This window comes from Limnobaculum eriocheiris (assembly GCF_021010575.1).
Classification (GTDB): domain Bacteria; phylum Pseudomonadota; class Gammaproteobacteria; order Enterobacterales; family Enterobacteriaceae; genus Limnobaculum; species Limnobaculum eriocheiris.
This window is the reverse complement of sequence record NZ_JAJNAG010000015.1, coordinates 1-57,671: the sequence shown is the minus strand read 5'-3', so window position 1 is coordinate 57,671 and position 57,671 is coordinate 1. Positions and strand designations below refer to the sequence as shown.

Sequence of the window (57,671 nt, the reverse complement as noted above, 5' to 3'; positions counted from 1 at the left end):
TTGATTCAGGCTAGCTATAGCCTGTAATAAAGGCGTATTTCGTCGTAATGGAATACGCCTTTATTGTTTTAATGATTTATCAGCCTGTCGTTTAAACGCTACTCAATCTAAATGAATCAACACGATTATGATAAAAAATAGAATAGTTGATCATTTCACAATGATGGCAACAAATAGAGCCCTTCCATACCTCCCCCTTATAAGGAACCTTGGATAACAATATTTGCTTACAGTATGGACAGTGATAGACCAGAGAATGTTCATTTTCATCAATGGAATCCACAGGTAACGAATCATTGCCTTACATTATTTATCCTTGTATATATTTTGTTTTTCCTTAGGCCACTTGTAAGACGACTGATTTAAAAAAAACTTAAATCGAAAATTATCGATTTATAACGGAAAATCTCATAAATCGACAATAAGCGATCCCCTCAGGCTTAACTACACTATTAACAACAGAACAATTCCTCTCAGGTATCTGTAGACTTGCCCCCACACTAATCGCCATAATGGTCTTATTATTCAGCTGTCACGGAGTCATGATGAATCAGGAAAAACTCTATATTGAGAAAGAACTGAGCTGGTTATCGTTTAATGAACGGGTACTACAGGAAGCTGCTGATAAAAGTAACCCGTTAATTGAGCGGATCCGTTTTTTAGGCATCTATTCCAGCAACCTCGATGAGTTTTATAAGGTTCGTTTTGCCGATGTAAAGCGACGTATTTTGATTAAAGAAGAGCAAGGGTCCGCTTCCAGTTCCAGACAGGTGTTAAAAAAAATTCAGGCCAAAGTATTAAAAACGGACCTGGAATTTGACAACCTGTATAACGAACTTCTGCTGGAAATGGCGCGCAATCAGGTATTTCTGATTAATGAACGTCAATTATCTGAAAACCAGCAAACCTGGTTACGTCATTACTTTAAGAATCACCTGAGACAACACATTACCCCTATTTTGCTTAATAACGACATCAGCCTGCTCGAGTTTTTAAAAGATGACTACACCTATCTGGCTGTTGAAATTGTCATTAACGCAGAGAAAAAGGAATATGCCCTGTTGGAAATTCCATCCAATAAGGTTTCTCGTTTTATCACATTACCACCAGAGCCCCCTCGTCGACGCAAGCCAATGATCTTACTGGATAATATTATCCGCTTTTGTCTTGATGATATTTTTAAAGGCTTTTTCGATTATCAGTCTCTCGACGCCTATTCGATGAAAATGACCAGAGACGCCGAATACGATCTGGTAAACGAAATGGAATCCAGCTGGCTTGAATTAATGTCATCCAGTTTGAAACAGCGCCTCACAGCAGAACCCGTTCGTTTTGTTTATCAACGAGATATGCCAAATGACATGGTGGAAATTCTGCGTAAAAAGCTGGGCATTTCATCTTATGATTCTGTTATCCCTGGCGGCCGCTATCATAACTTTAAAGACTTCATCAGCTTCCCTAATGTTGGTAAAGCTAACCTGGTCAATAAACCACTGCCACGCTTAAGACATATCTGGTTCAATAATTTCCGTAATGGTTTTGATGCGATTAAAGAGCGTGATGTACTGCTCTACTATCCTTACCATACTTTCGAACATGTCCTTGAGCTGGTTCGTCAGGCGTCATTTGACCCCAACGTATTAGCGATCAAAATTAATATTTATCGGGTTGCTAAAGATTCCCGCATTATCGAATCAATGATCAATGCGGCCCATAACGGTAAAAAAGTTACCGTTGTTGTAGAATTGCAGGCACGTTTTGATGAAGAAGCCAACATTCACTGGGCTAAACGCTTAACCGAAGCGGGAGTGCACGTTATCTTCTCTGCCCCCGGCTTGAAAATTCACGCTAAACTTTTCCTGATTTCCCGAATTGAAGATGGTCAGATTGTTCGTTATGCCCATATTGGTACCGGTAATTTTAATGAAAAAACCGCCCGCCTCTATACTGACTTCTCCCTGCTTACTGCCGATTCCCGCATCACCAATGAAGTCCGTCGGGTATTTAACTTTATTGAAAACCCTTATCGCCCGGTTAGTTTTGAACATTTACTGGTTTCACCTCAAAACTCTCGTTTAATGCTAAATAAGCTGATCGACAGAGAAATCTCCTTTGCTCAGGCGGGATTAGATGCCGGTATAACGCTGAAAATTAACAATCTGGTAGATAAAGAGCTGATTGACCGGCTTTATGCTGCCTCGGGAGCTGGCGTAAAAATTCGCCTTATCGTGCGTGGAATGTGTTCTCTGGTACCTAATCTCCCCGGTATTAGCGAAAATATTCAGGTAACCAGTATCGTTGATCGGTTCCTCGAACATGCTCGCGTTTATATATTTGAGAATCAGGGTGATAACCAGGTATTTATCTCTTCCGCTGACTGGATGACCCGCAATATTGATTATCGTATTGAGGTTGGTGTTGCTATTCTCGATCCTGTTCTTAAACAGCGGGTACTGGATATCATTGATATTCAGCTATCCGATACGGTAAAAGCGCGTATCATTGATAAAGAGCTAAGTAACCAATATGTCCCCAGAGGGAATCGCAGAAAAGTTCGTTCGCAAATCGCTATTTATGACTATCTGAAAGCATTGGAACAGCCGACCAACATAGAGTCGACGGATATAACAGAGAAATAATAATGCACTTAAACGATTCAATAACAGAAAAACCACAAGAAATCGCAGCTATTGATTTAGGATCCAACAGTTTTCATATGGTTATCGCCCGTGTTGTTAACGGTGCATTACAAATTTTAGGGCGCTTGAAACAGCGGGTTCATCTGGCGGATGGTCTGGATAAAGATAACTACCTTAGTGAAGAGGCGATACTGCGTGGGCTCAACTGCTTAAGCCTGTTTGCAGAACGCCTTCAGGGTTTTTCTCCGGATAGTGTACGCATTGTTGGCACCCATACGTTACGGCTGGCGGTAAACGGCCAGGATTTTCTGCAACGCGCCAGTGAAATCTTGCCCTATCCAATTGAAATTATCTCCGGACAAGAAGAAGCTCGCCTTATCTATATGGGAGTAGCCCATACTCAGCCAGAAAAAGGCCGTAAGCTGGTCATTGATATTGGTGGTGGCTCCACCGAGTTGGTGATTGGCGAGGACTTCTCGCCCCTTATCGCTGAAAGTCGACGTATGGGGTGCGTTAGTTTTGCCAGACAGTTTTTCCCTAATAATGAGATCACTAAACAGAACTTCCAACGTGCACAATTAGCCGCAGAGCAAAAACTGGAAAATCTGGCCTGGCAATATCGTATTCAGGGCTGGCAATACGCTTTAGGCGCTTCAGGTACCATTAAAGCGGTACATAATGTCCTGATTGAAGAGATGGGTGAAAGAGACGGTATTATTACGCCTGAGCGTCTGGAGATGGTGGTTAATGCCACGCTTAAATTCAAATCCTTTGCTTCTATCGATTTAGATGGCTTATCCCTCGATCGACAAAGCGTTTTTGTTCCCGGACTGGCTATTTTATGCGGTGTATTTAATGCTCTGGCAATTAAAGAGCTAAGGTTATCTGATGGCGCCTTACGTGAAGGCGTTCTGTATGAGATGGAAAGCCGTTTCCGCCATCAGGATATACGTAGCAGAACGGCTATCAGTTTAGCTGAGCACTACAATATCGATCGGGAACAGGCCAATCGGGTATTAACAACAACCCAATCATTCTATGCGCAATGGCTCGCTCAAAATGCATCTCAGGCCAATCCACAGTTAGAAGCTCTGCTTGGCTGGGCGGCTATGCTACACGAAGTGGGATTAAGCATTAATCACAGCAATATGCAGCGCCATTCCGCCTATATTCTGCAAAACACTAACTTGCCTGGTTTCAATCAGGAACACCAGCTTCTGTTAGCCTCTCTGGTTCGCTTTCATCGTAAAGGGATAAAGTTGGATGAACTTCCCAGTTTCAATCTGGTGAAAAAACGCCAGTTTATTCCGCTGATTCAAATCCTTCGTCTGGCAATTCTTTTGAATAATCAGCGTCAGGCGACGACTGAGCCTGAATATTGTCGATTGCATAGTGATGATTACCACATAACGCTGACCTTTCCACCCCAGTATTTAAATATAAACAGTCTGGTACTGGCCGATCTGGAACGAGAACAGGAATACTGGGAAGATGTGGCCGGCTGGAAACTACTGTTAAAAAGCGATGATGAATAATCTGATGCCAAAACGTTTTACGGTACTGCGTTGTCTTTTAACACCGAAATGATAATGCTTCAGGAGGATTTTCCTGAAGGTGGCCGAATATTTTGCCATAAAAAACTGCACCCTTATTTGTTGGGTGTCCAACTTTTGGGGTGCAGTTCATATAACCGGCGTTTTGACTTATATAACTGACTGCATCAGAACTTGTAACCCACACCAAACATAAATGCCCATGGGTCAAGACGTGTACTGATGCTATGATGAGTACGGTTACCTGCGACATCCGTTGATGTGAAGTTAACATCAGTATCGATATTCATCCACCACACTGACGTATTCACTACCCAATTTTTATCAACGTTATAGTCAACACCTGCCTGTAACGCTACGCCCCAGGAATCATCAACACTTAAATTACTTAAGCCAGCCGCTTTACCGGTGTTATTGAAATCTTCACTGAAGAATGTGGTGTAGTTAATACCAGCACCCAAATAAGGACGCCATGTGCTCTCTTTAGTACCAAAGTAGTACTGGGCCATCAATGATGGTGGTAAGTGTTTAACTGTTGCAATCGTACCTGTCGCTTTTAAGCCAACATCATGATTGAACGGCGTAGCACCCAATAATTCAATACCGATGTTATCAGTAATCATATAACCGAAAGTTAATCCAAGCTGTGTGTCATTATTTACGTTGAATGAGCCCAGACCTAACACGTTATCAGAACCTTCATTCGGTCTTACTGTAATTGAACCAGCACGGAATAAAAAATCACCGGCCTGATGAGCAAAAGCAAATGAAGGGGCTAATGTTGCAGCGATTAAACAAACCAGAGGAAGTTTTTTCATTATCCATGTTCCTTTTAGGGTTAATGTGTGTGAAATATACCTCCTTAGCAGTAAAATTGACCTAACACAGATCACAGTTCCTGACAAAAATTGACAAAAGACTGAACTTAACAAGTTACTTGCTTTCGATTAAACCCCCGCATTTGATTGAAATCAATTTTTAGCTTTATACAACGCATTTAACAACGCTTGTATACTTATCAAAATAAAAAATCCGAAGACTTTGCCTTTCTGAGATAACAATTTAGCTACACCATCATTCGGGGATAAGGTGTACAAGCGACCAATGGAATAACAACTTAATTTCCGACAGATAAGAATTGGTATGGATAATAAGATTCAAGAGAATGGGCTAACAGGTTACAATCACTCTAACAGTGCATATTATCTTTAGACAGGAGACTCCATGCCCATCACGGCCAATTCCCTCTTCCGTGACAGCGTAAACTTTATACGTAACCAATTATCCAGCTTTATTATGCTGGCATTACTGGCGTCATTTATCTCTTATGTTCTGCTTCAGGTTATGATGCCGGATACCACAGGACTTCATCAGATGATCACGGGTTCTGTTGGGTCGTCTACGATGACACGTGGAGAAGTTGAACAGGCTATTAAGGGAATGCCTTATGAACAGCAATTAGCCATTGTTGAAGCTGCCGTACCGCTATTTGGTGCTGTAGCACTGAGCTTTTTGCTTAGTCAGACTATTCTTATTGCTGGTGTAATTACACTGGTTATTCAGGTCTCTCAGGGGCAATCATCCAGTGCTTTAAGAGCCATCGGTTCATCTGTAACCTTATTACCAATGTTAATCGTTTTACTGATTATCTCATCAATATTGATTACTTTTGGATTATCGCTATACCTGTTGCCAGGCCTGTTCTTTACATTTGTACTGGTGTTATCCCCTGTCATTATGCTGGAATCGCGTAAAGGCTTAATTTATGCCATCAGTACCAGTTGGGGAATGGCCTTTGCCAATCTGCGAATCGTTCTTCCTGTTCTGTTATTTACACTATCAGCTAAATTCATTTTGCTGGTGATATCCATCAATTTATCAACGGTATCACCAATGGCTGTTGCGCTGTTACTTAGCGCTATCAGTAATCTGGTGACGGCGTTTTTGTTTGTCCACCTGTTTCGTCTATAAACGCTAAATCTTAAGAAGATTCTTCTGAAGCATGTGCGCTTTCTTTACTCTGAATCAGCTTAAGTGCCAGATAGAGATCGGGAACTAACAGGATCTCCTCCTCCTTCATTGCCGGTCGATTATCCTTAAACCAACGGGTAAGCTCTGTTCTCCGCCCGGCCAGTACCAGTTTAATCTGGCGTAGCTTTAGATCTCGCTTCAGTTCATCAATAGATGCTAATACACTGATATCCGCATAAGTAAAACTAGCTACGGCATCAATCACTACCCAACGGGGCTGAAATGGCGTGCTATCCACCAAATTTAAGATACGCCGTTTAAAGTAAGCAACGTTGAAATAGGTTAATGGTGAGTTAAACCGGTACATCATCACGCCAGGAACCGCTTTAACCGTTGTGGTATTTCCCAATGAGTGAATCATTCCATCTTCATTAACGCCAAGTAATTGTTCTGTTGGGCGAAATACCGTGCGTAAAAACTGCAATAGCCCTAACAGTACAGCTAACCCTATACCCTGAATAACCCCTATCAATAACACACAGGCAAAAGTGAAAATCGCCAGATTAAATGCCTGCCGATTGCGTCTACGAAGATTCCAGATACCGCGTAAATCCATTAATGACCAGGCGGCATAAACCAGAACCACACCAAGAGCGGAAACGGGAATAAACTGCAGAGGTTTAGTCAAAAATAAAACCACCAGAGCAATCACCAACGCGGCAATAATAGATACCAGCTGGCTTTTTCCACCATTTGCATCATTAACCGCAGTACGGGAGTCAGCTCCACTGATAGCAAATCCTTGCGATACCGCCGACATGATATTCGCAATTCCTAAGGCTCTAAATTCCGCATCGGCATCAATATCGTAGCCATTTTTAGCGGCAAAACTGCGAGCAGTTAACATTAAGCTAACGAAGCTAATTAATGCCAGGTTGAGTGCCGGAATAAACAGTTCCCGCATCAGGCCCGGTTGGAAATGGTTCCAGTTAACCATCGGTAAACCGGAATCAAATCCGGCACTGCCAATGGTTTCTACGCCATATTGTTGAATATCCATGCCCCACACTAATGCCGTCGTCACAACAATAGCGATCAAAGGCGCAGGCCACTGGCTGCGAAACTTTTTAGTCCCGATTAATAGCAACAAGGTTAATGCTGAGATGCCCAAAGTTGGCAAATGGCTATCTATGATCTGGAATGGTATGGCTATGATTTTTTCAATCAACTGATTAGCACTAATGTGAATGCCAAGAATTTTAGCAATCTGTCCCACCATAATGGTGACAGCAACACCATTTAGTAACCCGGTCAGAATAGGCTGAGAAAGTAAATCTGCCAGCGCACCCAGCCTGAACTTACTCGCCAGAATACACCATCCCCCCATCACCAGAGTCATGATGATAGTTAACTGCCACTGCATCTCACTGTTACCCGCCGCTAATGGGGTAACAACCGCCGCAATAACGGCACAGGTTGTCGCATCCGGCCCTACAATTAACTGACGAGAGGAACCAAAGAAGGCATAAGCTATCATGGGTAAAATACAAGAATAAAGACCAACAATAGCGCCTACGTTTGCCAGCTCTGCATAGGCAATTGCTACCGGTAATGCCACCGCAGCAACCGATAATCCGGCACGGATATCGGCTGTTAGCCAGCTTTTATCGTAAGCCAATAAATTCTGTAACCCGGGCATCCATTTTAAAAATACTCTTGAAAACATATTTATCCTCTACCGCCGGCCACCTTAATCAGACGCTCTGCCGAAACTTTCGCAATAATCATACAACATAATGCCTTAGCTGGCGGGGAATAACAGTGTAGTTTGTTACTTATTCTTCCCGTTTAATACAACTCTTATACCAATTGGTTGTTTTTGCCACTTTTACCCTGAGATTAAAAAGACTAGGATAGCTTGTCCGAAACTTATTAATAATAACGGGAGTATAAATGGCTAAGATTAGTTTCGTGGGTTTAGGTGTGATGGGCTACCCAATGGCGCGTCACTTAATAAAAGCCGGGCATGACGTTACAGTTTATAACCGTACTACAGCAAAAGCAGAACAATGGGTAAAAGAGTACGGTGGAAAAGTTGCACTTACTCCGCGTGAAGCGGCTGTTGGGGCCGATATGGTTATGACCTGCGTTGGTAATGATGATGATGTTCGCTCCGTCTATTACGGTGATAAAGGTATTTTTGCCGGCGCAAACAGCGGTGTGATTCTCATCGATCACACTACAGCATCGGCAGATTTAGCGCGTGAACTTTATCAGGCAGCAAAAGAGTCTGGATTCGATTTCCTTGATGCACCAGTCTCCGGAGGACAAGCCGGTGCAGAAAATGCGGCCCTCACCGTTATGTGCGGTGGCGATGAGGCTATCTTCAAACGCGCTGAAAATGTTTTGAAAATCTACGGTAAAGCAGTAACACTGGTCGGCGAGAGCGGCTGTGGTCAACTGTGCAAAATGGCTAACCAGCTTTGTATTGCAGGTGTTCTGGCTGGTGTATCTGAAGCAGTACGTTTTGCACAAAAAGCCGGGTTGGATGTCAAAACCGTGCGCGATGTAGTAAAAATGGGCTCAGGTAGCTCATGGCAGTTAGAAAATCGTGCAGAGACAATGGGTGAAAACAAATTTGATTTTGGTTTTGCTATCGACTGGATTCGTAAAGATCTTGGTTTCTGCTTTGATGAAGCTAAACGTAATGGGGCTAAACTTCCTTTTGCTAAACAGATTGATGAAGCCTATGCTGAATTACAACAACGTGGACTGGGCCGCTGTGATACCTCTGCCCTAATCCGCTTTTTAGACGATAAGTAGTTATTTGTTACTTTGGCGGTAGTGTAAACCTGTCGCCAAATCCGGTATAGTCAGCAGCTTGCTGACCAATGGAAAGAGCTATGAAGCAGTTTCTTGATTTTCTGCCCTTAATTGTATTTTTCACATTTTACAAACTCTACGACATATTTATCGCCTCCGGCGCACTGATTGTCGCAACGGCGCTGGCTGTCATTTACAGCCTGATAAAATATCGTAAAGTAGAAAAAATGATGATCGTGACCTTTGTCATGGTGGTCATTTTTGGCACTTTAACTATTATTTTCCACTCTCCTGACTTTATAAAATGGAAAGTGACGGCTATCTATACCCTGTTTTCCCTAGGGTTAATTTTCAGTCAGTTTGTGCTAAAAAAATTATTAATCAAAAGTATGCTTGGCAAAGAGATCACACTACCAGAACAGGTATGGTCAAAGCTGAATATAGCCTGGGCACTGTTCTTCCTCGCCTGTGGCCTTATCAATATTTACGTTGCATTTTGGCTGTCCATGGATGTCTGGATGAACTTTAAAGTGTTCGGACTGACCGGGCTAACCCTCGTATTTACATTACTTAGCGGCATCTATATCTACCGCCATATTCCTGACGAACAGAAAAACCCACCGGTCAGCGACAAGCACGATTAGGTTTTTTCATCAGCGAATCATGATATAACCCATAATTAAATGCTTATTTTTATTGCTCCCATTATGTGTGACACCGGGAGCGGTAAAAATAATATCGGCAATTGAATTGAGGCTTAACGGATAAGCCATTATCTTTCACTTATAACAAATACTGTCAGAAACACATTATGAGCAAACAAGATCGTACTCCTCGTGGAGAGCTGGTTCTCCGGACTCTGGCAATGCCAGCAGATACCAACGCTAATGGTGATATCTTTGGTGGTTGGATCATGTCACAAATGGATATTGGTGGTGCTATTCTGGCTAAAGAACTTGCCCGTGGACGTGTTGTAACGGTTGCCGTCGATGCCATTACCTTCTTAAAACCGGTTACTGTCGGTGATGTAGTTTGTTGCTATGCACACTGTATTCGCACTGGCCGCAGCTCTATCACGGTGAATATGGAAGTCTGGGTTAAGAAAGTCTCTTCTGAACCAATTGGACAACGCTATTGCGTTACCGAAGCAATCTTTACCTATGTGGCAGTTAATGATTTAGGCACTTCTCGTTCACTGCCAGACAACAAAAGAAATCTTTCATTTGATTGATTTCATGTTAGCTGAAGTTAATAATTCAATAATAAAACAGGGTCGCATTAGCGACCCTGTTTTATTTGTTCAACCTATCCATAATCGTTAGCGGATTTGGGCCCCTCCATCAATTTTAAAGATAATCGTCAGTTTTTTATCTTTAACAACAACGGGGGTATAGCGCCATTTTTTCAACGCGGCTCTCACATCCCGATCAAACATCCTTGGTGGCGTAGCTGACAGAATGCGTACATTCTCGATACGTCCATCTTCATCAATATCAAACATAATCTCAACCTGCCCTTCAATACGGCGATCGAATGCCTGTTTAGGGTATGCAGGTTCTACCTGTTTCAATATCTTCGACCCTGTGGCCGGCGCAGCTCCGCTAACAGAAGCGACAGGACCACTGGCAACCGTGCTGGTATTGGTGGTCGTAATCGGTGCTGTCGCCGGCTTTTCTACCGGCGCCTGTTCAGCGCGTTCCTTTACCGGTTCTCTTTTCGGTTTAGGACCTTTTTTGGGCTGTTTTTTCGGCTCTTCAACCGGTTTGGGCTTCGGTTTTTCTATTTCAACAGATTTAGGTTTTTCCACCGGCGGTGGCTCAGGAATTGGTTCGGGTTTAGCCTCTTCCGGCTCGGGTTCTGGTGCGGGCATTGGCTGTTGTGCCGGGCTACTTTGCTCCGCTACTTCTGCCGGAGTGGCAAACATCGCTGGATTAACCATGACAACATTCATCGGAGCCGAATCATCTGGTGCGGGAATTTCAATCTGATCTTTTATCGAGGCGAATACCAACCCACCGATAAGCGATGTATGTAGACAGACTGAAAAGGTAAGCGGCCAGGAAAAACGACGCGCCAGAAAGAATTTTTTCAAAAGGAACCACTTCACTGTTCTGGAATGGGGGAATTCTAAATGAAAATGGTAATGAGATTCAATATCAATTTAATATATTGATGTTTCAAGTGTAGCAATTTGCCAGAAGATAGTCTGCATCTTTTCATTTATCACACTGGTGATAATATCTGTAATTCAGAGTAATAAATCATGTAAAATCATCTTCCTAATCGCCCGACAAATGTGACAATAACATCGAGGAATAATACCGTGCTATATCTGATTTATGCTGAAGATGTACCTGGCTCTTTAGAGCAGCGTCTCGCCGCTCGCCCTGCTCATCTGGCTCGTTTACAATCGCTGAAAGATGAAGATCGTTTAGTCGTCGCAGGTCCAAATCCTGTTGCTGACAGTGAAGACCCGGGAACCGCTGGTTTTTCTGGTTCAGTTATTATTGCTGAATTTACTACTCTGGCAGAAGCTAAAGCGTGGGCTGATAAAGACCCTTATGTTGATGCAGGTGTTTATCAAAAAGTAACGGTAAAACCATTTAAGCGTGTGTTTTAATACTGTCGGGGTTCTCTCCATTCAATATCAGGGAACCCCAACTAACACATTAACCGCCTGTGTTATTACCCTCCGTGGATATTTGCATAGAGCAAAGAGCGTTGTTGTCGCCCCAGCTGTTTCTCTGTTCTGATGTGGTGAATTCTGCTGTTTCTGCGAGATTGACCTTCCAGCCAGCGATGGCGTCGGCGTTGTGCCTGCCGCAACATGCGCCAGCGTCCAACTTCAGTTCTGGATCTGTGCATAATGACCAAGGTATATTCAAACAACGGTAAGGTGTGTTGATTGTAACTCAGGTAATTTTTTCTTTTGAATGAATAAATCAAAAAATAAGTAACAAAATCTATAATAGACTTCAAAGAAGAGTTTTACCTTTTCGCAACTCTGCGTAAACTCAACTCTCTATTTTTAAAGCAAACAGGATAACAAATTTCCGATGACCACTTTCTATACTGTATTGAGCTGGTTACTGGTATTAGGTTACTGGTTACTGATAGCGGGTGTTACGCTCCGGGTACTGATGAAGCGGCGTTCTGTCCCGTCTGCCATGGCCTGGTTACTGGTTATCTATATCCTTCCTCTGGTCGGTATTGTTGCTTACCTCCTGTTTGGGGAACTTCACCTCGGTAAACGACGTGCAGAACGAGCCAAAGAGATGTGGCCATCGACTGCAACCTGGTTAGGGGAGTTAAAAAACTGCCAAAATATTTTTGCCACACACATTAGCCCGGTATCAGAACCATTGTTCCAACTCTGCGCCCACCGCCACGGCGTTCCTGCCGTCAGAGGTAATCAGCTACAGCTGTTAACCACCAGTGAAGACACCATAAAGTCACTGATTCACGATATTGATTTGGCTAAAAATAGTATTGAGATGGTGTTTTACATCTGGCAAAGCGGTGGTCAGGTAGATAATGTTGCCGAAGCGCTTATGGCTGCGGCCCGCCGGGGGGTACATTGCCGGGTCATGCTCGATTCTGCCGGGAGTATGCATTTTTTCCGAACCCCCTACCCTGAGCTAATGAAAAACGCCGGTATTGAACTGGTTGAAGCATTAAAAGTTAATGTGTTGCGGGTATTTTTGCGCCGCATGGATTTACGCCAACACCGTAAAATCGTCATTATTGATAATAATATTGCCTACACTGGCAGTATGAATATGGTTGATCCCCGCTTCTTTAAGCAAGGTTCCGGCGTTGGTCAATGGATTGATCTCATGGCGAGAATTCAGGGCCCTGCCGCAACAATGCTGGGGCTTATTTATGCCTGCGACTGGGAGATAGAAACCGGTAAACGCCAGCTTCCTCAGGCCCCCGATGCAACCATTCTACCTTTTGAAGAAGAAGATGGTCATACGGTACAAGTTATCGCCTCTGGCCCGGGTTTTCCTGAGGAGATGATCCATCAGGCTTTGCTAACTTCCGTCTATTCCGCCAGAAAGCGTTTGATTATGACCACCCCTTATCTGGTTCCCAGCGATGATTTACTACATGCCATCTGTACAGCGGCTCAAAGAGGCATCGACGTTAACATTATTGTTCCGAAGAAAAATGATTCATTAATGGTTGGCTGGGCCAGCCGTTCATTTTTCTCAGAGCTTCTTGAGGCAGGTGTAAAAATATACCAGTTTGACGGCGGATTACTTCATACCAAAAGTGTTTTAGTTGACGACCAGCTCAGTCTGGTAGGTACAGTAAATCTAGATATTCGTAGTTTGTGGTTAAATTTTGAAGTAACAGTCACCGTTGACGATCGGGCATTTGCTGAAGATTTGGCTTGTGTACAGGAAGACTATATCGCCCGTTCAACACTTCTCAATCCGGAAGAGTGGGCAATCCGGCCAATGTGGAATCGAATAATCGAACGTTTATTTTATTTCTTTAGTCCATTACTATAACCACAACATTTAAATATTCTCTTTGATGAGCGCCCGATGGACATAGCAGATTTTGATTTAGACAACCGGTTGGATGAAGACGAAACATTGGATCAGGCTTACGATATTTTTTTAGAACTGGCTTCTGACAATCTTGACCCGGCAGATGTCATTCTGTTCAACCTGCAATTTGAAGATCGCGGAGCTGCAGAGCTGCACGACCCTTCTGACGAGTGGCTGGAACATGTAGACTTTGATTTAAATCCGGATTTCTTTGCTGAAGTTATTATCGGTTTAACGAATGAAGAAGACGAAGTTGATGATATTTTTGCCCGGATCCTTATCAGCCGGGAGAAAAACCATAAGTTCTGCCATATTCTCTGGAAAGAGTAGTCCGCACCATTTACATCTTTAGTCATAAAAAACTGCACCTTACTCAGTTGGTATCCAACTTTTGAGGTGCAGTCCAAATTGCGGGGCTTTTTGTTATCTTCTCACTATTGAACGCCTTTAGTTCAATAACCCAGGGAAAGAAACTTTAATCCCTGTAATGATGAACTCAATTCCCAACGACATCAGCAATAGCCCCATAATACGTGTTACTACGTTAATACCCGTTTGGCCCAGTAAACGCACTAACAAAGGCGCAGCACGGAATAGCAACCAACAGCAAAATGAGAAGAAAGCAATCGCAATAAAGAAGCCCAGGTAATCCATCCAGGTGTTATATCGGGTGCTCCAGACAATAGTCGAACTGATGGCCCCCGGCCCTGCCATTAGTGGAAGCGCCAGTGGTACAACGCCAACGTTATCGCGAATCGCGGTTTCAGTTTTTTCTTGCTTGTTCTGTTTATCTTCCCCCAGCTTACCGCTAATCATCGACATAGCGATGGTCACAATAAGAATACCGCCTGCAATACGGAAGGAGTCAATTGAAATACCAAACAGATGCAATATCGCATCACCTAAAAACAGTGAACACCACAATATAATGGCTACGGATAAATTAGCCGTTAGATTGGTCTTATCTCTGGCAGCCGGCGACTGATAATTCGTCATACTAATAAAGACCGGAAGAATACCTACCGGATTAACTAATGCAAACATACCAACAAGGAACTTAATGTATCCTGATAAATCCAACATGGCATGGCCCATTGTGGACTCCCTATGTAATAGACCGCAGCTCAAATTTAAACGGTGCTTAATGTAATAGAGTTATCTTTTAGGGTCTAGCGTTAAAAACCGGACACAACACCCAGTTATAGAAAAATGCAGAGATATACCCTTACTATAGCAAATGAATAACATATAAATGTAATGCCTGGTTTCCTGATGGACAAATCTGTAACAAAACAGCCCGCTGAAAGGTGTCAGCACGCCATTTGTGTGACATTAATCACAATATAGATCACTCTGAATAGGTAAGCTGTATTACAGGTACTAAACATCCAGACATTTGCAACATCTTTATTATTTACCGGTAAAATTAAATTTAGTTATAACAATAAGTTAGATTAGATTTTTTCAGTAAGTAAATCGTATTGAGACAACAGAGCTTTCACTATACTTAATACTTGCATCGCGACTTACTCACTAAAAAAATTTATCAATCTTAGGAGAGTCACCATGACCGTAAGTAACACCACTGAACTTAACGCGCTTGTTGCACGAGTGAAAAAAGCTCAACGTGAGTATGCTAATTATACTCAAGAACAAGTCGATAAGATATTCAGAGCGGCCGCTTTAGCAGCAGCAAATGCGCGTATTCCTCTGGCAAAAATGGCAGTAGAAGAATCCGGCATGGGTATTGTGGAAGATAAAGTAATCAAAAACCACTTTGCTTCCGAATACATTTACAACAAATACAAAGATGAGAAAACCTGCGGTATTCTGGAAGAAGACGAAACTTTTGGTACCATCACTATTGCTGAACCTACCGGTATTATCTGTGGTATTGTTCCCACCACTAACCCAACATCTACCGCTATTTTTAAAGCACTTATCAGCCTGAAAACCCGCAACGGTATTATCTTCTCTCCACATCCACGTGCTAAAAACGCGACAAATGAAGCAGCAAACATCGTTCTGCAAGCTGCAATTGAAGCCGGAGCACCAAAAGATATTATCGGTTGGATTGATGTACCAAGCGTGGAATTATCGAACCAGTTAATGCATCACCCGGATATCAACCTGATTCTTGCTACCGGTGGTCCGGGTATGGTTAAGGCGGCTTACAGCTCTGGTAAACCAGCTATTGGTGTAGGTGCCGGTAACTCTCCTGTTGTTATTGATGAAACCGCTGACATTAAGCGCGCTGTCGCCTCAATCCTGATGTCTAAAACCTTCGATAACGGTGTTATCTGTGCGTCTGAACAGTCTGTTATCGTCGTTGATAAAATTTATGATTCCGTGCGTGAACGTTTCGCTTCTCATGGCGGTTACATGCTGAAAGGCCAGGAATTAAAAGCCGTACAGGGTATCATCCTGAAAAATGGCGCTATCAATGCGGCTATCGTAGGTCAACCTGCGGTGAAAATTGCAGAAATGGCTGGCGTAACTGTTCCTGCTACAACCAAAGTATTGATTGGTGAAGTTAGCCAAGTTGATGAATCAGAACCTTTTGCTCATGAAAAACTTTCCCCAATGTTGGCAATGTATCGTGCCAAAAACTTTGAAGATGCCGTAGAAAAAGCAGAAAAACTGGTTGCTATGGGTGGTATCGGTCATACGTCAGGCCTTTATACCGATCAGGACAATCAGGGTGAACGTATTGCTTACTTCGGCGATAAGATGAAAACAGCCCGTATTCTGATTAATACCCCAACCTCTCAGGGTGGTATCGGTGACCTGTATAACTTTAAACTGGCACCATCACTGACTTTAGGTTGTGGTTCATGGGGCGGCAACTCAATTTCTGAGAACGTAGGACCAAAACATCTTATCAATAAGAAGACTGTGGCTAAGCGAGCAGAAAATATGTTATGGCATAAACTTCCTAAATCAATTTACTTCCGTCGTGGTTCATTGCCCATTGCTTTAGAAGAAGTTGCGACCGATGGTGCCAAACGTGCCTTTATCGTTACTGACCGTTTCTTATTCAATAACGGCTATGCCGATCAAATCACCAATGTACTAAAACAGTATGGCGTTGAAACTGAAGTTTTCTTCGAAGTTGAAGCGGATCCTACCCTCAGTATCGTGCGCAAAGGGGCGGAACAAATGCACTCCTTTAAACCTGATGTGGTTATCGCATTAGGCGGTGGCTCACCAATGGATGCGGCTAAAATCATGTGGGTTATGTACGAGCATCCGGAAACACACTTTGAAGAGCTGGCATTAAGATTTATGGATATTCGCAAGCGTATCTATAAATTCCCGAAAATGGGTGTTAAAGCCAAGATGATTGCAATAACAACTACATCAGGTACAGGTTCAGAAGTAACACCGTTTGCGGTTGTAACCGATGATGCTACCGGCATGAAATACCCATTGGCTGATTATGCATTAACGCCTGATATGGCCATTGTTGATGCCAACCTGGTAATGAACATGCCTAAATCACTTTGTGCTTTTGGTGGTCTGGATGCGGTAACCCACGCATTAGAAGCTTATGTATCTGTTCTGGCTAACGAATATACTGACGGGCAGGCTCTACAGGCATTGAAATTGCTCAAAGAATATCTGCCGGTTAGCTATAAAGAAGGTGCCAAAAATCCGGTTGCTCGCGAGCGTGTACATAATGCCGCCACTATTGCCGGTATTGCCTTTGCTAACGCCTTCCTGGGTGTGTGCCACTCCATGGCCCATAAATTAGGTTCGGAATTCCATTTGCCACACGGTTTAGCTAATGCGTTGTTAATCTGTAACGTTATTCGCTATAACGCAAATGACAACCCAACGAAACAAACTGCATTTAGCCAATACGATCGTCCGCAATCTCGCCGTCAGTATGCAGAAATTGCTGACCACTTAGGTTTATCAGCCCCTGGTGACCGTACCGGCGCCAAAATTGAAAAACTGTTGAATTGGTTAGATGAAATTAAAAAAGAACTGGATATCCCGGCATCTATTCGTGAAGCGGGTGTTCCTGAAGCTGATTTCCTGGCAAAAATTGACAAGTTATCTGAAGATGCGTTTGACGATCAATGTACCGGTGCAAACCCACGTTATCCGTTAATCTCTGAACTGAAAACTATTTTGCTGGATACTTACTATGGGCGTAGCTACGTTGAAGAACAGCAGCAACCTGTTGTTGAAACCAAAGCCAAAACACCAGCCAAAAAAACTAAAAAGTAACTTTTAGTTATCCCCTTCAAAGCCGCCTTAACAGGCGGCTTTTTTATATCTGATACATACCCACCGTTATATCAATCATCCGCGTAGAACTGCTTATAATTCGTTTAAACGCTATAGAAACGGTATTTCTCTTATCCTTCCTTTAGAACAACTCAAGTGCTCCAAACTGCTGGCTTAGCCATTCTGAAACCAGAATACCTAATCAGGAAAAACCATTTTAACCTTGAACGCTGCCCGCAGGACAACCCACGAGCAAAGCTTAAACAGCATATACATAGCCCAAAGAACATGAATAATATTAAAAAAGTGCTTATCTGTTATTAAGTAGTATACGAATGGCTACAGCATACTCCAGTCGTGTTCAATTCTAATTAATACATATACATCCGCTAAAAATACACCTACGCATAAGACAGATTCATTAGATACTATTTTGATATACAATGAACACGTTTTTACCAGCGATATCGCACGATTAGTTTGGAATGGTTAATCGGATAGTCATTCCAGCATGCTTATTGGTGATGTTAATTACACTCTATATTTATATGAATTTATTATCATTATCCTTGATTATGGTCGGGCTGTTACTCTGGTTTCATTCGTTATTAAAGTGCCAAATGAAACGCTTGTAACCTGTGTGAAGACTATTTTTCAGCTAATTATTTTTGAGTTTATAATGATTTAGTGGTGAATCATTTGTTTGCAAAACATAAAAATCACTCATCGATATAAATATATTTGATATAAAAATCAGCCTCCATTGTTACGCTATATGGTGCGCTAAACCAGCGTTATAGAACATAACAATAATAATGCATGTAGTTGCGCAAGATAAAATAGCCATCAAAAAGTATTGTAGATTATTGTCACTCCCTTTTTACAACACGTTATTGAAGGACTTTACGCAGATAATAGTAAGAAAAGCTAACACATAAGAACAGTAATAAACACATATAACTCATTACCTCTATTTAGTAAGACAAATAAACCTACTCGCTGGCTTTTAATCAGATATGGCAGGATTTTTTTTATAACCACACAAAATGTGTTTTCCATCCTATTAACCGGCAGTTATTATCAATATTTGACTATCGTTTATAAATAAATTAACTTTATTTACGTAATACCCTATTGCAGAATTTAAATTAGCGCTTTATTATTAAACAAAATTTCAATCCATAATTAATTTGAGAACGATACAATGAGCGAAGCATTAAAAGTCCTTAACAACATCCGTACTTTGCGTGCTCAAGCCAGAGAGTGCTCTCTTGAGACTTTAGAAGAAATGTTAGATAAAATGGAAGTAGTGGTCAAAGAGCGCCGTGAAGAAGATCAGGCAAATCAGGCTGAAATTCAAGAACGCACTCGTAAATTACAACAATATCGTGAAATGTTGATTGCCGACGGTATTGACCCAAATGAATTACTTCAATCTCTTTCTGCAACTAAAGTCACGGGTAAATCTAAGCGTGCTGCACGTCCTGCAAAATATCAGTTTACTGATGAGAACGGCGAATTAAAAACCTGGACTGGCCAGGGTCGTACACCAGCCGTTATCAAGAAAGCTATTGAAGAACAAGGTAAATCTCTGGACGATTTTCTGATGTAATTTAAGCTTTCCCCTTTGAATAAAGCCTCCATATTATGGAGGCTTTATTTTTTTCAGGTCAGTAACTAATTATTATTTTGATATAAGTTCACCAATATCCTGGATGAATATAAATCTACTTTTTAAGCTTATGTCATTGAAATTAACTAATAGTTACAATAGAAATAATACAATTTAAATATATCATTTTTATCGTTTTATCAGATGAGTAAATTTGAGTTATTCACCATAGCCTAGCCAAATAAAAAGAGGAACTAAGTCCCCTTTTTCCTAACGCCTGATGCCTAATTACCAATCTGCTGTTATCGGTAAAACTCCCGATACCAATCAACAAATTTCTGTACACCATCAATTACAGACGTATGGGGTTTAAAACCAATAACGTTATACAATGCAGAAGTATCCGCACTGGTTTCCATTACATCCCCTGGTTGCATTGGTAACAGATTTTTTTGCGCAGTTTTCCCCAACGCTTTCTCAATGGCTTCAATATACTCCATCAAACGTACAGGGGAACTATTACCTATATTATAAACGACATAAGGTGCAGAACTGGTTGCCGGTGTTCCTGTTTCTACTGTCCATGACGAATTAGCCGCAGGAATGACACTTTGCAAACGAATTATTGATTCGACAATATCATCAATATAAGTAAAATCTCTCCGCATATCACCGTGGTTATATACGTCAATACTACGCCCTTCTACTATGGCTTTAGTAAATTTAAATAATGCCATATCAGGTCGCCCCCAGGGGCCATATACGGTAAAAAAACGCAATCCCGTAGTAGGTAGATTAAACAAATGGGAATAAGTATGGGACATTAGCTCATTCGCTTTCTTTGTTGCCGCATACAGCGAAATTGGATGGTCCACGCTATCATCTGTAGAAAAAGGCAGTTTACGGTTTAACCCATATACAGAGCTTGAAGAAGCATAAAGCAAATGTTCAATGTTATGGCGGCGGCACCCTTCCAGAATATTTAAATGCCCGGTCAGATTCGAGTCGGCATAAGCATGGGGATTGTCTAATGAATAGCGTACCCCTGCCTGAGCCGCTAAATGTATAACGCGTTGGAAATGCTGTTCAGCAAATAACCTGGCGATATTATCCCGATCGACCAGCTCCAATTTAAAAAATTTAAATTGAGGGTGATTTTCAATTAACTTAAGCCGTGCCAGCTTCAAATTGATATCATAATAATCATTAAGGTTATCAATTCCTACCACGTCATGGCCTAATGCCAATAGCCGTTGGCTAACATGAAAACCAATAAACCCAGCCGCCCCCGTAACAAGAAATTTCATCTCCAACCTCAAATAACTGGATTAACCGAAGCGCCACGGCCAATACCGTAGTAGGTAAATCCTCTTTGGGCCATGCGTTCTGGCTCGTAAAGATTACGCCCATCAAATATTACAGCATGCTTCAATGTCGCTTTGATCAGATCAAAGTCCGGAGCACGGAAATTTTGCCATTCGGTGCAAATAATTAAAGCATCAGCGCCCTGTAGTGCAGCCTCTTTAATACCCATTAATGTCAGATCGGAACGAGTACCATAAATACGCTGAGTCTCTTCCATTGCTTCCGGATCGAATGCCTGAACTTTAGCCCCCGCTTCCCACAATGATTCCATTAATACCCGACTTGATGACTCACGCATATCATCGGTATTAGGCTTAAAAGAGAGCCCCCAAAGTGCAAAAGTACGCCCTTTTAAGTCGCCATTAAAATGGCGCTGAATGAAGCTGAAAAGTTTATGTTTTTGCTTCGTATTAACAGCTTCAACCGCCTGTAATAATACAGGTTGATAGCCAATATGCTCCGAAGTACGAATAAGCGCCTGCACATCTTTAGGAAAACAGGAACCACCATAACCACAGCCGGGATAAATAAAGTGATAACCAATACGTGGGTCAGAACCAATACCCTGCCGAACTTTTTCTATATCAGCACCCAGCAACTCAGCCAGGTTAGACATTTCGTTCATAAAGCTGATTTTTGTAGCCAGCATACAGTTAGCCGCATACTTTGTTAGCTCAGCACTGCGAATATCCATAATCACCATTCTGTCGTGATTACGGTTAAATGGACCATATAACTCACGCATTAAGTCCAGTACTTGATTATTATCGGTACCAATAACAATACGCTCAGGTTTCATACAGTCGGATACAGCCGCGCCTTCTTTAAGAAACTCCGGATTTGAAACCACATCAAATGGCAAATTAGCCTGGCGACGAGCAAGCGTTTCCATCACTACCGATTTAACTTTATCTGCCGTACCTACCGGTACGGTCGATTTATCAATAATCACTTTATAACTGGTCATATGTTCTGCAATTGTACGAGCTACCGCAGTAACATATTTTAAATCCGCAGAACCATCTTCATCTGGAGGTGTACCAACCGCAATAAACTGGATTTCACCGTGGGCCACCCCTGCTTTAGCATCGGTGGTAAAAGTTAAGCGCCCTGCTTCATAATTCTCTTTTACCAGCGGTGTTAACCCGGGTTCAAAGATAGGAATAACACCTTTCTTAAGATTGGCTACTTTCGTTTCGTCAACATCGATACACATAACATCATGACCGACCTCTGCCAGTACGGCAGCCTGCACTAATCCTACATAACCAATACCAAAAACTGTGACTTTCATCTTTTATTGTCCAAATAGAGTTATTAACCTTTAGCAAGAAACTGAAGCTGTTGCAGCCATGAGCCAAACTCGGCCCCCAGGTTCGCATGACGCAAACCATACTCAACAAATGCCTGCATATATCCCATTTTGTTACCACAATCGTGGCTGCGGCCTCGGATATGATAGGCATCAACAGGCTCAGACTCCATTAATAGTGCAATGGCATCTGTTAACTGGATCTCATCACCTGCACCTGGTGGAATGCGGGATAGTAGTGGCCAAATATCAGCAGACAGTACGTAACGCCCAACAATTGACAGATTAGAAGGTGCTTCAGTAACACTTGGCTTTTCGACTACTTTAACGATTGGCGCACTTTCACCCGCCGTAAGCCCATAGCCGTTACAGTCAACAATACCATAATCACTGACCTCGTTAATGGGAACAGGTTCAACCATAATCTGGCTGTGGCTCGTTGTCTCATAACGATTTAGCATCTCGCTAAGATTATCTTTTGTAAGATTGGACTCATATTCATCAATAATGACATCCGGTAACACCACCGCAAAAGGTTCGTCACCAATAAGTGGGTTAGCACACATAATGGCATGCCCTAAACCTTTAGCCAGCCCCTGACGAACATGCATAATGGTTACATTGCTGGGGCATATGGATTGAACTTCATTCAATAGCTGGCGCTTAACCCGGCGCTCTAAAATAGCTTCAAGCTCAAAGCTGGTATCAAAGTGGTTTTCTATGGAATTTTTAGATGAGTGGGTAACCAACACAATATGGTTAATACCTGCAGCAATACACTCATTGACTACATATTGAATAAGTGGTTTGTCCACCAGAGGGAGCATTTCTTTGGGGATTGCTTTGGTTGCTGGCAACATACGGGTTCCCAGTCCTGCAACCGGAATAATTGCCTTTTTTACTTTAGACTGTATAGCTGACATAAATTATGCTCTCACTATTCAAAAAAATATCGTCACTTAATACGATATTTCGTTAGTTAATATTGAATTAGTCATTGCTCATTAATGGATTAGATTAAACTTTAGACATGCCGTAAATCTGACATTTCTAAGGCTCACTATCCTGAGCAAATTATGGTGAGAGTATATCAGCTAAGCGTCCATTCTCCGATATCATTCATGAATCAAATCAGATAACAAATTGCCTATCAGCCGGCTAAAGCGTTGCGCTCAGTTGCAAACGTCCACCGTTTCCTTTGATATGACACACCCAGCGATCCGCAACCAAACTGGTCTGGCTGGGATATAGGGTCTGTAATGTTCCCATAGGAACACTGTCATCTAACTCATATTTACGTTCGTTAGCCTCAATATTGACATGCAGCCCGGCTGAAACCACCAATAGCTTCTGTTTTGCTACATGATAATAACCAGCCAGAAAAGGAAACTGCCCTTCCAGATAAGACTGATGTAACAATTGATTGATGCGGTTTAAAATAGTCGACATCTGCGGCAATGCTTCATTTTGCTCAGCTAAATGTTCCTGTAATAAGTTATTAAACAGAGCTCGTAACATTAATGCTGCCAATACACCTTTATTTTCTGCCCGTGAAATATCGAGGCAATAAAAAGCAAAATCATTTTCAGATAACGCGGCAATATCAAACACAATTCCCGGTTTCTCGGCTAACGTCAGTTGGCGATAATTAATTTTACAACCGGCGACTGTCTGCTGTGCTGGAGGTTGGAGCTGTTTAAGCAACTGCACAGCCTCCTGAGGCTTTTCGCTCAGTTCGGTCCAGTCAGCCAGCATGGTTAGCTCTTCACTGGCGGGAGATGAGAACAAATAGGGGTAAAAACTGGACAATAATGCATCACGCAGATGATTCAAATCAGTAATAGGTTTAAGCAGAACATCCTGAACCCCAAGACGTAGCATCTTATCAACGTCAGTAATTTTTTCTGTTGCTGAAATAACAATCACTGGGATCTGGCAACCCTGATGACGTAAACGATCGACCAGCGTTATACCATCCATATTTGGCATATTCAAATCGCAAATCATCAATTCTGGCTGAAACTGATCGACATAGATCAACGCTTGCTCGCCGTCTTCAGCTTTGCCAATTATTGCGCCTAATGAGGTTAGATATCCCGCCAGCATTGAACGGAATACCGCATCATCTTCAACAAGGAGTATATGTTTATTGGCTAAAGGGGGTGTCATTGTAAACTTCCATGCTTTCTGTTTATTATATTTTGGTTCAAATTTGGCACTTGTGCCTGTAAAAGTGTGATTTATTCTTGTTAATTTATCTTGCCACAACGCTAACTAACTAAAATGTGTTATCAGTATATCGGAGCTTATATTGTTCAAACTATGTCCATGCGGTAGCTTAAAGGAGTTTTCTGTATGCTGCCACCCATTGATTTCTGGTCAGAGCATTGCTTCAACTGCACTTGAGCTAATGAAGTCACGCTATAGCGCTTATGTCAGCCATGATGTCGAATATTTGGTTGCAACCTGGCACCCTGATTTTCGATTGCCAGATCTGGCTGAATCCATTACTCACAGTTTTGAGCATACCCAATGGCTTGGATTAACCGTTGTTGCAGCCACAGAGCATGGTAATGAAAGCTATGTTGAGTTTGTTGCTAAATATATTGATGGTCAGACACAGCAACAACGTGCCCTTCATGAGCGTTCTCATTTTATCAAACTGCATGGAAACTGGTATTATACTTCAGGCATTAAACCTCAGGTTGGTCGTAATGAGCTATGCTCTTGTGGTTCAATGAAAAAATATAAAAAATGTTGTGGGAAATAATGGAATAACACTCTCCGTTATGCTCAATAACGGTTTACCCATAATGATAACAATAGCAAACACATCAAAAGGTTAAGTTCGCATGCAAAGAAAAATACTTCGTACTATTTGCCCTGATGCTAAAGGCCTAATCGCAAAAATAACTAACATCTGCTACAAGCATCAACTGAATATTGTTCAGAATAATGAGTTTGTTGATCACCGTACCGGGCGCTTTTTTATGCGTACCGAACTGGAAGGGTTCTTCAATGATGAAACTTTACTGGCCGATCTTGATGATGCATTACCGGAAGGTTCTGTCCGTGAACTGAACGAGGCAGGAAGACAAAAGATCGTTATTCTGGTGACCAAAGAGGCCCACTGTCTGGGCGACCTTTTAATGAAAAGTGTATATGGCGGGCTTGAGGTAGAAATTGCTGCCGTTATTGGTAACCACGATACCTTACGCACGCTGGTTGAGCGCTTTGATATCCCCTTCCATTTACTTAGTCATGAAGGGCTAACGCGTGAAGAACATGATAAACAAGTCGTTGAGATGATCGATAGTATTAATCCGGACTATGTCGTTCTGGCTAAATATATGCGTATTCTGACGCCTGATTTTGTTCGCCATTATCCAAACCGTATTATTAATATTCATCACTCATTCCTGCCAGCTTTTATTGGTGCACGTCCATACCATCAGGCTTACGAACGTGGCGTTAAGATTATTGGTGCTACCGCCCACTTCGTTAACGATAATTTAGACGAAGGGCCAATTATCATGCAGGATGTTATTCATGTGGATCACACTTACAGCGCGGAAGATATGATGCGCGCAGGGCGAGATGTTGAAAAAAATGTGTTGAGTCACGGGTTATACCGTGTTCTGGGACAACGAGTTTTTGTTTACGGTAACAGAACCGTTATTCTTTAAGCGTTTTTTCAATCATACCAAAGACGGTGCCAATACACCGTCTTTCCATGAAGTTCGAATAATCAGCATTCCATGCTGGAAAAAACAACAAACAATCATTATTTCCACATCAAGGCTTTACACGGCTGAAGCTTCTGATATGATGCGCGTCCCTGTCATTTATGGCAGAGCCAATATATATCCTATGGTGGGATTCCCGAGCGGCCAAAGGGAGCAGACTGTAAATCTGCCGTCACAGACTTCGAAGGTTCGAATCCTTCTCCCACCACCATTTATTCCCCTTCCTTTTAACAATAATTTTCATCTCTGCCTTGAAGCGTTGCCCTAAATAGGCTATACAAGCCCCTTGTTTTAATTTATCAGGGTGTCTCATGCGTAAGAATATATGTGTTTATTGTGGTGCCAGCACCGGAAATAATCCTGCCTATGCCGAAGCGGCACAACAGTTGGGAATCGCAATTGCTGAACAAGGTCGTCGTTTGATCTATGGTGGTGGTAATAAAGGATTGATGGGCATTCTGGCCAATGCGGTATTAGATGCTGGCGGTCAGGTTACCGGCGTCATTCCTGAACGTTTAGTTGAAGCAGAAACGGCACACCACGGCATTACCGATCTGGAAGTTGTTCCTGACATGCATATTCGTAAAGCGCGTATGAGTGAACTGGCGGACGGTTTTATCGCCCTGCCGGGCGGTATTGGTACTCTTGAGGAGCTGTTTGAAGTGTGGACCTGGAGCCAGATTGGCTACCACACTAATCCGGTTGGCCTGTTAAACATTCAAAACTTCTACTCTCCAATGAGCCAGTTCCTGCAACATGTGGCTGATGAAGGTTTTGTGCGTCAAAGTTACCTGAATACATTGCTAATCAGCGATTCAGCCCATGAATTGCTTAACCAATTTGATCAATACCAGCCGCATAATCTTAACCGTTGGGCTAAATAATAGATCCTCTATCCGACCATTCGCTCTGAATGGCCGGATAACAATTATTCTCAATTTCTGTTACCATTAATCCATATTTCTGGCAGATAAAAGATACTTATCATGAAGTTTATATCATTTAATATCAATGGGCTAAGAGCCCGTCCTCATCAGCTCGCCGCAATAATTGAGCAACACCAACCTGATGTTATCGGGTTACAGGAAACAAAAGTTCATGATGATATGTTTCCCCTTGAGGAAGTCAGTCAGTATGGTTATCACGTCTTTTATCATGGTCAAAAAGGACATTACGGCGTAGCGCTGCTCACCAAAGCGCAACCTGTAGCAGTTAGAAAAGGCTTTCCTACCGATGATGACGATGCCCAACGCCGTATTATTATGGCGGATATAGAAACACCCGCAGGCTTATTAACCGTAATCAACGGCTATTTCCCTCAGGGTGAAAGTCGGGATCACGCCATTAAATTTCCTGCTAAACAAAAATTCTATGCGGACCTACAGTCTTATCTGGAACAACACCTTAACCCCGCCAATCCTGTGGTGATCATGGGTGATATGAATATCAGTACCACCGATTTGGATATTGGCATTGGGGAAGAAAGCCGCAAACGTTGGTTACGCACGGGAAAATGCTCTTTCTTACCGGAAGAACGTGAGTGGATGGATAAATTACTCAATTGGGGATTAATTGATACATTCCGTCAGGCCCATCAGGAAACCGATGACCGTTATTCATGGTTTGACTACCGCTCCAGCGGTTTTGATGACAACCGGGGGTTACGTATCGACCTGATACTCGCCAGCCAATCTCTGGCTCCTCACTGCATCTCTACCGGCATTGATTATGATATCCGGGCCATGGAAAAGCCATCCGACCATGCACCTATCTGGGCTGAATTTAAGCTCTGATAATGATTTAACCAGACCGGTTGTTTTTAATCGGTCTGGTACTTCTCTCAGAGAAATCAATATGAAAACCGTTAATGTCGTCGCGGCCATTATACAACAACAGGGGCGCATCCTGATTGCTCAACGAGATAACCAAAGCGATCTTGCTGGCTATTGGGAATTTCCCGGAGGGAAAATAGAATCGGGAGAAACACCAGCACAGGCATTAATTAGAGAACTGGAAGAAGAGCTGAATATTCATCATATTCAGGTTACTGACTATATTGCTACCAGTACCATTCAACAGCCAGAACGTATTATTCACCTACAGGCCTGGAAAGTGATTGCCTGGCAAGGCGATATTCAGTTACGTTGCCACACCGACTTTTGCTGGGTCACACCAGATGAAGCCTTAAATTACCTACTGGCCCCTGCGGATATTCCCTTGCTTTCAGCTTACCAACACCAACTGCACTCAGAGTAATGTGGATTACTCTTCACTCTTCTTCTTACTGGGTTTAGCCCGCTTTTTCTTTGGTTTTGCCTCTTCAGCTTCCGCCGCCTGCTGTATATTCTTAAACACCGGAGGCATACGGTTACGCTTTGCCTGCGCAATTAAATCTTGCAGCGTCACCACCATTGGCTGCATAAAGTCCTGATAACGGCACTGTTTTTCACTAATTTGAGTTAGCGTGGATTCCCAGTGAGCAGTCATATCCGGACGCGCCGCAATTTCAGGTAAACAATGAATCAGCGCCCGGCCAGCTTCCGTTGAGGTAATGGTTCGCCCTTTCTTTTGTAAAAAACGACGTTTAAACAGCAGTTCAATAATGCCGGCTCGGGTAGCTTCGGTACCTAACCCATCCGTTGCCCGTAATATTTTCTTTAAATCTTTATCCTGAACAAAACGGGCAATACCGGTCATCGCTGACAACAGAGATGCGTCAGTAAATGGGCGAGGTGGTTGAGTCTGCTTCGCGACGACTTCACCCTGTTCACATAATAATTCGTCGCCTTTATTTACCACCGGCAACGGTGTTCCCTCATTCTCTTCATCACGCTCTTTGCTGCCCAATAGCATACGCCAGCCAGCTTCCGCCAGAAAACGCGCTTTGGCAATAAATTTACCGCCCGCGATATCCAGCTCAATAACGCATTTGCGATAAATTGCATCCGGACAAAACTGCATCAAATATTGAAGAGAAACCAGCTGGTAGATTTTCTGTTCATCCATAGATAAAGAGACGGATGAACTTCTCGCAGTAGGGATAATGGCGTGGTGAGCATCAACCTTTTTATCATCCCAACAGCGATTACGTTTTTCGCTATCAACAACGGGTAGTGGGAATATATCTGGCTGATGGCTCTCAATAGCGGCGATGACTGCATGGCGATCGGCAAAATGCTCTTCCGGTAAATAGCGACTATCAGAACGAGGATAGGTAATTAATTTATGAGTTTCATACAGCCGCTGGCAGAGATCCAATACTTGCTGTGCACTAAAACCAAAGCGTTTAGCTGCTTCAATCTGTAACGCTGAAAGTGAGAAAGGCAGCGGTGCCACATCATTTTCTCGCTTGTCATTATATTCTGTGACAAAAGCTGGCTGACCGGTGATCCGCTTAACCACATGTTCCGCTAAACTGCGATTAAGCAATCGCCCTTCTTCATCCAGAAAAGACTCACAGGAGTCACTGGGCTGCCAGATAGCGGTAAAGCGCTCCTCTGCCGGAGTCACAATATGCGCTTTTACTTCAAAAAAATCTTTCGGAACGAAATTTTCAATCTCTTCATCCCGACGAACCACCAGGCCTAATACCGGCGTTTGTACTCGGCCAACGGACAAGACGCCGTTATATCCGGCATTACGACCCAGCAGCGTATAGGCTCTGGTCATATTGATACCATACAGCCAATCCGCCCTTGCCCGTGCTAATGCAGAAACACAGAGTGGGATAAATTCCCGGTTATCCCTTAACTTATCAATGGCTCGGGTTACAGCCTGTGGGTTAAGGTCATTAATCAGGCAACGACGAACCTGTTGACGCTTCTCAGCATCAAGTTCAAGGTAATCCAGTACCTCATCAACCAACAGTTGTCCTTCCCTATCCGGGTCTCCTGCGTGCACTACTTCGTTCGCTTCCGCAAGTAGCCGTTTAATCACATTCAACTGTTTGGTTACCGAATCTCTCGGTTTTAACTGCCATTTTTCAGGAATAATGGGTAAATCAGAGAGCGACCAGCGCGCATAGCGAGCGTCATACTGATCCGGCTGTGCTTGTTCAAGCAGATGTCCAACACACCAGGTGACAACCTGATCGTTACCACAAACAATAAAACCATCCTGGCGCTTATGTGGTTTTGGCAATACATCTGCAATAGCCCGTGCCAGACTCGGTTTTTCGGCAATAAATAAACGCATCAGTGGTTATCATTCAACAGAAAATCACGGACAGCGTTATAATCTCCCCGAAAAATAATGCGATCGGATTTTTTACTTAATTGATAGCTATACATAGGGTCATAATACTCAATTAGCAGCGGCACCAGCCAGTTTTCATGTTTATCACTGCCCTGTCCTGCCTGTTGATAATGCAATGCACTATCCAGCTCATTCAGTAGCGTTTGATAACGTTCCATCCCCAGCCGTTTACGAATAGCAAACAGACCATGATGAAGGTAATGGCTAAAACGTACCCAACCATCCTCTTCGCCATATTGCTGCTGAAATCCATCGCTCATAGTATCAATATACTCTTCCTTTAAACGCAACAAGCGCAGTTCAAAGGGGTCTTCAATAACCACCAAATTCGCGGCTTGCATTGAATCATAGATTTCCAGCGGTACATGGTTAGAACCAATGGTTTTACCTTCATCTTCAACCACCCAGCGACAAATGCCCTGATGTTGTTGTTTGAGTAAAGAGACGGCAACCCGGTTCTCAAAATTTATCTGAGTACTTTGGCTTTCCAGCGTTCTTCCAAATGAAGAACCACGATGTCTGGCCGCGCCTTCTAAATCGATACCAAAGGGTAGCGCTTTTACTAATCGGGTTTTACCACTTCCGGTATTTCCACCAACCACCTTTAGCGGCATGGTCGCAACTTGCTGATTCACCTTGATCAAGAAATTACGCATTGCTTTATACCCACCCTTCACCAGCGGATAATCAATACCTGTCTGCTTTAGCCACTGCTGAGTAATATGGGAACGTAAGCCACCGCGCAGACAATATAAAAATCCCTGAGGATTCTGCTGGCAAAAGGTACGCCATTGAGCAATTCGCTGTTCACGAACATCACCGCTAACCAGCTGCTCGCCCAACTCAATTGCCGCTTTTTGCCCTTGCTGCTTATAGCAAATGCCAACCGCCTGACGTTCTTCATCTGTCATCAGCGGTAAATTGGCCGCATAAGTAAATGCGCCCTGAGCAAACTCGACTGGCGCGCGAACATCAATCAAGGGAATGTCATGAAGAAATATCTGCTGATAATCAGCACTGCTATTGGTTGACATTAATCAACCTCAATCAAGGCACGACCTTGTTTGGGAGCAAACAACTCACCAATTGCCGTTAATGTAATTTGGTACTGTGCAGCAATTTTCTGTACTTCCGCTTCAGCTTCTGGGGTAACGGCAATAAGCAAACCGCCCGAAGTTTGTGGATCGCACAACAAGTTGCGCTGTAAGTCAGTCAGTGAACCAATAAGATGACCATAACTATCAAAGTTACGTTGCGTCCCTCCCGGTACACAGCCTTCGGCAATATACTGTTCTACATCCGGTAATTTTGGTACTGCGTCAAACCAGATATTGGCCTGTAGCCCCGAGCCCTGACAGATTTCACTTAAATGGCCTAATAGTCCAAAACCGGTCACATCGGTCATTGCCGTGACACCTTCAACGCTAGCAAACTCAGCACCGGGCTTATTCAGCTGGCACATGGTTTCAGTCGCTATCCCCTGATGTTGTGGCAACAACTTGCTTTTCTTCTCTGCGGTAGTCAGTACACCAATCCCCAATGGCTTAGTGAGAAACAGCTTACATCCGGCCGTAGCCGCACTGTTTTTCTTAATTTGTTCCGTGCTGACCATACCAGTCACCGCCAGACCAAAAATTGGTTCAGGCGCATCAATGGAGTGTCCACCGGCCAATGCTATACCCGCCTGCTGGCAGACATAACGGCCACCATCAATCACTTTCCGGGCAATTTCAGGGGCCAGCTTATCGATCGGCCAGCCGAGAATAGCAATAGCCATAATAGGTTTGCCGCCCATGGCATAGATATCACTAATAGCATTAGTTGCGGCAATTCGCCCAAAATCAAAAGGATCGTCAACGATGGGCATAAAGAAATCGGTAGTACTGATAATGCCAATGCCGTTGCCAATATCATAAACCGCTGCATCATCACGGGTTTCATTACCCACTAACAGATGAGGATCGATAAACTTCTCTTGCTCAGAATGCAGGATCGTTTCCAGTACTTTTGGGGATATTTTGCAGCCGCAGCCGGCGCCATGACTGTACTGGGTTAAACGAACATTTTGCTCTGTCATATATCAATTCCTCTTTTCGGCCAGAGTGGCAAACGGAGATCAAGCCTATATAGTACCGCGACTCGCCATCATTGATAAGTCATACCATGCCGATCGTGGATATATTGCTCAGATTACAGCGTACAGAAAGGGATAAATGCGATGATTATTGCAGTGATATTTTTCGGGTACGCTATTTACAGGTACCCGAAAGCAGAGAAGCTTAGAAGTAAGAAACAAAAGGTGATGTATCTGGCGCTTTAACTTTAGCCGGTTGCATCAATGGTGTTCCCAGATAGAGAAAACCAACGATCATATCCTGTTCACGACAGCCAAAAGCCTCCCTGACAATAGGGTGTTCAGTCCAGAAACCGCTACGCCAAATGCCACCAAAACCCTGAGCAACAGCTGCCATTTGCATTGCCTGAACGGCACAGCTTGCTGATGCAATTTGTTCCCAACGCGGTACTTTATGATGTTCTGTGCAATGGGCCACCACAGTAATAATCATTGGCGCTCTGAACGGCCCCTTTTGTGACTTTTCCTGTACTGATTCATCCTGACCGGCATCTATCGCTGCCGCCAGCAGCAGATCCGCAAACCGACTGCGCGCATCGCCTTCAATAATAATAAAGCGCCAGGGCTCCAGCGTTCCGTGATCCGGTGCTCTCATCCCTGCCCGAATAATATTCTGCAACGCATCTCCCTGAGGAGCAGGCTCAGACAAACGTGAAGCGGAGCGACGGTTAAGTAACAGTTCTAACGAATCCATAAAAATCTCCAGACAAACAGGTAATTGCCCATTGTAAGGTTAATCATTTGTTACGAACACAAAAATAACGTAACCAATTGGCTATTTAACACTGACTTTTCTATCGTCAGGCTTTAGGATATCCAACAATGTTATTTACCGCTCAATAAATGGAGCATACATGCGGGCACTATGGCAAATTTTTGCAACCATATTTAAATTCTCCTGGCGGGTTATCAATTTTATTCGCCAGGCTGTTTGTAATCTGATTTTCTTCCTTGTTTTGCTGATTGGTTTTGCACTCTATATGCAGGTGCAAGATTCCACTATTCAGCCAGAAAAAGGGGCATTACTGGTTAACCTCAGCGGTACCGTGGTGGATAGCTTAAGTTCTGACAGTAAATTGCGCCAACTGGGGCAAGAGCTGATTGGTAGCAATAAAGACGTTCAGGAAAACTCACTGTTTGATATTGTAAAACAGATCCGCCAGGCTAAAGACGATGACAAAATTAGCGGCATGGTACTGTCTCTGAGCAATTTCATTGGTGCTGACCAACCTTCCCTGCGTTATATCGGTAAAGCCTTAAAAGAGTTTCGCGATAGCGGAAAGCCTATTTATGCCATTGGGGACAGCTATACTCAGGGGCAATATTATCTGGCCAGCTTTGCCAATAAGATTTATTTATCTCCACAGGGCTCTGTTCTGTTAACCGGGATTTCTACTAATAATCTCTACTACAAATCGCTATTGGATAAGTTAAAAGTTACCACCAACATTTTTCGTGTGGGTACCTACAAATCCGCGGTTGAGCCATTTATTCGCGACAATATGTCTCCGGAAGCTCGCCAGTCCGATAGCCGTTGGGTGAATACGCTGTGGTCCAACTATATGACTGATGTGGCGGCAAATCGTCATATTTCCATTGCAGAGCTTTATCCGGAGCCAGCCCGGCTCATTCAGCAATTAAAAGCCAGCGACGGTGATACCGCAGCGTTTGCTCTAAAAAATAAACTGGTGGATGAGATATCTTCCCGTTCAACCGTAGAGAAAATGCTGAAAGAAACTTTTGGTTGGGATCAGCAAAATAAGAACTATAACTTTATCAGTATCTATAACTATCAGATAACAACCCCCGACCTTGAAAAGGCCAAATTGCCAGAAATTGCGGTTATCTTTGCGAATGGCGCCATTGTTGATGGTCCGGAAATGCCGGGAATGGTTGGTGGTGATACTACGGCTAAACAGCTACGGGCCGCACGCCTTAACGACAAGATCAAAGCCATTATTCTACGAGTTAATAGCCCGGGAGGCAGTGTCACCGCTTCAGAAATGATTCGCTCAGAAGTTCAGGCGCTAAAAGAAGCAGGTAAACCGGTTGTGGTTTCCATGGGGGGAATGGCGGCGTCGGGCGGTTACTGGATCTCTACGCCTGCGGACTACATTGTCTCCAGCCCAAGTACCTTAACCGGTTCTATTGGCATCTTTGGTGTTATCAATACGTTTGAAAACTCGCTGGATGCCATTGGTGTTCATACTGATGGTGTTTCTACCTCACCATTGGCTGATGCGACAATCACTAAAGCATTACCACCACAATTCTCTGAAATGATGCAGTTAACCATTGAGAATGGTTATAAGACCTTCATTAATCTGGTGGCAAAGTCACGCCATAAAACACCAGCAGAAGTGGACAGCATTGCTCAGGGCAGAGTCTGGATTGGCTCCGATGCCAAAGCTAACGGGCTGGTCGATCAATTAGGGGATTTCGACGATGCCATTAAAAAAGCGGCAGAGCTCGCCAAACTGAAAGACTATGAAATTAAATGGACAGTCACGGAACCAACCGTCAGAGAAATTCTGCTGGGTCAGGTTTCCGCCTCAGTCAACGCCCTGCTACCAGAAGCAATGAAAATTGAACTTCCTGCGCCATTACGCCAGGTTGCAGAAGATATCAATAAACAACCCGGTTTCTTTGGTAATATGAACGATCCGGGATATCGTTACATTTACTGTTTAAGCTGTAGCTATACGCAGTAATCGTTAACTTATCCAGTCTTCTTTCAGGCCCGGTTTATGACCGGGCCTTTTTCTATCTGTTGAATACATTTTATTCTTTTAGTTTAATTTTCTATAATCCCCACACCTTCCGATTTATGGTCTGAATTCTCATGCAAAATAAGCAAAAAAAATCGATTTATGTCGCTTATACCGGTGGAACAATTGGTATGTTGCGCTCAGAACACGGATATATTCCTGCTTCCGGCCATTTACAAAAACAGCTGGCGAAAATGCCAGAGTTTCATCGCGATGAAATGCCGAGCTTTGTCATTCATGAATATCAGCCTTTAATTGATTCATCCGATATGACCCCTCAGGACTGGCAGCATATTGCTGATGATATTCAGAAGAACTATCACCAATATGACGGTTTTGTTATTTTGCATGGTACAGACACCATGGCCTTCACCGCATCAGCACTCTCTTTTATGCTGGAGAATTTAGCAAAACCGGTTATTGTGACCGGGTCGCAAATCCCTTTAGCAGAGTTAAGATCGGATGGGCAGATCAATCTGCTCAACGCGTTGTATGTCGCCGCTAATTATCCGATTAATGAAGTTTGTCTGTTTTTTAATAACAAACTATTTCGTGGCAATCGCACCACCAAAGTTCATGCCGATGGCTTTGATGCCTTCGCCTCCCCCAATTACCCGGTATTGCTGGAAGCAGGTATTCATATTAAACGCCTGACGACACCGGATACCCTACCCTGCACAGGCACATTAAAAGCGCATGCTATTGCCCCCCAGCCGATTGGGGTTGTCACTATCTATCCGGGAATTTCCGCCGAAATTATTCGTAACTTCCTGCGCCAACCGGTGAAAGCGCTAATTTTACGTTCATATGGCGTTGGTAATGCCCCACAAGATCCGGATTTACTGCAAGAATTAAGGGACTCCACTGAACGAGGCATTATTGTGATTAACCTGACCCAATGTCTTTCCGGAAGAGTCAATATGGAAGGTTATGCCACAGGCAATGCATTAGCACAGGCCGGTGTTCTCAGTGGATTTGATATGACCGTTGAAGCAACATTGACAAAACTGCATTTTTTATTGAGTCTGGACCTTCCCACACATCAAATCAGAACGTTAATGCAAAAGAGCCTGCGCGGTGAATTAACGGAAACTGAATAATCCTTACGGGAGTTACCATGAAGAAGGCTTTGCTTCTGGTCGATCTGCAAAACGATTTCTGCCTGAATGGCGCCCTTGCCGTTCAGGATGGGGATGCCGTTATTGATATTGCCAATCAGGCCATGTCTATATTTCATCAACGTGACTGGCCAATTATTGCAACGCTGGACTGGCATCCGGCAAATCATAAAAGTTTCGCTATTAACTCAGGTACTCAACCCGGTGAAGTTGGAACACTAAACGGGTTAACGCAGGTCTGGTGGCCAATACATTGCGTGCAACATACTCCGGGTGCATCACTGCATCCTCAGTTGGAACAGCAATACATCAGTAAACGGATTTATAAGGGACAAGATGCGGAAATCGATAGTTACAGCGCTTTTTTTGATAATGGCAAGCGCTCGGCAACAGAGCTGAATCAATGGCTGAACAGTGAAAACATTCAGCATCTAGTGATACTTGGGTTAGCAACCGACTATTGCGTAAAATTTACCGTTCTGGATGCGCTGGAACTCGGTTATCAGGCAGAAGTTATTGCAGATGGATGTCGCGGCGTCAATTTAGCTACTAATGATAGTGAGAAAGCTTTACATGAAATGGCAACAAAAGGTGCCAGAATCATTCAACTCAATGATATATAAATAACAGATTGAGAAGCGCAAAAAAATAACCCACGCTTCTCATCACTTTTATCATTTGGCTCATCTTTTTGTGTAAATATTAAGCTGAATCGATTTTGTTAATGTCCGGATACAATTTAACCGGGGCTCTTCTCTCCACTCTGTTCATCCACAAAAATCATTGACGCTGAATTGATACAATATCGCTTTCCGGTAGGCGGCGGACCATCCGAAAAAACATGCCCTAAGTGTGCATCACAGTGATTACAACGAATCTCAACGCGGTGCATATTATTCGAGTAATCATCAAGATAGCGAACAGCACCCGGGCTAATGGCTTCAAAAAAACTCGGCCACCCACAACCGGAATCAAATTTAGTATCGGAGTAAAACAGTGGAGAATCACAGCATATGCAGTGGTAAATTCCTGCCTGTTTATTATGTAAAAGATGCCCGGTAAACGGGGCTTCAGTTCCCCGCTCCTGTGTGACATAGCGTTGAATATCTGATAATTTTTTGATTTTACTATTCAATAGGTTACTCATCTTCACACCTAAAAAATCCGTTATGAGAAAAATAGCTTTCAGACCTTCAATTATAACAATAAACTAACAAACAGGCAGGTGATTTATCACTAAAACGGTCATTTCCGGAAGCAAAACAGCAATAATTACCCAATTCGTATCGAATGGAGTTATAATTGGAAAATCGGCACCCGATAGACCGCCTGAAAAGCACAAAAAACCAGCAAAACTGCGTCCGTTCCTCACTTGTATTCAGACTTTTTTTTGTGATTGCTGACAATGATTGACACGATTCCGCTTGACGTTTTGCAAGGTTTTTGTAATTTTACTGGCAGGTTTTAAATTCACTTCATTCACTAACAAACAAGCTGGTGGAACAATATGACTATCAAAGTAGGTATTAACGGTTTTGGCCGTATCGGTCGCTTCGTATTCCGTGCTGCACAAGAGCGCACTGACATTGAAATCGTTGCAATCAACGACTTGCTCGACGCTGAATACATGGCTTACATGCTGAAGTATGATTCTACACACGGTCGTTTCAAAGGCACCGTTGAAGTGAAAGACGGTCAGTTAATCGTTAATGGTAAGAAAATCCGTGTAACTGCGGAAAGAGATCCAGCAAACCTGAAATGGAACGAAGTTGGCGTTGATGTTGTTGCTGAAGCAACTGGCCTGTTCCTGGATGATGCTACCGCTCGTAAGCACATCACCGCTGGCGCTAAAAAAGTTGTGTTAACTGGCCCATCTAAAGACGATACTCCTATGTTCGTTATGGGCGTAAACGATTCTACCTATGCTGGTCAGGACATCGTTTCTAACGCATCTTGTACGACTAACTGTCTGGCTCCTGTTGCTAAAGTTCTGCACGACAAGTTTGGCATTGTTGAAGCGCTGATGACTACCGTTCACGCAACCACTGCAACTCAGAAAACTGTTGATGGCCCGTCTCATAAAGACTGGCGCGGCGGCCGCGGTGCAGCTCAGAACATCATCCCTTCTTCTACCGGTGCAGCTAAAGCAGTAGGTAAAGTTATTCCTTCACTGAACGGTAAGTTAACCGGTATGTCTTTCCGTGTTCCAACTCCGGATGTGTCTGTAGTTGACTTAACTGCACGTTTAGACAAAGCGGCTTCTTACAAAGATATCTGTGCAGCAATGAAAGCGGCTTCTGAAGGCGCTCTGAAAGGCATTCTGGGTTACACCGAAGATGACGTAGTTTCTACTGATTTCCTGGGCGAAAAATGCACTTCTGTGTTTGATGCCAAAGCAGGTATCTCTCTGAACGACCACTTCGTGAAAGTTGTTGCCTGGTACGATAACGAAATCGGTTATTCAAACAAAGTATTAGACCTGATTGCTCACGTTTCTAAATAAGAGACATCAATCACTCTGATTCAGAGGGCAGCGATTTCGCTGCCCTTTTTATTGACACCATCAGGTTGCAAGTAGCTATGATTAGAAGGGCAACGCTATGTCAGACTTTCTCTTTTCATTACCAATAGAACAACAATTAACTCCCTATTTAACCCTACGCAAAAAAGATGAATTAGCCATTATTGTGGTTAATCACCCTAAAGCCAGAGGTGCTATCGCGCTACAGGGGGCCCACCTATTATCATGGCAGCCTAACGGCGAAGAACCCGTAATCTGGTTAAGCAAAGCCAGCTACTTTAAACAAGGCATTGCAATTCGCGGTGGTATCCCTGTTTGTTGGCCCTGGTTTGGTAAAGTTGCTTCCCCTGCCCATGGTTTTGCCAGAAATGAGCTGTGGAAATTAACCGCACATGATGCAAATGAAGAGTCAGTTTGGCTCACCTTCTCTCTGGAAGACAATGAGCAGACCCGCCAGATATGGCCTCACTCCTTCTGCCTGATTGCGCGAATTAAGCTGGGTATTACCTGTGAAATTGAGCTGGAATCTCATGGTGATTACGCCATTACCTCTGCGCTTCATACCTACTTCAATATTGCCGATATCTCTCAAATCAGTATATCCGGCTTAGGCTCTCACTATCTTGATACCATAACCGGTAGTGAACATGATACCAGCGACAAAGCGCTGACTTTCGCAGGTCCAGTGGATCGCGTTTATAGCCAACCAGAAGCATTTAGTTTGATTCAGGATCCGGTTTTTGGTCGCAGTATTGAAGTTCACCATCGTAACGCCAGTGATGTTGTAACCTGGAACCCGGCAGCTGAAGGGGCCAGCGGAATGAAAGATATGGAGAACGATGGTTATAAAACTATGGTCTGCGTTGAAACTGCCATTGCCAGCCAGCCTGTTGAAGTACACAGCGATAAACCACAGTATCTGTCGATGACTATTCGCTGCCACAAAAACGAATCGAAGTAACCGATATTTCAGGCAAAATCTTTCCACTACCCCAGATTAAAACGTGTAAGTCACACCTGCGGCAACAATGGCTGAATACGATTTATCAACCATTGGACTATCTTTCACTTCACTAGTCAGACGTGTATAACGACCGGTCGCATAAGTGTTCCAGCTATTATTGATCTTATAGGTCGCGGTCAATTCAGCATAAGGTGACAAACTGCTGTCAGCTTCATATTTATCCAGACCACTACGATTAGATTCTTTACCAGATACGCCATAGTAATAGTCATTAAAGTTGCTGCTATACCAAACCGCACCAACTCCCGGAGTCAGTTTCAAATCGTTCAATACAAAAGGATATAAATAGGCTGCATCAGCACGCAAACCATTACTTTTATCCAGTAAATCTGCAGAGAATGATGTCCGGATAATACCCCAGTCAGCCGTATGCTTATAGCTGGCTCCACCCATCATTGTTGCGTCACGATCGTCCAGTTTTTTCATCTGACGATCGTCGCTTTCACTGGCACGGAAACGTAATGGAAAATAATAGAGATCCAATGACAGTTGATTCTGGCTATCTTTCCAGACGTAGGCACCTGCAGCAATAGCATGAATATAAAAACGCTCACCTTCATAATTAATCATTGGTAAGGGTAATACGGTATTATCAACGCCTTTGTATGGATACATTTCAACCGCGGCACCAGCACCAATAGACCAGGTGTCGGCATTAGCGACAGGAACAACCAGTAAGGCCCCTAAAATACATGAACTTAAAACAGTACGACTTAATTTCATTACTACCCCTGATTTACACAACATTGATAACCAATAAGCGAATATTATTCTCACTACATTGATTTATCATTTAATTTTTTAGTGCTTTTGCTATTTGTACAGCCTCTTGCTGCCAGGCATTGGCCAATACGTGAACCAATTCATCATAGCCATCTTTTTGCAGCGGCGTTTCTATATCAAAAGGACGGCGAATAATTTGATTCCCGTGCTGCAATATCCAATAACCACTCACCACCGCATAGCCGTCATAACGACCGTGGAATCCGCTCACCGTAATTCGCAGAACATCGGTATCATTACTTCCGCCAATAGGCTGTGCAGAAACCACCCAGCCATTAAGCTGGGCATTCAAATTATCGGTTAATGCCTGTTTTAGTTGCTGCTCCAGGCCGCTACCCCAGAGATTATTATTGGCGATGGTATATTTGACATTGCTGGTTTGATAAACAATACCGGCACCACTGAGAAAATCAGCCACGGTAACATTTTCAATCCACAACTGCTTGTCAGAGTTAACCGAAATAGCAGCAGAGCTGGTTTTAGCCGCACCTGCTGATGGCAGCTGATAATAAGATACCTGCGGCTGACTGCTACAGGCGCTTAGTAACAATGCAAGGGTTGCAATAGTCCATTTCATCATTGGTTATTGGCCTTTTTTGGCATAGGATCATTAGCACTTGGCGCTTCAAATACCAGTGCGTTACTCTTCTGATTCAGCTTTTGCAATATCGGTTGCAGTTCACGCATAACCTGATCTAAACGCTGCATATCAGTAACCAGTGTACTGTATGCCGTTGAACCTGGCTGAAGCCCCTTAAGGCTACGGTTCAGCTCGGTCAGCGTCTTTTGCATATCCTTCGGTAAATTGTTAGCCTCTTTACTGGACAATATTGCATTCAGGCTGTTCATCATACTGCGTGTTTCTTTTAAGGTATTGGTCATTTCTGTCAGCATCGGCTCAACCGGCATATTATTAACTTTATCCAGTACCGTCATTAAGCGCTTCTGAATTTCAGCCAGACCACCCGAGATAGTTGGTATTAACGGGTGCCCATAAACTTCTTTTGGCCCTTTCCACGGTTTTACATCTTTATGGAAATCAAGATCGACAAACAGCGCTCCCGTTAGCAAGTTACCCGACTTCAACGAGGCTCTCAGCCCATTCAAATCTATTGATGACAACAGATGTGCCTTTATATCAAAGTCTTTACTAAATCGATTTTGAATTCGATCCGGCTCAATACGAATGAGTACCGGAACATAGTAATTATTATTCGTCATCTTCAATTCAGGCATATAGAACGGCACCTCTGAAACAGTACCAACTCTGATTCCTCTGAACTCAACCGGTGCACCCGGTTGCAGGCCACGAATAGAATCTTCAAAATAGAGTAAGAAGTCTTCATGTCGGGTATACAGAGACTCCTGAATACTCTTCTGATCGGAATAAAGCTCAAACTCTTCATTGTCTTTAACCGGATCGCCCAATGCCCAACCATTAGGTAAATCGAAACTAATACCGCCCGTTACCAACGTATCTAACGAAGCCATTTCAACCCGCACGCCTTGTGATGACATATCAAAAGCAATGCCGCTATCCTGCCAGAAACGAACATTACTGGTCACTAGTCCACGGTAAGCATCCATAATAAACAGGCTGTAACGCATCACGCGTTCTTTTGGATCGAACTCACTGCTTTCTACTGTACCTACCCGGAAGCCACGAAACAGTACCGGTTCGCCTGCATTTAAACGACTTGGCTGTTTACTCTCCAATGAAACGCGCAATCCTTTGGTATCTGCCGAAGCCAAAGGCGCATTCTCTTCCAGAGTGAACTTATTCTGCTCCTGCTTATCATGCCCGGGAAGCAGCTCAATATAAGCACCAGAAAGCAGAGTGTTTAAACCCGATACCCCTTCCCGACCAATCTGCGGTTTTACTACCCAAAAAACAGTGCCTTTATTAAGCAATTTAATCATTCCATCTTGCAAACGGGCAGTGATAACCACTTGCTTCAGGTCGCCACTCAGTGTGACGCTTTCCACCATACCAATACCGACATTACGGCTCTTAATTGCCGTTTTACCCGCCTCAATGCCTTCAGCATTGGAAGTTATCAGAGTAACAACAGGACCCTGAGTACTAAAATGGTAAAAAAGGATCCAGGCACCAATGAGTACCGTCACAATCGGAATAATCCACACTGGTGACCAGCGCTTTATTTTTTCAATTTTTGCTACGTCCTGATGACTGTCCTGCACGATCAGGCTCCTTATTGGTTAATCATTTTTTTACGATCCCACAAAAGACGGGGATCAAACATCATAGCCGCAATCATGGTTAGAATAACCACCATAGCAAACAGCACAGCGCCAACATCAGGATAGATGCTCATCAGCCGCCCCATACGAACCAGTGCGGATAGTACTCCTATCACAAATACATCTATCATTGACCATCGGCCAACAAATTCGACTACTTCGTATAAATAATGCATCTTCTCCCGGTCCAGATTGCTGCCCATTTTTCCGGTATCGGAAGCGTCATAGCACAACCAGCCAATAGCCAATATCTTCAAAGTTGGCACCATAATACTGGCAATAAATATCACCAGTGAAACGGGATAAGAGCCATCCTCCCAGAGGATAATGACGCCAGAAATAATATTGGATGCCATTCGGTTTCCCAATACTTCGGTTACCATGATGGGCAAAATATTGGCGGGTATATACAGCATAATGGATGTCACTAAGAGTGCGAGAGTCCATTGCAAACTATTGCGACGTCTGGCATAGCCGACGGTATGACAACGCGGGCACTGAGGCTCATCTATCGGTAAAATTGCCATACAGCAAGGGCAGGACCTTAACCCTTGCTCCAAACCGGGCGTGCCAACTTTGGGTGTTTGATGTAGCTCGGGTGCCGGCTGAATAGTTTGCCATAGCCAATAACGATCCAGACACTGAAATGCCCGAACCTGAAGCAAACAAAACAGGCAATAGGGAACAAAACTCGGACCAATACCGATATCGCCGTAAGCCATTAATTTCACGAAACTGACCAGTACACCAACCAGAAAGATCTCCACCATGCACCAAACTTTGGCGAGATAGATAATCCGTCCCATGATCACTTTCAGCCGATAGGGTAACCTGACCTCCAGGCACAGCAGAATGATGGCAACCATACAAAATGCCGGAATTAACTGAACAAAAATAATAAATAATGTTGCCAGACTGGTGTAATCGTCACTCATCATTGCTTCAGGTATTTCCATCAGCTTAATCTGATTATAAAGACCTGAAACTTGCATATTGATGAACGGAAACAGATTGGCAAAGACCAACATGATAAGAGCACTAATGGCACAGCTAACGGGTTGTAACACCGGCTCCACCCAAAGAGCACTTAGCGTGGTGTGACAACGAGGACAAACCGCCTTATCCCCTTGCTTAATCTCAGGCAACTTCACCATCAAGTCGCACTGCGGGCATAAGACCAGTTTATCGTTAACCGTTTCTGCTGTTATTGCATCCCCATGGGTCTGTTTGATATTTACCCGTGGTAGCGATGCATGGGAACAACCCGCATCAGTACACATAACTACCACCTCTTATCATTCAGAAAGAATTCCCATTAACACTCTCAAGTATAATCCATCAAATTAAAACGTATCTTCAAACCGGGCGATAACCACTTTATTAACTGCTATTTAGAATAATATATTTATCATATTATTTATTTTCTCTGTTAATAAAGTTTATCAAAAAATCTATTTTAATTTGTCAATCGACTGTTTTTACAGCATTTAACACAAATTGATATTCTGAGTTATCCATTTTTCTGGGATTCAAGCTCTTCCCAACGTAAAAACGCCTCTTCAAATTCTCGCTCTTTAGTGGCCAAATCCATCAGTACTTTTTGTGTAACTTCATGGGGTTGGTTAAAGAATGAAGCATCACTCACTTTAGCCTGAAACTCAGCAACCTCAGCCTCAAGTTGCTCTATTTTAGCTGGTAGCGCCTCAAGTTCACGCTGTTGGTTGTAGCTTAGTTTATTGTTAGTACGTTTCTTTTCTTCCACTTTTTGTGCTGCCGACTTAACGTCTGTCGCAGAAGCAGAAACCGGGGTTCGTAATTCTTTAGCATTCGCCTGTTGTTGATGAGCATCAAAATAACCACCAACATACTGTTTAATCACGCCCTGTCCTTCAAAAATCCAGCAATCGGTTACCGAGTTATCAACAAACTGCCTATCGTGGCTTACCAGCAATACGGTACCGCTATAGTCATTTAATAACTCTTCCAATAGCTCCAGAGTTTCAATATCCAGATCGTTGGTGGGTTCATCGAGGATCAATAAATTACTGGGTTTCAAAAACAGGCGAGCCAGTAACAGACGGTTACGTTCACCACCGGACAACGCACGTACCGGTGTCATAGCCCGTTTAGGGTGAAACAGGAAGTCTTGCAGATAACCCAATACGTGACGGGAGCGGCCATTAACCATGACTTCCTGTTTGCCATCTGCCAGATTATCAATAACGGTTTTATCCGGATCCAACTCGACACGGTGCTGATCAAAGTAAGCAACTTCCAGCTTAGTTCCGCAACGAACTTTACCGCTATCCGGCTGTAACTGTTGTAGCATCAGCTTCAGTAAGGTTGTCTTACCGCAACCATTTGGTCCAATCAGCGCAATCTTATCTCCACGCTGTACCTGAACTGAAAAATCTTTCACCAGCGTTTTTCCTGCCACGCTATAGCTGACATTCTCCAGCTCAAAAATGATTTTTCCGGAACGTAGCGACTCTTCCACCTGCATTTTCGCAGTTCCCATGGTGCTACGGCGAGCAGCATGTTCATTACGCATGGCTTTCAACGCCCGAACGCGCCCTTCATTGCGGGTACGGCGGGCTTTGATCCCTTGACGGATCCAAACTTCTTCCTGAGCCAGACGGCGATCAAACTCTGCATTTTGCAGCTCTTCAACTCTCAACGCCTCTTCTTTTCCTTCCAGATAGAGGTCATAGTTACCGGGCCAGGACACCAGTTTGCCGCGATCTAAATCAACAATACGCGTTGCCATACTGCGAATAAATGAACGGTCATGGGAGATAAAAACAATGCTGCCATTAAACTCTTTTAAAAACTCTTCCAGCCAGGAGATCGTTTCGATATCCAGGTGGTTAGTGGGTTCATCAAGCAGTAATACATCAGGAGAAGAGACTAAGGCACGAGCAAGCGCCGCTTTACGCAACCAGCCGCCAGATAATGATGACAGCGGAGCATCAGCTATCAACTCCAGTTTAGCCAACACGGAGCGAATATGGCTATCAATCAGCCAGCTACCCTGATGTTCCAGCATCTCTTGTAAACTGGCTAATCTCTTCAGGTTTTGTTCGCTAGGGTCACGCCCCACCAGTTGAGACAGGTGATGATACTCTTTCAGCTGTTCTGCCTGCTTTTCAACCCCTTCGGCCACAAAATCAAATACGCTACCTTCCACATTACGAGGAGGATCCTGTTGCAGACGAGCCACTACAATGTCCTGCTCAAATACCAGTTGCCCATCGTCCAGCGGCACTTCGCGATTCAGAATTTTTAATAGCGTTGATTTACCCGCTCCGTTACGCCCAACCAGACAGACGCGTTCGCCGGGTTCAATGTGCAGTTCAGTATTATCCAGCAGTGGTGCATCGCTGAATGACAGCCACGCACCTGACATATTAATTAAAGACATCTGTTACTTTTCCTCACCGGCATGGGAAACCAGCCAGCAATTATGAATTTGTCGGTTACGGGCAAAATCGACAGACAGCGTTTTTTCGGAGATCTCTTGTGCACTCAGCCTCAGTTTAGCTAAACCATCCAGATCCATCTTAAAGCCACGTTTATTATTGGAGAACATGATGATACCGCCAGGACGCAACATTCTCTTTAAATCAGCCATTAGAGCCAGATGGTCGCGCTGTACATCAAAACTGTTTTCCATACGCTTAGAGTTAGAGAAAGTCGGTGGATCGATAAAGATCACATCAAACTGTTCATGAGTTTCATGCATCCAACCCAGACAATCCGCCTGAATTAACCGATGTTGCCGACCGACCAGATCGTTAGCCCGTAGGTTACGCTCTGCCCATTCCAGATAAGTACGGGACATATCAACCGTGGTAGTGGTTCGTGCGCCACCAATTCCAGCATGTACACTGGCGGAACCGGTATAGGCAAACAGATTAAGAAAGTCTTTACCGCGACTCATCTGCCCCAACATACGGCGCGCAATGCGATGGTCAAGAAACAGGCCGGTATCCAAATAGTCAGTCAGGTTAACCCACAGTTTGGCACCAAACTCATTGACCAGGAAAAAATCACCTTTCTGCGCCAGCTTTTCATACTGGCTTTTGCCTTTCTGTCGCTCCCTAACTTTTAAAATCAGTGCACTGGCCGGTAGCTCAAGAACTGCCAATGTAGCATTAATCGCATCAAACAGCCGCTGACGCGCCTTTTGCGGGTCTACCGTTTTTGGCGGAGCGTACTCCTGCAAAACATATTTGCTGCCATAGCGATCGAGCGCCAGGTTATATTCGGGTAAATCGGCATCATAAAGACGATAACATTCGATACCTTCCTGCTTTGCCCACTTCTCCAGCTTTTTCACATTCTTTCGCAGTCGATTGGCAAAATCTGCTGCAATTTGTACTGACGACTCACCACTTTTCTCGCCATCCATTCCTGTAGGGTGATTACCCTGCGATGAGCTTCTCTCGCTGTTTTCAGCCAAAGAGTAGTTTTTCTGTACGCAGTCCAGAGGGCCATTTTTAGCTTTAAACTGACGCCCGGCCCGCAGTTGCAGGCAGCTTAGTAATTCTGGCGATGCGCTGAATAAAGAGAGATTCCAGCCACCAAAATCACGCTTCATTATTTGCCCCAATGCACTATGTAAAGCGATCAGTGCCGGTTCACTATCCAGACGCTCACCATATGGCGGGTTACTGAGTGCCGTTCCTTTTTGCTCTACTGGTAACGGATTGGTTAAACGTGTTAATTCCTGAGTTTCAAATTGAATCAGGCTGGCAACCCCCGCACGACGGGCATTGTTTTTAGCAATCTCAATAACCCGACGATCGTGGTCATAACCATAAAAACGTGATTGGGTTTTATTGATACCACGACTAGCCCTGACCTGTGCTTCTGCCAGCAATTCGCGCCATAGCTCCGCATTATGCCCAAGCCATTGATTAAAACCCCAGTAATCACGACGCAAACCCGGTGCAATATCCGCCGCCACCATAGCCGCTTCAATCAATAAAGTACCGGAGCCGCACATGGGATCAACCATTGGCGTTTCAGGCTGCCAGCCGGAACGCATTACAATCGCCGCCGCCAGATTCTCTTTTAACGGCGCCTGACCGGCCATATCGCGATACCCACGCTGATGTAAACCATCTCCACTTAAATCAATGGCAACATTGGCACGATCTTTTTGTAAATAGACATTGATACGAATATCAGGCTGAACTTTCGCCACATCCGGACGTTGTTGAACTTTACGCGTAAAGCTATCAACGATGGCATCTTTCACTTTCAGGGCGCCATACTGACTATTGCGGATTTCTTCATTGGTGCCGGTAAAATTGACGGCGAAGGTTTTATCAACCCCAAACAGAGAAGGCCAGTTGATCGCATTAATACCAAGATACAGATCCATATCGCTATAGACGCGGAACTCGCTTAACGGCAACAGTATGCGCGAAGCTAATCGACTCCATAGCAAACTGGTATACATCAGGCGTTCGTCACCTTCAAAATGCACACCGCCCTGCACCACTTTACAGGCACTTGCCCCCAGCGCTTCCAGCTCAGTTTTTAATAATTCTTCCAGCCCACGCGCCGTACTGGCAAACAGAGAGATCATAAGGTTACACCGCATAATAAAAATAGTGGTGCATTATAGCCAATCCATGCACTTTGTCATAAAGTTACCCCCTATTAATTCATGAAATCTCGAATCACCGCGGTTCAGTATCGATACTCTTCAGGTTACATAAATATTTATGCTGCCATATCATATCGTTAGCCCCTGACGTCGGTGAGCTTCACCAGCTATCAATGGAGTTGTTAAGTGGTTACTCTTTCCCGTTTATATGTTCATCCGGTTAAATCGATGAGAGGTCTGGAGCTTTCTCATGCTCAGGTTGGTGAAAGCGGTCTGGCGTTCGACCGTATTTTTATGGTGACCGATCCGAATGGAACATTCGTTACCGCCCGACAATATCCACAGTTAGTGCGTTTTATTCCGGCACTGCTGATTAACGGCGTATCAATTACTGCGCCTGACGGGCAAAGTAAGATGGTAGCCTTTAACGATTTCTCTCAAACGCTTTCCCCAACTGAAGTATGGGGTAACCATTTTACTGCCCATATTGCCCCGGACAGTATTAATCAGTGGTTAAGCGGCTATTTAAACAAAGAGGTACAGCTTCGCTGGGTTGGTCCGGAACTTACTCGTCGGGTCAAAAATCGCCCTGAAGTTCCCCTCTCTTTTGCCGATGGTTTTCCATACTTACTGATCAATGAGACTTCATTTCAGGCTCTACAGTCGCGCTGCCCTGGCAATATCCTGATTGAACAGTTCCGCCCTAATCTGATTATTCGTGATGCCGCTCCTTTTGCCGAAGACGGCTGGCAAACAATTCGTATTGGTGAGGTTATTTTTGATCTTGTTAAGCCCTGTAGCCGCTGTGTTTTAACCACTGTAAATACCGAAAATGGGCGTAAACATCCACAGGGAGAACCTTTACGTACTCTTCAACAGTTCAGAACCGCAAAAAATGGCGATGTGGATTTTGGCCAGAATATGATTGCCCGCAATCATGGCGTCATTCGTTTAGGAGACGCTATTGAAGTACTGGCTACCCACCCAGCCAGAGTCTATAAATCCAAAGAGCCGGTTGAAATGCTTGAACCGGAACAAGTGGAAGCGAAAGACGTAGTAATTGGCTACAAAGAGCACACCTTTATTGGCAATAATCAGCAGGTATTGCTGGAGCAATTGGAACAAAACGGTATTCAGATTCCCTACTCTTGTCGGGCTGGAATATGTGGATGTTGCAGAATCAAACTGGAAACCGGAGAGGTCAACGCCATGAGAAAAGGAGCAATAAAAAGAGATGGTTCAGTGCTTGCCTGTAGTTGTATACCAAAAGGCAATATCAAACTAGCTTAATAAATAAGTTAAGCTAGTTTGGTTATACTGCTTGAGCGAGTAGATAATCCGGGGAAGAATCCTGACTGACGATGTTTACGGCACTCATTCTGTCGTGCATCACTTTAATTGCATCGCCCAGTTGCAGAGCTTTACCTGAGAGCGTCAGATAAGGCTGGGCCACCAGACACAGGCTGGCGTTCTCTCCTGCATCTACTACCAGTAATAGCACTGTCTCGCCGCTATCAATCAGAGTAACAGCAACTATTTCGTTATTCTGGGGCTGTAACTCCACCTTCTGCTGCACGAAATACCAACTCTTAGGCATCAGCGGCTTTAAAAAACGATAGGCCGTCAGCGCATTTAAATTCAGTTCTGCACGCTGGTCATTAGTTAAAGGTAAGCAACGGCAGCGTTCTTCTAATTCAAAAAATAGCGCGGCATCATCAACACAAAATGCGGATTTGGTAAACGCATCAGGCGTCAACATTTTGGCCGGGAACCGAGAGCGGAAAATCATATCATTAGATAAATCTAACATTAACCGATCGTGTTCATCGTCAAAATACCAGCACCAGTTATCATCTGGCTTAATCCTCATTACACTTTCCTTAAACTATGAAGCTTATTTAATTTAATCTTCATCCCAGATAACCTCCAATATTATCTAATTAACCGGATAAAGATTCTGATAATTATGACTAACAATATAAACGCAATTACAAACGTTTAAAATATAGAACAACCGGGAGGAAAAATAAACCCCCGGTGATCAATTAATAAGAAATAAAATTAAATATGTGTGAGAATTTCTTTCACCAGACCCGGTCCTTTAAAAATAAAGCCGGAATATATTTGAATTAATGAAGATCCTGCATCCAGCTTCTCTCTGGCAGAGGTTAATGAATCTATTCCACCTACTCCAATAATAGGCAGTTTCCCTTTAAGTTCTGTGGATAAACGACGAATGATTTCAGTACTGCGAAGCTGTAAAGGTCGGCCACTTAATCCACCAGACTGTCCGCTGTTAATTAGCCCATTGACTAATTTCCGATCCAGTGTGCTATTCGTTGCAATAACACCATCAATATTGTGACGAATTAAGCTATCGGCTACCTGGATCAATTCCTCTTCAGAAAGATCCGGGGCGATCTTAACGGCAATGGGAACATATTTAGCATGACGTTTTTCTAATTCAAGTTGCCTGTTTTTAATTGCAGCTAATAGATCATCCAACGCCTCACCATATTGTAATGTTCTCAATCCCGGCGTATTTGGAGATGATATATTTACCGCAATATAACCGGCATAAGGATATACTTTATCCATACAAATCAAATAGTCATCTTTACCCTGCTCTACCGGAGTGACTTTATTCTTACCTATATTTACACCGATAATTCCATCAAAGCGTGTTTTTTTTATATTCTCTACCAGATTATCAACGCCAAGATTATTAAACCCCATTCGGTTGATCAATCCTTCAGCTGCCACGATCCGATATAGCCTTGGCTTCTCATTACCAGACTGAGGCTTTGGCGTAACGGTACCAACTTCAATTGATCCAAACCCCATGGATCCTAAAGCATCAATACATTCGCCATCTTTATCCAGACCGGCGGCTAATCCTAATGGGTTTTTAAAATTAAGCCCCATGCAACTCACGGGCTTATTGGGAACAGATTGACGAATAAGACATTGTAATGGCGTACCATTAACACGGTGAAGTAAGCGAAAGGTAAATTCATGTGCCTGCTCGGGATCAAGCTGAAACAATGCTTTTCTGATGAAAGGGTAAAACATACTCCTCCTTAAAAACCTGCCCAAAATGACAACTCACACAGCCCGATGGGATTGGTTTTTAGTCCGGGCTATCGACCGGAGACATATTATTCAGCATTGGCCTGCTAAAAGAAATGATCAATTACAGGAAATCGAGTATTTGTGCACAATAGCACGCATCAAAAAGCCAGCATCACCGCTGGCTTTTCAAAGTAAAATGGATCACTCACCCATCACTCACCATTTAGCGTTTTACTGATCTTCTCAAATAAATCACCGGAGAGGTTATCCAGTTTCGTCAATTGCTCCAACGCATTACGCATTAGTACCTGACGATTTTGATCGTAACGACCGAGACGAATTAATGGCTCAATCAAACGTGAAGCAACCTGTGGGTTCTTCTGATTAAGTTCGGTCAGAATTTCAGTTAAAAACGCATAACCACTGCCATCTTTTGCATGGAATGTTGATGGATTCGTGGAAGCAAAAGCACCAATTAATGAACGGATCCTATTTGGATTATTCATACTGAATGAACGGTGGTTTAATAATGCTTTAATGTTGTTAAGTACCGCCTTATCCGGACTGCTGGCCTGCAATATAAACCATTTATCCATCACCAGACCATCCTGATGCCAACGCGCATCGAATTCCTGCATTAATTTATCTCGACAGGGTAATTGTGCTGCCACTGCGGCAGATAATGCGGCTAAAGCGTCGGTCATATTATTAGCCTGATGGTACTGTTGGCTAATCAGATTATTGGCAAATTCAGTTTCGGTAAAGGCTAAATAACCCAGACAGGTATTACTTAATGCCCGTTTGGCAATATCACCATGTTCAATGCGATATTCATTCGTTTTGTTAGCTAAATAAACTGCCAGCCACTCATCCTGCATCTCCTGGGCAAAACAGTTAACTAATTTCCCTCTCACCTGATGAATTGCATCAGGATCGATAATATCAAAAAGTTCTGACATCTCATTTTCTGATGGCAGGCTCAATATCAGGGCTGCTAATGCAGGATCTAACCGATCGCTTAATAAAACAGCGCGGAAAGCATCAATAACATGCAGAGGTAATTCAAACGCCCCACCTTGCTGTAATCGGGCGGCATTCTCTTTAATATATTTCGCTAACAGCATTTGCGCTGCATCCCAACGGGAAAAATCATTGGTGGAATGCTGCATTAAAAATGCCAGTTGTTTATCTGTATAAGGGTAATCCAACTTAACCGGTGCAGAAAACTCTCTTAATAGAGAAACAATTGGCTGCTGTGGTACTCGCTCAAACACCAGAGTTTGCCCGGCCTGAGTAATATTCAGCACCGAATTTACCGGTTGTCCTGCAGAATATAGCGGAATAACTTCGCCGCTCTCGGCATACAATTCAATACTCAATGGAATATGTAACGGTAATTTCTCCGCCTGATCCTGTGTTGGTGGCGTAAGTTGACTAACGGTTAAACTGTATTGCTGTTTTTCACTATCATAGCTGTCACGAACCGTTAGCTGTGGCGTCCCTGACTGACTATACCAACGACGAAACAGCGTTAAATCAATACCGGATGCATCTTCCATTGCCTGAACAAAATCATCACAAGTGGCAGCGCTGCCATCATGGCGTTGGAAATAGAGCTTCATTCCCGCCTGAAATTTCGCTTCCCCCAACAAGGTATGCATCATGCGGATCACTTCCGATCCTTTTTCATACACCGTCAGTGTATAGAAGTTATTCATCTCAATGACTTTATCAGGACGAATTGGATGCGCCATTGGGCTGGCATCTTCAGCAAACTGTGCTCCGCGCATAACGCGTACTGAATCAATACGATTAACAGCGCGGGAACCCAGATCGGAACTAAACTCCTGATCGCGGAAAACGGTTAACCCCTCTTTCAAACTAAGCTGGAACCAATCCCGACAGGTAACCCGGTTTCCCGTCCAGTTATGAAAATATTCATGACCGATAACCGCTTCAATATTCAGATAATCTTTATCGGTGGCGGTTTCTGCCTTGGCCAATACATACTTGGAGTTAAATACGTTTAACCCTTTGTTTTCCATCGCACCCATATTGAAGAAATCAACGGCGACAATCATATAGATGTCTAAGTCATATTCCAGCCCAAAGCGTTGCTCATCCCACTTCATGGCATTCTTCAGCGAAGTCATTGCCCAGTCAGCACGATCGAGATTTCCACGATCGACAAACAGCTCCAGCGCAACGCTTCTGCCAGAACAAGTAACAAAAGTATCTCTTAATACATCAAAATCACCGGCAACCAGTGCAAACAAATAGCAAGGCTTAGGGAAAGGGTCCTGCCACTGCACCCAGTGACGCCCATCTTCCAAATCACCCTGAGCAATACGGTTACCATTCGACAACAAATAAGGATAAGCCTGCTTATCCGCCACAATACGCGTGGTGAAACGGGCCAGAACATCCGGACGATCCAGATAATAGGTAATATGGCGGAAACCTTCAGCCTCACACTGAGTACATAACGCCTCGCCGGAAAGGTATAACCCTTCCAGAGCACTATTGACTGCTGGATGGATCTCATTAACGATCTTCAAGGTGAAGCTATCCGGCAGTTGTTCTAATACCAGTTTGCCTTCCTGCTGTTGATAATGGGTCCAGGGAGCATCATTAACGCTGATGGAAATCAACGTCAGATTTTCGCCATCTAATACCAGTGAAGCGCCTTTATCACCCAAACGTTGAACCTGGCTGATGGCCGTTACCTGAGTGGTTTCTGCTGCTAAATCAAAGGATAAATCGATATCAGTAATAGTGAAATCAGGCTTACGGTAATCCTGACGGTACTTAGCTTGTGGTTTCTGCGTCATAAAAAACCTATATAAGAAAGAGGATGTTGCACAATTAATTTATCAATTGAGTCTATGCTTCTTAGCAATCAGATGCAAAACCCCAACCGGTTAAATACGAAAAATAATCATTTCTTCACTGACACCTTTATCGTATTTACTGTCAATTTGGGTAAAGTTTAAATATCCACAATTGGGAAAAGTCCGTTAAGAATAAAAAACACTTGAAGCCATCAACCAAAAAAATTTAAATAACAAGTAATTATAGTATGTTATACATAACCAGTTGCATTCTAACAATCGTTTTGTGCTTTGAATGACGGCATGCAAATAGTATCTTACAATGAGAATTCAAGCTATATTGCCAAAGTAGCATGTTCTCATTCAGTCAGAAGTAATTAAAAGTAAAATGTGATTATAAAAACAAATTCGCTCTAATGACGACTTATAAATAACTCTAATTAATTTATACTAATATTGCGAATAAGATAACACTCCATTAAACTAACACTATACATTATCAAAAAATAAGGATATGAAAAAATATATTTATTAAGTATCATTTTGACAACTACCACTCAAAAAATTGCATTTTTTAATCCTCAACACAAATGTATCAGCATAAATAAGTCATACCAATATCATGAAGTACATGCGATAAAACCCAACACTCATAATGCATTGATAATATTATTTAATTTTAAAAATCTTAATTCTAACCAACTGAAATGATAGTAAAAAAATGGATGTGTGTTATAATGCATATCCATTAATTAATAATTTGAACAAATGCTATGTTTATTATTATTTTCCTTTTAATTCTTCTAACATATTCATCAAGGCAATTTCTTTTTACAAAGACAATATTATCGTCTATTATTATTTTATTATTTGGTTTCTGGTTTGTCTGTAATATGTTCACAGGCCGAGGAATTACTGATGCTATTTATTATCATTTACTCAATACAATTAAAGGTTCTTCTATTGATGATATCTTCTGGAAAATAATAGCATCCATTCTTTTCTTATTTTTAATAATAACTATTTTCACTATATCTATTATAGTGAAAAATCGATTGGTAAAAAAAAGGAAATCGGTTGATTTATTATTTTTAATTATCTTAATTTTAACACTAATATATTCTAAACCTCTAACTAATTTATATAATTCTATATCAAATCTTTTTTATAAGGATGATAATTATGCATCTAAGTTTTACCACACATCATCAGTAGAAAATAATAAATACAATTATGTATTCATATACGCAGAAAGCCTTGAAAGAACATTTAGAAATATAAACGGTTTCAATTACACTCCGAATATCAGTAAGTTAGCTGAATCATATATTGATTTTACTAATATAATTCAGTCTGATGGTGGGGGGTGGACTATGGCTGGATTGGTAAATACACAGTGTGGAATTCCATTATCGTTACCCCAGGGAAACTCAGCAAACAATATGTCTTCATTTTTAGATGGAGCAAAATGCATTGCTCAGTATTTTAATGAAAATGGATATAAAAATATATTTATTAGAGGAAGTGAAAAAGAGTTTGCTGGTGGCGATAAATTTCTATCTCAGCACGGATGGGATGAGATTCATGATAAATCATATTTTTTAGAAAATAATCTTGCGGATAATAGCAATATCAGTGGTTGGGGTATTGAAGATGATATTCTTCTGGCGCATTCATATAATCAATTCGAAAAATTATCACAAAAAAATGAAAAATTTCTTTTATCATTGCTTACAGTAAATACTCATCCACCGTCAGGGAAAGTACTTGAGCCTTGTCTGGAGTATATACCAAAAAAAATGAATAATAATATACTTAGTTCAGTATATTGTTCAGACATTTTAATTGGTGAATTTGTTAATAAAATAATTAAATCTCCTTATTTTGAAAATACCATCATTGTTATTGTTTCAGACCATTTGATGATGCCTAATGATGCTGACGAGCAATTAAATAGCCATGAGAAAGATAGAAGAAATAATTTCATCATCATCAAAAAAGGAATGAATAATATTAAAATAAATAAAGTTGGTACTTTAATGGACACATGGCCTACAATATTAGGTTTATCCAATAATAAAAACAACGAAATGGGATTTGGTTCTAATCTTTTTATAAAAGAAAACAGTGCTCTCATTTCATATTATCTTAAAAACGATAATATAAATCCCTTTATAGCTTTTTCCTCTTCTCTTTGGAATAGTCCAAGTTTGTTTGATTCAATATCATCAGACGGAAATACCGTCAAAATAGCTAATAAAATTTATAATTTACCATTATATGCTTCAGTTAGTGATGACAATAAATTAAAAGATATTTATTTTGATTCTTTCGCTATAGACGCTCTTAATTTAGCCAGAAATAACAAAAAAATAGTATTTATAACACAGTGTCATGTTGTTGATGGAAAATCTGACGGAACCTGTTTATATATAATCACAGGTAATAGTGTAATAAAAAAAATAATAAATGAAAATGAGGTTACATCTGTACATCAGAGTGACTTTATATCTCCAATTTATACATCAAATTTAGTTGGATTTTCTTCTGGTGTTTATTCAAAAAATACCGGGACATCTATCAATAAAACTGATAAACAAATAAAAAGAGGCATTACATTTTTTGGTTACAATACTAGTTATCTAAATGATTATGCATCAATAAATATTGATACATGCACTGGTGAAAAAGTAAACATAGATGTAATTCATAAATTTTTATCTGAATATAAAAATATAATATTCGCGTCAAATGATTCTTTTGTTTGTGACGAAACGACTGGATTAAATGAAATAGCATCCATTATTGGTACAAACAAACTAGAACATATAATTTTTAGGCAACAACTAGGGGGTGTTCTTGATAAAGAATCAACACAGAACACATTAATAATTGGAGACCCGATGAAACAGTTAGACTTTTTTGTTAACCTGGAAAATAATAAACTATATTCTTTATGTAGTATTTTGAATGATTGTTCATAGTACGACTATTATAATGGTCAAAATCTATTAGGCTAAAATTAAACGACTTGAGCCCGATATTTATCGGGCTCAAGCCTTAACCGTAACTTTAATGTTAATACCCCCTAGATTATGAAAGTCTACTCATAAAAATGGTCTTTTAATTAATTCTTTCAGAAAAAAGAACAAAGTTGCAACTTTGTCTCTGCACATCCCATGAAATTTTCAGTTTATTTATCAAATTACATACATGCGTTGTCAGATGAAACAGTACCCTAAAAAATTTCCACCTACAAACAAACCATCATCTATGACAAAGTATTACTTAATTTTGAAAGAAAATAGCTATGTTAAGGTTAAATATTTCACATTATATCGAATTTACGGTCGTGACGCATATTTAGTGTTGTGGTATTCTTCGCCCTTTGGATGATTGATGGCAAAGATTGATGTAGTTTGTCCCCGCTGTTCTGAAACGAGTGATGTGATCCGAAACGGTCATTCCACC

The 57,671-nt window shown here is 42.6% G+C and carries 47 protein-coding genes and 1 tRNA gene; 25 read left to right on the top strand and 23 right to left on the bottom strand.

The window, feature by feature from the left end; translation table 11 throughout:
• Window positions 1-545 precede the first annotated feature (545 nt).
• On the top strand, window positions 546-2,639 hold the full coding sequence (gene ppk1, locus LPW36_RS08735) for a polyphosphate kinase 1 (protein ID WP_230609307.1): 2,094 nt from the start codon (window positions 546-548) through the stop codon (window positions 2,637-2,639).
• Window positions 2,640-2,641: 2 nt separating this feature from the next.
• A complete protein-coding gene (gene ppx / locus LPW36_RS08730) occupies window positions 2,642-4,174 on the top strand; it encodes an exopolyphosphatase (RefSeq protein WP_230609306.1) in 1,533 nt (510 codons plus the stop codon).
• Between the two features lie 185 nt (window positions 4,175-4,359).
• Here ppx and ompW read toward each other — a convergent pair whose 3' ends face one another.
• Entirely contained in the window at window positions 4,360-5,010 is a 651-nt protein-coding gene (gene ompW, locus LPW36_RS08725) for an outer membrane protein OmpW (protein WP_230609304.1), read from the bottom strand.
• Window positions 5,011-5,416: 406 nt separating this feature from the next.
• Here ompW and LPW36_RS08720 point away from each other — a divergent pair, with 406 nt between their 5' ends.
• On the top strand, window positions 5,417-6,163 hold the full coding sequence (locus LPW36_RS08720) for a YciC family protein (protein ID WP_230609302.1): 747 nt from the start codon (window positions 5,417-5,419) through the stop codon (window positions 6,161-6,163).
• A 10-nt stretch (window positions 6,164-6,173) separates the two neighbouring features.
• On the opposite strand, the gene LPW36_RS08715 is transcribed toward LPW36_RS08720, so the two are convergent.
• A complete protein-coding gene (locus LPW36_RS08715; RefSeq protein ID WP_230609299.1) occupies window positions 6,174-7,889 on the bottom strand; it encodes a SulP family inorganic anion transporter in 1,716 nt (571 codons plus the stop codon).
• Window positions 7,890-8,116: 227 nt separating this feature from the next.
• Here LPW36_RS08715 and LPW36_RS08710 point away from each other — a divergent pair, with 227 nt between their 5' ends.
• The 3 genes from LPW36_RS08710 (at window position 8,117) to yciA (ending at window position 10,217) form a co-directional block, all read left to right on the top strand.
• Window positions 8,117-8,986, top strand: coding sequence for an NAD(P)-dependent oxidoreductase (locus tag LPW36_RS08710; RefSeq protein WP_230609297.1), 870 nt, complete (start codon window positions 8,117-8,119; stop codon window positions 8,984-8,986).
• Between the two features lie 80 nt (window positions 8,987-9,066).
• Window positions 9,067-9,630, top strand: a complete 564-nt coding sequence (locus LPW36_RS08705; protein ID WP_230609295.1) for a septation protein A — start codon at window positions 9,067-9,069, stop codon at window positions 9,628-9,630.
• 167 nt (window positions 9,631-9,797) lie between these two features.
• Window positions 9,798-10,217, top strand: coding sequence for an acyl-CoA thioester hydrolase YciA (yciA, locus tag LPW36_RS08700; RefSeq protein WP_130591043.1), 420 nt, complete (start codon window positions 9,798-9,800; stop codon window positions 10,215-10,217).
• Between the two features lie 87 nt (window positions 10,218-10,304).
• Here yciA and LPW36_RS08695 read toward each other — a convergent pair whose 3' ends face one another.
• Window positions 10,305-11,078 carry a TonB family protein gene (locus LPW36_RS08695; protein ID WP_230609293.1) on the bottom strand — a complete coding sequence of 258 codons (774 nt, stop codon included), beginning with the start codon at window positions 11,076-11,078 and terminating at the stop codon, window positions 10,305-10,307.
• A gap of 231 nt (window positions 11,079-11,309) precedes the next feature.
• On the opposite strand from LPW36_RS08695, the gene LPW36_RS08690 reads away from it, so the two are divergent.
• Complete coding sequence (locus LPW36_RS08690) at window positions 11,310-11,606, top strand: YciI family protein (protein WP_230609291.1); 297 nt, start codon at window positions 11,310-11,312, stop codon at window positions 11,604-11,606.
• Window positions 11,607-11,671: 65 nt separating this feature from the next.
• Here LPW36_RS08690 and LPW36_RS08685 read toward each other — a convergent pair whose 3' ends face one another.
• Complete coding sequence (locus LPW36_RS08685; protein ID WP_230609290.1) at window positions 11,672-11,851, bottom strand: YciY family protein; 180 nt, start codon at window positions 11,849-11,851, stop codon at window positions 11,672-11,674.
• Between the two features lie 191 nt (window positions 11,852-12,042).
• On the opposite strand from LPW36_RS08685, the gene cls reads away from it, so the two are divergent.
• Together cls and LPW36_RS08675 are read left to right on the top strand one after the other, a co-directional pair.
• Complete coding sequence (gene cls, locus LPW36_RS08680; protein ID WP_230609289.1) at window positions 12,043-13,503, top strand: cardiolipin synthase; 1,461 nt, start codon at window positions 12,043-12,045, stop codon at window positions 13,501-13,503.
• A 36-nt stretch (window positions 13,504-13,539) separates the two neighbouring features.
• Entirely contained in the window at window positions 13,540-13,875 is a 336-nt protein-coding gene (locus LPW36_RS08675; protein ID WP_108899207.1) for an HI1450 family dsDNA-mimic protein, read from the top strand.
• A gap of 117 nt (window positions 13,876-13,992) precedes the next feature.
• Here the strand turns inward: LPW36_RS08675 and LPW36_RS08670 are convergent, their stop codons facing one another.
• A complete protein-coding gene (locus LPW36_RS08670; RefSeq protein ID WP_230609288.1) occupies window positions 13,993-14,640 on the bottom strand; it encodes a YchE family NAAT transporter in 648 nt (215 codons plus the stop codon).
• A 471-nt stretch (window positions 14,641-15,111) separates the two neighbouring features.
• On the opposite strand from LPW36_RS08670, the gene adhE reads away from it, so the two are divergent.
• Both adhE and hns read left to right on the top strand, forming a co-directional pair.
• Window positions 15,112-17,781 carry a bifunctional acetaldehyde-CoA/alcohol dehydrogenase gene (gene adhE / locus LPW36_RS08665; protein WP_230609287.1) on the top strand — a complete coding sequence of 890 codons (2,670 nt, stop codon included), beginning with the start codon at window positions 15,112-15,114 and terminating at the stop codon, window positions 17,779-17,781.
• Between the two features lie 1,204 nt (window positions 17,782-18,985).
• Window positions 18,986-19,393, top strand: coding sequence for a histone-like nucleoid-structuring protein H-NS (gene hns, locus LPW36_RS08660; protein ID WP_230609285.1), 408 nt, complete (start codon window positions 18,986-18,988; stop codon window positions 19,391-19,393).
• Between the two features lie 302 nt (window positions 19,394-19,695).
• Here hns and LPW36_RS08655 read toward each other — a convergent pair whose 3' ends face one another.
• From LPW36_RS08655 to rssB, 4 genes are all read right to left on the bottom strand, one after another.
• Window positions 19,696-20,700: an NAD-dependent epimerase gene (locus LPW36_RS08655; protein ID WP_230609281.1), complete on the bottom strand. Its 1,005-nt coding sequence runs from the start codon at window positions 20,698-20,700 to the stop codon at window positions 19,696-19,698.
• An 8-nt stretch (window positions 20,701-20,708) separates the two neighbouring features.
• Window positions 20,709-22,052, bottom strand: coding sequence for a UDP-glucose dehydrogenase family protein (locus LPW36_RS08650; RefSeq protein WP_230609278.1), 1,344 nt, complete (start codon window positions 22,050-22,052; stop codon window positions 20,709-20,711).
• Between the two features lie 23 nt (window positions 22,053-22,075).
• Window positions 22,076-22,993 carry a UTP--glucose-1-phosphate uridylyltransferase GalU gene (gene galU / locus LPW36_RS08645; RefSeq protein WP_230609275.1) on the bottom strand — a complete coding sequence of 306 codons (918 nt, stop codon included), beginning with the start codon at window positions 22,991-22,993 and terminating at the stop codon, window positions 22,076-22,078.
• 235 nt (window positions 22,994-23,228) lie between these two features.
• Window positions 23,229-24,239 carry a two-component system response regulator RssB gene (gene rssB, locus LPW36_RS08640; protein WP_230609271.1) on the bottom strand — a complete coding sequence of 337 codons (1,011 nt, stop codon included), beginning with the start codon at window positions 24,237-24,239 and terminating at the stop codon, window positions 23,229-23,231.
• Between the two features lie 142 nt (window positions 24,240-24,381).
• Here rssB and LPW36_RS08635 point away from each other — a divergent pair, with 142 nt between their 5' ends.
• The 6 genes from LPW36_RS08635 (at window position 24,382) to LPW36_RS08610 (ending at window position 28,072) form a co-directional block, all read left to right on the top strand.
• The gene (locus tag LPW36_RS08635) at window positions 24,382-24,840 is read left to right on the top strand and encodes a YchJ family metal-binding protein (protein WP_230609267.1); all 459 of its coding nucleotides are present in this window, start codon (window positions 24,382-24,384) and stop codon (window positions 24,838-24,840) included.
• 82 nt (window positions 24,841-24,922) lie between these two features.
• Complete coding sequence (purU, locus tag LPW36_RS08630; protein ID WP_230609264.1) at window positions 24,923-25,756, top strand: formyltetrahydrofolate deformylase; 834 nt, start codon at window positions 24,923-24,925, stop codon at window positions 25,754-25,756.
• 186 nt (window positions 25,757-25,942) lie between these two features.
• Window positions 25,943-26,027: transfer RNA gene (locus tag LPW36_RS08625), tRNA-Tyr, on the top strand.
• A gap of 100 nt (window positions 26,028-26,127) precedes the next feature.
• On the top strand, window positions 26,128-26,700 hold the full coding sequence (locus tag LPW36_RS08620) for an LOG family protein (protein WP_230609261.1): 573 nt from the start codon (window positions 26,128-26,130) through the stop codon (window positions 26,698-26,700).
• Between the two features lie 102 nt (window positions 26,701-26,802).
• Window positions 26,803-27,609, top strand: coding sequence for an exodeoxyribonuclease III (xthA, locus tag LPW36_RS08615; RefSeq protein WP_230609258.1), 807 nt, complete (start codon window positions 26,803-26,805; stop codon window positions 27,607-27,609).
• 61 nt (window positions 27,610-27,670) lie between these two features.
• A complete protein-coding gene (locus tag LPW36_RS08610) occupies window positions 27,671-28,072 on the top strand; it encodes a pyrimidine (deoxy)nucleoside triphosphate diphosphatase (protein ID WP_230609255.1) in 402 nt (133 codons plus the stop codon).
• A gap of 6 nt (window positions 28,073-28,078) precedes the next feature.
• Here LPW36_RS08610 and LPW36_RS08605 read toward each other — a convergent pair whose 3' ends face one another.
• The 4 genes from LPW36_RS08605 to LPW36_RS08590 all read right to left on the bottom strand — a co-directional run bounded on the left by LPW36_RS08605 (window position 28,079) and on the right by LPW36_RS08590 (window position 32,898).
• The gene (locus tag LPW36_RS08605; protein ID WP_230609253.1) at window positions 28,079-30,010 is read right to left on the bottom strand and encodes a DNA topoisomerase III; all 1,932 of its coding nucleotides are present in this window, start codon (window positions 30,008-30,010) and stop codon (window positions 28,079-28,081) included.
• A complete protein-coding gene (gene mnmH / locus LPW36_RS08600; protein ID WP_230609251.1) occupies window positions 30,010-31,104 on the bottom strand; it encodes a tRNA 2-selenouridine(34) synthase MnmH in 1,095 nt (364 codons plus the stop codon). Before mnmH ends, LPW36_RS08605 begins: the two co-directional genes overlap by 1 nt.
• The gene (gene selD, locus LPW36_RS08595; RefSeq protein ID WP_230609249.1) at window positions 31,104-32,147 is read right to left on the bottom strand and encodes a selenide, water dikinase SelD; all 1,044 of its coding nucleotides are present in this window, start codon (window positions 32,145-32,147) and stop codon (window positions 31,104-31,106) included. The genes mnmH and selD overlap by 1 nt, the downstream gene beginning before the upstream one ends.
• Window positions 32,148-32,349: 202 nt before the next feature.
• Window positions 32,350-32,898, bottom strand: coding sequence for an NAD(P)H nitroreductase (locus LPW36_RS08590; RefSeq protein ID WP_230609247.1), 549 nt, complete (start codon window positions 32,896-32,898; stop codon window positions 32,350-32,352).
• 160 nt (window positions 32,899-33,058) lie between these two features.
• On the opposite strand from LPW36_RS08590, the gene sppA reads away from it, so the two are divergent.
• From sppA to pncA, 3 genes are all read left to right on the top strand, one after another.
• Window positions 33,059-34,915, top strand: coding sequence for a signal peptide peptidase SppA (gene sppA, locus LPW36_RS08585; protein ID WP_230609245.1), 1,857 nt, complete (start codon window positions 33,059-33,061; stop codon window positions 34,913-34,915).
• 131 nt (window positions 34,916-35,046) lie between these two features.
• Window positions 35,047-36,072 (top strand): asparaginase, encoded by a 1,026-nt coding sequence (gene ansA / locus LPW36_RS08580; RefSeq protein WP_230609243.1) that lies wholly within the window; start codon window positions 35,047-35,049, stop codon window positions 36,070-36,072.
• A gap of 17 nt (window positions 36,073-36,089) precedes the next feature.
• On the top strand, window positions 36,090-36,713 hold the full coding sequence (gene pncA, locus LPW36_RS08575) for a bifunctional nicotinamidase/pyrazinamidase (RefSeq protein WP_230609240.1): 624 nt from the start codon (window positions 36,090-36,092) through the stop codon (window positions 36,711-36,713).
• Between the two features lie 116 nt (window positions 36,714-36,829).
• Here pncA and msrB read toward each other — a convergent pair whose 3' ends face one another.
• The gene (msrB, locus tag LPW36_RS08570) at window positions 36,830-37,237 is read right to left on the bottom strand and encodes a peptide-methionine (R)-S-oxide reductase MsrB (RefSeq protein WP_230609238.1); all 408 of its coding nucleotides are present in this window, start codon (window positions 37,235-37,237) and stop codon (window positions 36,830-36,832) included.
• A 360-nt stretch (window positions 37,238-37,597) separates the two neighbouring features.
• Here msrB and gapA point away from each other — a divergent pair, with 360 nt between their 5' ends.
• A complete protein-coding gene (gene gapA, locus LPW36_RS08565; RefSeq protein ID WP_230609235.1) occupies window positions 37,598-38,593 on the top strand; it encodes a glyceraldehyde-3-phosphate dehydrogenase in 996 nt (331 codons plus the stop codon).
• 97 nt (window positions 38,594-38,690) lie between these two features.
• Window positions 38,691-39,572 (top strand): D-hexose-6-phosphate mutarotase, encoded by an 882-nt coding sequence (locus LPW36_RS08560; RefSeq protein WP_230609233.1) that lies wholly within the window; start codon window positions 38,691-38,693, stop codon window positions 39,570-39,572.
• A gap of 36 nt (window positions 39,573-39,608) precedes the next feature.
• On the opposite strand, the gene LPW36_RS08555 is transcribed toward LPW36_RS08560, so the two are convergent.
• From LPW36_RS08555 to rlmKL, 6 genes are all read right to left on the bottom strand, one after another.
• Window positions 39,609-40,358, bottom strand: a complete 750-nt coding sequence (locus tag LPW36_RS08555; RefSeq protein ID WP_230609230.1) for a MipA/OmpV family protein — start codon at window positions 40,356-40,358, stop codon at window positions 39,609-39,611.
• A 70-nt stretch (window positions 40,359-40,428) separates the two neighbouring features.
• Window positions 40,429-40,998: a membrane integrity-associated transporter subunit PqiC gene (gene pqiC / locus LPW36_RS08550; RefSeq protein WP_230609228.1), complete on the bottom strand. Its 570-nt coding sequence runs from the start codon at window positions 40,996-40,998 to the stop codon at window positions 40,429-40,431.
• A complete protein-coding gene (gene pqiB, locus LPW36_RS08545; RefSeq protein ID WP_230609225.1) occupies window positions 40,995-42,620 on the bottom strand; it encodes an intermembrane transport protein PqiB in 1,626 nt (541 codons plus the stop codon). The genes pqiC and pqiB overlap by 4 nt, the downstream gene beginning before the upstream one ends.
• 11 nt (window positions 42,621-42,631) lie before the next feature.
• Window positions 42,632-43,960 carry a membrane integrity-associated transporter subunit PqiA gene (pqiA, locus tag LPW36_RS08540; protein ID WP_268991589.1) on the bottom strand — a complete coding sequence of 443 codons (1,329 nt, stop codon included), beginning with the start codon at window positions 43,958-43,960 and terminating at the stop codon, window positions 42,632-42,634.
• A 230-nt stretch (window positions 43,961-44,190) separates the two neighbouring features.
• Window positions 44,191-46,101: an ABC transporter ATP-binding protein gene (locus LPW36_RS08535; RefSeq protein ID WP_230609223.1), complete on the bottom strand. Its 1,911-nt coding sequence runs from the start codon at window positions 46,099-46,101 to the stop codon at window positions 44,191-44,193.
• A 3-nt stretch (window positions 46,102-46,104) separates the two neighbouring features.
• Window positions 46,105-48,276: a bifunctional 23S rRNA (guanine(2069)-N(7))-methyltransferase RlmK/23S rRNA (guanine(2445)-N(2))-methyltransferase RlmL gene (gene rlmKL, locus LPW36_RS08530; protein WP_230609221.1), complete on the bottom strand. Its 2,172-nt coding sequence runs from the start codon at window positions 48,274-48,276 to the stop codon at window positions 46,105-46,107.
• Window positions 48,277-48,483: 207 nt separating this feature from the next.
• On the opposite strand from rlmKL, the gene LPW36_RS08525 reads away from it, so the two are divergent.
• A complete protein-coding gene (locus LPW36_RS08525) occupies window positions 48,484-49,587 on the top strand; it encodes a YcbX family protein (RefSeq protein WP_230609219.1) in 1,104 nt (367 codons plus the stop codon).
• Window positions 49,588-49,609: 22 nt separating this feature from the next.
• Here LPW36_RS08525 and LPW36_RS08520 read toward each other — a convergent pair whose 3' ends face one another.
• The 3 genes from LPW36_RS08520 to pepN form a co-directional block, all read right to left on the bottom strand.
• Window positions 49,610-50,167 (bottom strand): cell division protein ZapC, encoded by a 558-nt coding sequence (locus LPW36_RS08520; RefSeq protein ID WP_230609217.1) that lies wholly within the window; start codon window positions 50,165-50,167, stop codon window positions 49,610-49,612.
• A gap of 191 nt (window positions 50,168-50,358) precedes the next feature.
• Window positions 50,359-51,369 carry a quinone-dependent dihydroorotate dehydrogenase gene (gene pyrD / locus LPW36_RS08515; RefSeq protein ID WP_230609215.1) on the bottom strand — a complete coding sequence of 337 codons (1,011 nt, stop codon included), beginning with the start codon at window positions 51,367-51,369 and terminating at the stop codon, window positions 50,359-50,361.
• A 212-nt stretch (window positions 51,370-51,581) separates the two neighbouring features.
• A complete protein-coding gene (gene pepN / locus LPW36_RS08510; RefSeq protein ID WP_230609213.1) occupies window positions 51,582-54,200 on the bottom strand; it encodes an aminopeptidase N in 2,619 nt (872 codons plus the stop codon).
• Window positions 54,201-54,973: 773 nt separating this feature from the next.
• Here pepN and LPW36_RS08505 point away from each other — a divergent pair.
• A complete protein-coding gene (locus tag LPW36_RS08505; protein WP_230609210.1) occupies window positions 54,974-57,184 on the top strand; it encodes a phosphoglycerol transferase I in 2,211 nt (736 codons plus the stop codon).
• A gap of 415 nt (window positions 57,185-57,599) precedes the next feature.
• On the top strand, window positions 57,600-57,671 hold a 72-nt coding region (locus LPW36_RS08500; protein ID WP_338085959.1), incomplete at its 3' end, for an IS1 family transposase.

Bases quoted from the DNA above. Each gene is read 5' to 3' on its own strand.
- ppk1 (WP_230609307.1), top strand. From the start codon at position 546: ATGAATCAGGAAAAACTCTATATTGAGAAAGAACTGAGCTGGTTATCG.
- ppx (WP_230609306.1), top strand. From the start codon at position 2,642: ATGCACTTAAACGATTCAATAACAGAAAAACCACAAGAAATCGCAGCT.
- ompW (WP_230609304.1), bottom strand. From the start codon at position 5,010: ATGAAAAAACTTCCTCTGGTTTGTTTAATCGCTGCAACATTAGCCCCT.
- LPW36_RS08720 (WP_230609302.1), top strand. From the start codon at position 5,417: ATGCCCATCACGGCCAATTCCCTCTTCCGTGACAGCGTAAACTTTATA.
- LPW36_RS08715 (WP_230609299.1), bottom strand. From the start codon at position 7,889: ATGTTTTCAAGAGTATTTTTAAAATGGATGCCCGGGTTACAGAATTTA.
- LPW36_RS08710 (WP_230609297.1), top strand. From the start codon at position 8,117: ATGGCTAAGATTAGTTTCGTGGGTTTAGGTGTGATGGGCTACCCAATG.
- LPW36_RS08705 (WP_230609295.1), top strand. From the start codon at position 9,067: ATGAAGCAGTTTCTTGATTTTCTGCCCTTAATTGTATTTTTCACATTT.
- yciA (WP_130591043.1), top strand. From the start codon at position 9,798: ATGAGCAAACAAGATCGTACTCCTCGTGGAGAGCTGGTTCTCCGGACT.
- LPW36_RS08685 (WP_230609290.1), bottom strand. From the start codon at position 11,851: ATGCACAGATCCAGAACTGAAGTTGGACGCTGGCGCATGTTGCGGCAG.
- cls (WP_230609289.1), top strand. From the start codon at position 12,043: ATGACCACTTTCTATACTGTATTGAGCTGGTTACTGGTATTAGGTTAC.
- LPW36_RS08675 (WP_108899207.1), top strand. From the start codon at position 13,540: ATGGACATAGCAGATTTTGATTTAGACAACCGGTTGGATGAAGACGAA.
- LPW36_RS08670 (WP_230609288.1), bottom strand. From the start codon at position 14,640: ATGGGCCATGCCATGTTGGATTTATCAGGATACATTAAGTTCCTTGTT.
- adhE (WP_230609287.1), top strand. From the start codon at position 15,112: ATGACCGTAAGTAACACCACTGAACTTAACGCGCTTGTTGCACGAGTG.
- hns (WP_230609285.1), top strand. From the start codon at position 18,986: ATGAGCGAAGCATTAAAAGTCCTTAACAACATCCGTACTTTGCGTGCT.
- LPW36_RS08655 (WP_230609281.1), bottom strand. From the start codon at position 20,700: ATGAAATTTCTTGTTACGGGGGCGGCTGGGTTTATTGGTTTTCATGTT.
- LPW36_RS08650 (WP_230609278.1), bottom strand. From the start codon at position 22,052: ATGAAAGTCACAGTTTTTGGTATTGGTTATGTAGGATTAGTGCAGGCT.
- galU (WP_230609275.1), bottom strand. From the start codon at position 22,993: ATGTCAGCTATACAGTCTAAAGTAAAAAAGGCAATTATTCCGGTTGCA.
- rssB (WP_230609271.1), bottom strand. From the start codon at position 24,239: ATGACACCCCCTTTAGCCAATAAACATATACTCCTTGTTGAAGATGAT.
- purU (WP_230609264.1), top strand. From the start codon at position 24,923: ATGCAAAGAAAAATACTTCGTACTATTTGCCCTGATGCTAAAGGCCTA.
- LPW36_RS08620 (WP_230609261.1), top strand. From the start codon at position 26,128: ATGCGTAAGAATATATGTGTTTATTGTGGTGCCAGCACCGGAAATAAT.
- xthA (WP_230609258.1), top strand. From the start codon at position 26,803: ATGAAGTTTATATCATTTAATATCAATGGGCTAAGAGCCCGTCCTCAT.
- LPW36_RS08610 (WP_230609255.1), top strand. From the start codon at position 27,671: ATGAAAACCGTTAATGTCGTCGCGGCCATTATACAACAACAGGGGCGC.
- LPW36_RS08605 (WP_230609253.1), bottom strand. From the start codon at position 30,010: ATGCGTTTATTTATTGCCGAAAAACCGAGTCTGGCACGGGCTATTGCA.
- mnmH (WP_230609251.1), bottom strand. From the start codon at position 31,104: ATGTCAACCAATAGCAGTGCTGATTATCAGCAGATATTTCTTCATGAC.
- selD (WP_230609249.1), bottom strand. From the start codon at position 32,147: ATGACAGAGCAAAATGTTCGTTTAACCCAGTACAGTCATGGCGCCGGC.
- LPW36_RS08590 (WP_230609247.1), bottom strand. From the start codon at position 32,898: ATGGATTCGTTAGAACTGTTACTTAACCGTCGCTCCGCTTCACGTTTG.
- sppA (WP_230609245.1), top strand. From the start codon at position 33,059: ATGCGGGCACTATGGCAAATTTTTGCAACCATATTTAAATTCTCCTGG.
- ansA (WP_230609243.1), top strand. From the start codon at position 35,047: ATGCAAAATAAGCAAAAAAAATCGATTTATGTCGCTTATACCGGTGGA.
- pncA (WP_230609240.1), top strand. From the start codon at position 36,090: ATGAAGAAGGCTTTGCTTCTGGTCGATCTGCAAAACGATTTCTGCCTG.
- msrB (WP_230609238.1), bottom strand. From the start codon at position 37,237: ATGAGTAACCTATTGAATAGTAAAATCAAAAAATTATCAGATATTCAA.
- gapA (WP_230609235.1), top strand. From the start codon at position 37,598: ATGACTATCAAAGTAGGTATTAACGGTTTTGGCCGTATCGGTCGCTTC.
- LPW36_RS08560 (WP_230609233.1), top strand. From the start codon at position 38,691: ATGTCAGACTTTCTCTTTTCATTACCAATAGAACAACAATTAACTCCC.
- LPW36_RS08555 (WP_230609230.1), bottom strand. From the start codon at position 40,358: ATGAAATTAAGTCGTACTGTTTTAAGTTCATGTATTTTAGGGGCCTTA.
- pqiC (WP_230609228.1), bottom strand. From the start codon at position 40,998: ATGATGAAATGGACTATTGCAACCCTTGCATTGTTACTAAGCGCCTGT.
- pqiA (WP_268991589.1), bottom strand. From the start codon at position 43,960: ATGTGTACTGATGCGGGTTGTTCCCATGCATCGCTACCACGGGTAAAT.
- LPW36_RS08535 (WP_230609223.1), bottom strand. From the start codon at position 46,101: ATGTCTTTAATTAATATGTCAGGTGCGTGGCTGTCATTCAGCGATGCA.
- rlmKL (WP_230609221.1), bottom strand. From the start codon at position 48,276: ATGATCTCTCTGTTTGCCAGTACGGCGCGTGGGCTGGAAGAATTATTA.
- LPW36_RS08520 (WP_230609217.1), bottom strand. From the start codon at position 50,167: ATGAGGATTAAGCCAGATGATAACTGGTGCTGGTATTTTGACGATGAA.
- pyrD (WP_230609215.1), bottom strand. From the start codon at position 51,369: ATGTTTTACCCTTTCATCAGAAAAGCATTGTTTCAGCTTGATCCCGAG.
- pepN (WP_230609213.1), bottom strand. From the start codon at position 54,200: ATGACGCAGAAACCACAAGCTAAGTACCGTCAGGATTACCGTAAGCCT.
- LPW36_RS08505 (WP_230609210.1), top strand. From the start codon at position 54,974: ATGTTTATTATTATTTTCCTTTTAATTCTTCTAACATATTCATCAAGG.